This is a genomic window from Microbacterium sp. K27 (assembly GCF_004794435.1).
GTDB lineage: Bacteria > Actinomycetota > Actinomycetes > Actinomycetales > Microbacteriaceae > Microbacterium > Microbacterium maritypicum_A.
Map to the genome: position 1 here is coordinate 1 of NZ_SSDK01000025.1, position 52,690 is coordinate 52,690.

53 protein-coding genes, 1 tRNA gene, 1 other RNA gene and 1 pseudogene are annotated in these 52,690 nt (G+C 67.8%); 16 read left to right on the forward strand and 40 right to left on the reverse strand.

Annotated elements, in window-relative coordinates:
* The 8 genes from DW307_RS01250 to DW307_RS01275 all read right to left on the reverse strand — a co-directional run.
* Window positions 1–908, reverse strand: a 908-nt coding sequence (locus DW307_RS01250) for a head maturation protease, ClpP-related (RefSeq protein ID WP_168440962.1), incomplete at its 3' end; no start/stop codon positions are given.
* On the reverse strand, window positions 905–2,059 hold the full coding sequence (locus DW307_RS18025; protein ID WP_168440963.1) for a hypothetical protein: 1,155 nt from the start codon (window positions 2,057–2,059) through the stop codon (window positions 905–907). The genes DW307_RS18025 and DW307_RS01250, both read right to left, overlap by 4 nt.
* Window positions 2,060–2,099: 40 nt before the next feature.
* Window positions 2,100–2,291, reverse strand: coding sequence for a hypothetical protein (locus tag DW307_RS18030; RefSeq protein WP_168440964.1), 192 nt, complete (start codon window positions 2,289–2,291; stop codon window positions 2,100–2,102).
* A 9-nt stretch (window positions 2,292–2,300) separates the two neighbouring features.
* Window positions 2,301–3,788: a hypothetical protein gene (locus tag DW307_RS01255; protein ID WP_136023712.1), complete on the reverse strand. Its 1,488-nt coding sequence runs from the start codon at window positions 3,786–3,788 to the stop codon at window positions 2,301–2,303.
* Window positions 3,785–4,120, reverse strand: coding sequence for a hypothetical protein (locus DW307_RS01260; protein WP_136023713.1), 336 nt, complete (start codon window positions 4,118–4,120; stop codon window positions 3,785–3,787). The genes DW307_RS01255 and DW307_RS01260 overlap by 4 nt, the downstream gene beginning before the upstream one ends.
* An 87-nt stretch (window positions 4,121–4,207) precedes the next feature.
* The gene (locus DW307_RS01265) at window positions 4,208–4,516 is read right to left on the reverse strand and encodes an HNH endonuclease signature motif containing protein (protein ID WP_205810308.1); all 309 of its coding nucleotides are present in this window, start codon (window positions 4,514–4,516) and stop codon (window positions 4,208–4,210) included.
* Between the two features lie 91 nt (window positions 4,517–4,607).
* Complete coding sequence (locus DW307_RS01270; RefSeq protein ID WP_136023714.1) at window positions 4,608–5,276, reverse strand: hypothetical protein; 669 nt, start codon at window positions 5,274–5,276, stop codon at window positions 4,608–4,610.
* Entirely contained in the window at window positions 5,273–5,482 is a 210-nt protein-coding gene (locus tag DW307_RS01275) for a hypothetical protein (RefSeq protein ID WP_136023715.1), read from the reverse strand. The genes DW307_RS01270 and DW307_RS01275 overlap by 4 nt, the downstream gene beginning before the upstream one ends.
* A gap of 164 nt (window positions 5,483–5,646) precedes the next feature.
* On the opposite strand from DW307_RS01275, the gene DW307_RS18385 reads away from it, so the two are divergent.
* Window positions 5,647–5,946 carry a helix-turn-helix domain-containing protein gene (locus tag DW307_RS18385; RefSeq protein ID WP_446723823.1) on the forward strand — a complete coding sequence of 100 codons (300 nt, stop codon included), beginning with the start codon at window positions 5,647–5,649 and terminating at the stop codon, window positions 5,944–5,946.
* Here the strand turns inward: DW307_RS18385 and DW307_RS01285 are convergent.
* A tRNA-Lys gene (locus tag DW307_RS01285) sits at window positions 5,908–5,980 on the reverse strand. The genes DW307_RS18385 and DW307_RS01285 overlap by 39 nt on opposite strands.
* A 156-nt stretch (window positions 5,981–6,136) precedes the next feature.
* On the opposite strand from DW307_RS01285, the gene DW307_RS01290 reads away from it, so the two are divergent.
* Together DW307_RS01290 and DW307_RS01295 are read left to right on the forward strand one after the other, a co-directional pair.
* Window positions 6,137–6,928, forward strand: coding sequence for an inositol monophosphatase family protein (locus tag DW307_RS01290; protein ID WP_029259031.1), 792 nt, complete (start codon window positions 6,137–6,139; stop codon window positions 6,926–6,928).
* Between the two features lie 21 nt (window positions 6,929–6,949).
* The gene (locus DW307_RS01295; RefSeq protein ID WP_136023716.1) at window positions 6,950–7,516 is read left to right on the forward strand and encodes a hypothetical protein; all 567 of its coding nucleotides are present in this window, start codon (window positions 6,950–6,952) and stop codon (window positions 7,514–7,516) included.
* Between the two features lie 34 nt (window positions 7,517–7,550).
* Here the strand turns inward: DW307_RS01295 and DW307_RS01300 are convergent, their stop codons facing one another.
* The gene (locus tag DW307_RS01300) at window positions 7,551–10,421 is read right to left on the reverse strand and encodes an HAD-IC family P-type ATPase (RefSeq protein ID WP_136023717.1); all 2,871 of its coding nucleotides are present in this window, start codon (window positions 10,419–10,421) and stop codon (window positions 7,551–7,553) included.
* A gap of 114 nt (window positions 10,422–10,535) precedes the next feature.
* Window positions 10,536–10,905, reverse strand: a transfer-messenger RNA (tmRNA) gene (gene ssrA, locus DW307_RS01305).
* Between the two features lie 141 nt (window positions 10,906–11,046).
* On the opposite strand from ssrA, the gene DW307_RS01310 reads away from it, so the two are divergent.
* Window positions 11,047–11,712, forward strand: a complete 666-nt coding sequence (locus DW307_RS01310) for an SIMPL domain-containing protein (protein WP_021198646.1) — start codon at window positions 11,047–11,049, stop codon at window positions 11,710–11,712.
* Window positions 11,713–11,718: 6 nt separating this feature from the next.
* On the opposite strand, the pseudogene hflX reads toward DW307_RS01310, so the two are convergent.
* Window positions 11,719–13,005 (reverse strand): annotated as a pseudogene (gene hflX, locus DW307_RS01315) (GTPase HflX); the annotation flags it as partial.
* 293 nt (window positions 13,006–13,298) lie between these two features.
* Between hflX and DW307_RS01320 the strand changes: the two are divergent.
* Window positions 13,299–13,940: a class I SAM-dependent methyltransferase gene (locus tag DW307_RS01320; RefSeq protein WP_021198644.1), complete on the forward strand. Its 642-nt coding sequence runs from the start codon at window positions 13,299–13,301 to the stop codon at window positions 13,938–13,940.
* 37 nt (window positions 13,941–13,977) lie between these two features.
* On the opposite strand, the gene dapF is transcribed toward DW307_RS01320, so the two are convergent.
* The 14 genes from dapF to dapA all read right to left on the reverse strand — a co-directional run bounded on the left by dapF (window position 13,978) and on the right by dapA (window position 27,983).
* Complete coding sequence (dapF, locus tag DW307_RS01325; protein ID WP_029265520.1) at window positions 13,978–14,850, reverse strand: diaminopimelate epimerase; 873 nt, start codon at window positions 14,848–14,850, stop codon at window positions 13,978–13,980.
* Window positions 14,851–14,859: 9 nt separating this feature from the next.
* Complete coding sequence (locus DW307_RS01330; RefSeq protein ID WP_136023719.1) at window positions 14,860–15,408, reverse strand: dihydrofolate reductase family protein; 549 nt, start codon at window positions 15,406–15,408, stop codon at window positions 14,860–14,862.
* A gap of 34 nt (window positions 15,409–15,442) precedes the next feature.
* Window positions 15,443–16,354 carry a tRNA (adenosine(37)-N6)-dimethylallyltransferase MiaA gene (gene miaA, locus DW307_RS01335; protein WP_136023720.1) on the reverse strand — a complete coding sequence of 304 codons (912 nt, stop codon included), beginning with the start codon at window positions 16,352–16,354 and terminating at the stop codon, window positions 15,443–15,445.
* Between the two features lie 11 nt (window positions 16,355–16,365).
* Window positions 16,366–17,913 carry a tRNA (N6-isopentenyl adenosine(37)-C2)-methylthiotransferase MiaB gene (gene miaB / locus DW307_RS01340; RefSeq protein ID WP_136023721.1) on the reverse strand — a complete coding sequence of 516 codons (1,548 nt, stop codon included), beginning with the start codon at window positions 17,911–17,913 and terminating at the stop codon, window positions 16,366–16,368.
* 49 nt (window positions 17,914–17,962) lie between these two features.
* Window positions 17,963–18,832, reverse strand: a complete 870-nt coding sequence (locus DW307_RS01345) for a regulatory protein RecX (RefSeq protein ID WP_136023722.1) — start codon at window positions 18,830–18,832, stop codon at window positions 17,963–17,965.
* Window positions 18,832–19,881, reverse strand: a complete 1,050-nt coding sequence (recA, locus tag DW307_RS01350; protein WP_021198638.1) for a recombinase RecA — start codon at window positions 19,879–19,881, stop codon at window positions 18,832–18,834. The genes DW307_RS01345 and recA overlap by 1 nt, the downstream gene beginning before the upstream one ends.
* Before the next feature lie 269 nt (window positions 19,882–20,150).
* Window positions 20,151–20,375, reverse strand: coding sequence for a DUF3046 domain-containing protein (locus DW307_RS01355; RefSeq protein ID WP_021198637.1), 225 nt, complete (start codon window positions 20,373–20,375; stop codon window positions 20,151–20,153).
* An 18-nt stretch (window positions 20,376–20,393) separates the two neighbouring features.
* Window positions 20,394–20,702 (reverse strand): helix-turn-helix domain-containing protein, encoded by a 309-nt coding sequence (locus DW307_RS01360; RefSeq protein ID WP_017830901.1) that lies wholly within the window; start codon window positions 20,700–20,702, stop codon window positions 20,394–20,396.
* 141 nt (window positions 20,703–20,843) lie between these two features.
* Window positions 20,844–21,329 (reverse strand): CinA family protein, encoded by a 486-nt coding sequence (locus tag DW307_RS01365; RefSeq protein WP_240750437.1) that lies wholly within the window; start codon window positions 21,327–21,329, stop codon window positions 20,844–20,846.
* On the reverse strand, window positions 21,326–21,901 hold the full coding sequence (pgsA, locus tag DW307_RS01370; protein WP_136023724.1) for a CDP-diacylglycerol--glycerol-3-phosphate 3-phosphatidyltransferase: 576 nt from the start codon (window positions 21,899–21,901) through the stop codon (window positions 21,326–21,328). Before pgsA ends, DW307_RS01365 begins: the two co-directional genes overlap by 4 nt.
* On the reverse strand, window positions 21,901–24,636 hold the full coding sequence (locus DW307_RS01375) for a DNA translocase FtsK (protein WP_136023725.1): 2,736 nt from the start codon (window positions 24,634–24,636) through the stop codon (window positions 21,901–21,903). Before DW307_RS01375 ends, pgsA begins: the two co-directional genes overlap by 1 nt.
* Window positions 24,637–24,708: 72 nt before the next feature.
* The gene (locus DW307_RS01380; RefSeq protein WP_029265528.1) at window positions 24,709–25,203 is read right to left on the reverse strand and encodes a GNAT family N-acetyltransferase; all 495 of its coding nucleotides are present in this window, start codon (window positions 25,201–25,203) and stop codon (window positions 24,709–24,711) included.
* A gap of 72 nt (window positions 25,204–25,275) precedes the next feature.
* Complete coding sequence (locus DW307_RS01385) at window positions 25,276–26,952, reverse strand: ribonuclease J (RefSeq protein WP_021198632.1); 1,677 nt, start codon at window positions 26,950–26,952, stop codon at window positions 25,276–25,278.
* A gap of 53 nt (window positions 26,953–27,005) precedes the next feature.
* Window positions 27,006–27,983, reverse strand: a complete 978-nt coding sequence (gene dapA / locus DW307_RS01390) for a 4-hydroxy-tetrahydrodipicolinate synthase (RefSeq protein WP_029259018.1) — start codon at window positions 27,981–27,983, stop codon at window positions 27,006–27,008.
* Between the two features lie 77 nt (window positions 27,984–28,060).
* On the opposite strand from dapA, the gene DW307_RS01395 reads away from it, so the two are divergent.
* Window positions 28,061–28,627 carry an NUDIX domain-containing protein gene (locus DW307_RS01395; RefSeq protein WP_029265530.1) on the forward strand — a complete coding sequence of 189 codons (567 nt, stop codon included), beginning with the start codon at window positions 28,061–28,063 and terminating at the stop codon, window positions 28,625–28,627.
* Window positions 28,628–28,655: 28 nt separating this feature from the next.
* Here the strand turns inward: DW307_RS01395 and DW307_RS01400 are convergent, their stop codons facing one another.
* The 3 genes from DW307_RS01400 to DW307_RS01410 are packed head-to-tail and all read right to left on the reverse strand — an operon-like array spanning window position 28,656 to window position 30,699.
* Window positions 28,656–29,417, reverse strand: a complete 762-nt coding sequence (locus DW307_RS01400) for an SDR family NAD(P)-dependent oxidoreductase (protein ID WP_029265531.1) — start codon at window positions 29,415–29,417, stop codon at window positions 28,656–28,658.
* Window positions 29,417–29,893, reverse strand: a complete 477-nt coding sequence (locus DW307_RS01405; RefSeq protein ID WP_029259015.1) for a dihydrofolate reductase — start codon at window positions 29,891–29,893, stop codon at window positions 29,417–29,419. The genes DW307_RS01400 and DW307_RS01405 overlap by 1 nt, the downstream gene beginning before the upstream one ends.
* On the reverse strand, window positions 29,890–30,699 hold the full coding sequence (locus tag DW307_RS01410; RefSeq protein WP_029259014.1) for a thymidylate synthase: 810 nt from the start codon (window positions 30,697–30,699) through the stop codon (window positions 29,890–29,892). Before DW307_RS01410 ends, DW307_RS01405 begins: the two co-directional genes overlap by 4 nt.
* Window positions 30,700–30,817: 118 nt before the next feature.
* Here DW307_RS01410 and DW307_RS01415 point away from each other — a divergent pair, with 118 nt between their 5' ends.
* The 3 genes from DW307_RS01415 (at window position 30,818) to DW307_RS01425 (ending at window position 32,338) form a co-directional block, all read left to right on the forward strand.
* Window positions 30,818–31,231: a thioredoxin family protein gene (locus DW307_RS01415; RefSeq protein ID WP_021198626.1), complete on the forward strand. Its 414-nt coding sequence runs from the start codon at window positions 30,818–30,820 to the stop codon at window positions 31,229–31,231.
* A gap of 21 nt (window positions 31,232–31,252) precedes the next feature.
* Window positions 31,253–31,831 carry a DUF4395 family protein gene (locus tag DW307_RS01420; RefSeq protein ID WP_029265533.1) on the forward strand — a complete coding sequence of 193 codons (579 nt, stop codon included), beginning with the start codon at window positions 31,253–31,255 and terminating at the stop codon, window positions 31,829–31,831.
* 81 nt (window positions 31,832–31,912) lie between these two features.
* On the forward strand, window positions 31,913–32,338 hold the full coding sequence (locus DW307_RS01425; RefSeq protein ID WP_021198624.1) for an OsmC family peroxiredoxin: 426 nt from the start codon (window positions 31,913–31,915) through the stop codon (window positions 32,336–32,338).
* Between the two features lie 8 nt (window positions 32,339–32,346).
* Here DW307_RS01425 and DW307_RS01430 read toward each other — a convergent pair whose 3' ends face one another.
* The 5 genes from DW307_RS01430 to DW307_RS01450 all read right to left on the reverse strand — a co-directional run bounded on the left by DW307_RS01430 (window position 32,347) and on the right by DW307_RS01450 (window position 37,807).
* Window positions 32,347–32,787: a hypothetical protein gene (locus DW307_RS01430; RefSeq protein WP_029259011.1), complete on the reverse strand. Its 441-nt coding sequence runs from the start codon at window positions 32,785–32,787 to the stop codon at window positions 32,347–32,349.
* Complete coding sequence (gene dapB / locus DW307_RS01435; RefSeq protein WP_021198622.1) at window positions 32,787–33,527, reverse strand: 4-hydroxy-tetrahydrodipicolinate reductase; 741 nt, start codon at window positions 33,525–33,527, stop codon at window positions 32,787–32,789. Before dapB ends, DW307_RS01430 begins: the two co-directional genes overlap by 1 nt.
* A gap of 82 nt (window positions 33,528–33,609) precedes the next feature.
* The gene (locus tag DW307_RS01440; RefSeq protein ID WP_021198621.1) at window positions 33,610–34,212 is read right to left on the reverse strand and encodes a histidine phosphatase family protein; all 603 of its coding nucleotides are present in this window, start codon (window positions 34,210–34,212) and stop codon (window positions 33,610–33,612) included.
* Between the two features lie 69 nt (window positions 34,213–34,281).
* Window positions 34,282–35,310 (reverse strand): aldo/keto reductase, encoded by a 1,029-nt coding sequence (locus DW307_RS01445; RefSeq protein ID WP_029265534.1) that lies wholly within the window; start codon window positions 35,308–35,310, stop codon window positions 34,282–34,284.
* Between the two features lie 220 nt (window positions 35,311–35,530).
* Entirely contained in the window at window positions 35,531–37,807 is a 2,277-nt protein-coding gene (locus DW307_RS01450) for a polyribonucleotide nucleotidyltransferase (protein WP_021198619.1), read from the reverse strand.
* Window positions 37,808–38,167: 360 nt separating this feature from the next.
* On the opposite strand from DW307_RS01450, the gene DW307_RS01455 reads away from it, so the two are divergent.
* Window positions 38,168–39,478, forward strand: coding sequence for a UDP-glucose dehydrogenase family protein (locus tag DW307_RS01455; protein WP_029265535.1), 1,311 nt, complete (start codon window positions 38,168–38,170; stop codon window positions 39,476–39,478).
* Between the two features lie 47 nt (window positions 39,479–39,525).
* On the opposite strand, the gene DW307_RS01460 is transcribed toward DW307_RS01455, so the two are convergent.
* Window positions 39,526–41,466, reverse strand: a complete 1,941-nt coding sequence (locus tag DW307_RS01460; RefSeq protein ID WP_136023726.1) for a GDSL-type esterase/lipase family protein — start codon at window positions 41,464–41,466, stop codon at window positions 39,526–39,528.
* Between the two features lie 140 nt (window positions 41,467–41,606).
* On the opposite strand from DW307_RS01460, the gene DW307_RS01465 reads away from it, so the two are divergent.
* A complete protein-coding gene (locus DW307_RS01465) occupies window positions 41,607–42,191 on the forward strand; it encodes a DedA family protein (RefSeq protein WP_029259006.1) in 585 nt (194 codons plus the stop codon).
* A 31-nt stretch (window positions 42,192–42,222) separates the two neighbouring features.
* Window positions 42,223–42,399 carry a DUF5302 domain-containing protein gene (locus DW307_RS18035; protein ID WP_017830923.1) on the forward strand — a complete coding sequence of 59 codons (177 nt, stop codon included), beginning with the start codon at window positions 42,223–42,225 and terminating at the stop codon, window positions 42,397–42,399.
* Between the two features lie 71 nt (window positions 42,400–42,470).
* Here DW307_RS18035 and DW307_RS01470 read toward each other — a convergent pair whose 3' ends face one another.
* A complete protein-coding gene (locus tag DW307_RS01470; RefSeq protein WP_029259005.1) occupies window positions 42,471–43,910 on the reverse strand; it encodes a cation:dicarboxylate symporter family transporter in 1,440 nt (479 codons plus the stop codon).
* 145 nt (window positions 43,911–44,055) lie between these two features.
* Between DW307_RS01470 and DW307_RS01475 the strand changes: the two genes are divergently transcribed.
* Together DW307_RS01475 and DW307_RS01480 are read left to right on the forward strand one after the other, a co-directional pair.
* The gene (locus tag DW307_RS01475; RefSeq protein WP_136023727.1) at window positions 44,056–45,336 is read left to right on the forward strand and encodes a sensor histidine kinase; all 1,281 of its coding nucleotides are present in this window, start codon (window positions 44,056–44,058) and stop codon (window positions 45,334–45,336) included.
* Window positions 45,333–46,022, forward strand: coding sequence for a response regulator (locus DW307_RS01480; RefSeq protein WP_136023728.1), 690 nt, complete (start codon window positions 45,333–45,335; stop codon window positions 46,020–46,022). Before DW307_RS01475 ends, DW307_RS01480 begins: the two co-directional genes overlap by 4 nt.
* 3 nt (window positions 46,023–46,025) lie before the next feature.
* Here DW307_RS01480 and DW307_RS01485 read toward each other — a convergent pair whose 3' ends face one another.
* The 3 genes from DW307_RS01485 to DW307_RS01495 are packed head-to-tail and all read right to left on the reverse strand — an operon-like array spanning window position 46,026 to window position 49,302.
* Window positions 46,026–47,378 carry an FAD-binding oxidoreductase gene (locus tag DW307_RS01485; protein ID WP_136023729.1) on the reverse strand — a complete coding sequence of 451 codons (1,353 nt, stop codon included), beginning with the start codon at window positions 47,376–47,378 and terminating at the stop codon, window positions 46,026–46,028.
* A gap of 51 nt (window positions 47,379–47,429) precedes the next feature.
* Window positions 47,430–48,074: an FMN reductase gene (locus DW307_RS01490; protein WP_029259001.1), complete on the reverse strand. Its 645-nt coding sequence runs from the start codon at window positions 48,072–48,074 to the stop codon at window positions 47,430–47,432.
* A 1-nt stretch (window position 48,075) separates the two neighbouring features.
* Entirely contained in the window at window positions 48,076–49,302 is a 1,227-nt protein-coding gene (locus DW307_RS01495; protein WP_029265542.1) for an LLM class flavin-dependent oxidoreductase, read from the reverse strand.
* Window positions 49,303–49,412: 110 nt separating this feature from the next.
* Here DW307_RS01495 and DW307_RS01500 point away from each other — a divergent pair, with 110 nt between their 5' ends.
* Window positions 49,413–50,555: an acyltransferase family protein gene (locus tag DW307_RS01500; protein ID WP_136023730.1), complete on the forward strand. Its 1,143-nt coding sequence runs from the start codon at window positions 49,413–49,415 to the stop codon at window positions 50,553–50,555.
* 10 nt (window positions 50,556–50,565) lie between these two features.
* The gene (locus DW307_RS01505) at window positions 50,566–51,441 is read left to right on the forward strand and encodes a serine hydrolase domain-containing protein (protein ID WP_136023731.1); all 876 of its coding nucleotides are present in this window, start codon (window positions 50,566–50,568) and stop codon (window positions 51,439–51,441) included.
* 4 nt (window positions 51,442–51,445) lie between these two features.
* Here the strand turns inward: DW307_RS01505 and efeB are convergent.
* The coding region (efeB, locus tag DW307_RS01510) for an iron uptake transporter deferrochelatase/peroxidase subunit (RefSeq protein ID WP_136023732.1) at window positions 51,446–52,690 on the reverse strand (1,245 nt) is incomplete at its 5' end.

The window sequence follows — 52,690 nt, forward strand, 5'->3', positions numbered from 1 at the left end:
CCGGGCGCGCCGGCTGCCGGCGCGAGCGCCGCAGCGGGGGCCGGCTCGGCGGACACGATGTTCAGCGCCGCAAGGGCTGCGTCGTGCTGCTCCTGGGTGATCTGTCCGGCTGCGAGTGCAGCCGCCAGCTGTTCACGGTTCATGCGGGGTTCCTTTCGAGGTGCTGCCAGTGCGGCAACGGGGACGGGTGCCGGGGCCGCGGCGCGGCCGGCGTGGGCGTACATGGACAGATCGAAGTGAGCGGCCGGCGCGTCGGCGTCGTCGGGGGCGCTGGCGAGCCGGTCGGCGAGGCCGGCGGCGACGGCCTCGTCGGCGCTGTACCAGGTTTCGGCTTTCATCACGGCGCGCCAGGCGGCAGGGTCGCCGCCGGCGCGCTCGGCGTACATGGCGGCGATGTTGTCGCTGAGCCGGTCGAGGTCGTCGGCGACGGTGCGGATGTCGTCGGCGTTGCCTATCGCGATGTTCCAGGCGTCGTGAATCATGACCTCGGCGTGATCGCTGATGACGATCTCGTCGCCGGCGCAAGCGATGAAGCTGGCAGCGGATGCCGCGAGGCTGTCGATCTGCACGACGACGTGCGCGCTGGTCTCGCGCAGCACGTTGCGGATCGCGATGCCCTCGTAGACGTCGCCGCCGGGGCTGTTGATGTAGACGTTCAGCGTGGCGACGTCGAGGTCGCGCACCTCGCGGACGACGTCGGCCGCGCGGATGCCGTCCCAGTACGAGCCAATCGGACCGTACAGGTGGAGCGAGGCGACGCCGCCGGCGGACTCGAGGTTCCAGGCCGGCGTCGTCTGCGCTGCGGCTGCGGCGAACTGGACGCGCGTAAGCGTCGCGAGTGCGGTGTCGTGCTGGGCCTGGGTGATGCTGCCGGCGGCGAGGGCTGCGGCGAGCTGCTGGCGGTTCATGCGGGGATCTCCTCGGGGGTCGTGCTGCGCAGCGTCTGGCCCTCCTGGGTGTCGATCCACTGCTGGTCGATGAACTTGCCGTCGAGGCCGAGCTTGTACGTCTCGAATCGGGTCTTGAGATCGGGCCTCGTCAGCACCTCGGTATCGAACTCGGTCTTCCAGCCGACGGGCGTGCAGTCGGGCATCGAGAGCCGGCCGGCGATCGAGGTGGTGTAGGTGGCGAGGTACAGGTCGATCAGCTCCCACGCGCGGGATTGCCGGTTCTGGTAGTTGAGTGTCGAGCCCTCGAGCGCGACGTCGGCGGCCCATGCGGGGATGCCGATTTGCCGCGCAAGCTTGACGTCCATGCGGGCCTGCGCGGTGCTGAGCAGCTGCGAGTCCTGGATGCCGAGAGTCTTTACCTCGATCGACTTGTCGGTGTAGCCGGCGCCGTACTTCGCGCGGGCGTTGCGCCACGACGTCAGCAGCTCGCGGATCTGGTAATCCTCGAGCGGCTTCTCACCGATGTTGTGCAGGTCGATCGACGGGACGGGGTTTTCCTCGGCGAGCGAGGCCGCGCGGTCGAGGACGATCGCACGGCGCAGCGTGCGGATGCCGTCGTGGAGCAGTCCGCCGTCTGGCGCGTCGAACTGGATGACGCCCCAGCCTTTGGTGGCGATGTCCTCGCCCCACGCTTTGACGAGCTTGCCGGCGTCGTCAAACTCGGCATCCGCGCGGTCGAGCAGCTTGACGCCGCCCCGTGCCGGCCATCCGTAGGCGTCGCGGCGCTGCACGATCCACCAGGTGCGGGGGTAGAAGAACAGGGCGTCTGCCGTCCAGATCAGCGTCTGCGAGAGATCACGGTCGTCCTCGGGCTGCTGCAGGTAGGCGAGCTGCTGCGCCGTGACCTGGCCGGCTTTCTTGGTGACGAGCGGCATTCGGCCGATGTTGGTGCAGAGCACGCGCCGGCCCTTGGCGACGACGTCGAGACCGAGCGCGGTGCGCCGGGTGATCTGAATACCGGATGCGTCGGAGAGCCCGAACAGGCTTTGAACGTCAACGGGGATCAGGTGGCTGCTGTCGGCCCACTGCTCGGGGGACTTGATCGCGACATCGAGCGGCTCGTTGAGCCACTGCCATGCGCGCGTCCAGAAATTCGGCTTGGTATCCACGTGATGAAATCTCGAGCCGACTTCGAACGGATCGAGATATTCATTTCGGCGTGTCTCGATTATGAGACATGCGTCCCGCTTCTCGCGCCTGCTGCAGCTCGGGGTGCGCGACGCGCTCGTGCGCGGCACCCTTGAGCCAGCCCTCGCGGGGGCTGTCGGCGAGATCGTGGCATCCGCAGAGCGAGCAGACGACGACGGTGCTGTGTGCTGTCGAGTCGAGAGTGATCGTCATCGGGTGTCCTCAGTAGCTCGTGACGGGCGTCCATACGGGCGCGATGCGGTGGTCGTACAGCCACAGCGCGACGGCCGAGGCGATGGGGCCGGCGACGGGGCCGGTCGAGTCGGAACGCGAGAACTTGGTGATCTCGCCGGTGCGCTTGAGCACCAGGTGCGCGACGCCGTTGGCGAGCGTGCGGGAGCCGTCGTGCAGCAGCGTCTTCTCGTCGCGCGCGGCCGTCAGCCACGTCTCCGTCGCGACGCCGTAATCCTTGATGCCGAGGGTCTGCACGGCATCCGCACCGAGGCGCAGCCGCAGGCGGTCGTTCAGCCGGCGCGTCGGCCCGCCGTCGTCAGCGCCGAATGCGGCCGGCCCGTAGCTGTAGATCTCGACCAGCAGATCCTCCATCCACTGGGTGTTCGGCGCGGCGTGCACGACGCGCGTGCAGGCCGTGCCGTCGTCGTCTCGCCAGCTCGCGAGGATCGCGCCCATCTCGTTGTCGTGCGCGACCTCCCACGCGATCGCGACCTCTGACCATGGAGCGCCGAGCGTTGGGTCGGCGAGGTCGTCCCAGTCGGCCGGCGGGATCAGCGGGTCGGCGGCTTCCGTCCAGATGTTGCAGAAAGCGCGCAGCCACGTCGGCCGGCTGACCTGACTCGCCAGCTCCATCAGCGCGGCCAGCTCTTGCGTTCCGCTGCCGTCCATCCGACGCACTGCCGGATGGAATCGCGCGATCGCGACCGGGTCGTACGGGTCTTCGCCCTCGGGCAGTGACGCATCGAAGTAGGCGATCTTGGGGTGTGATCCGGGCTCGAGGACGGACTGCCGGCCGCGCTCGACCCACTTGCGGAGGAACCGCGACGCGGCCGTGCCGGCGGTCGAGATCAGCCACACCTGACGGCGGCCGGCGAGGGTGACCTGCGCGGGGATGATGGCCCCCTCGAGCAGCGCGTCGCCGAGCAGCTCGTCCAGCTCCCAGATCTCATCCATGCCGACGAGCGGCGGCGTCTCGCCGTGCAGCGCAGCCTCGACCGGCGCGAAGATCTTGTTACGTGCGCCGTTCGGCCAGATGATCCCCTCGTCGCCAGCGGACAGTCGGAACTGCGGGCCGACATTCATCAGCGGCGAGCCCTCGATCAGCTGCTTGAGATCGTTGAATCGGCTGCGTGCGTCCTTGCCGGTCTGCGCGGTGTAGAACGTCTTGGCACCCGGCATCGTGATCGCGCGCTCGATCTGCACCGGGCCGTACATCGTGGTCTTCCCCGACTGCCGCGGGACGGTCACGATCACGATCTCGTAGACGAGATTGCCGAACGCGTCGATCTCGCCGGCCACGTCCCAGACGCACCGCTGCCAGATCATCCCCGGCTTGTCGAGAGCCCGCGCGATCTTGGCGATACGGCCGCCGATCGTGCGCCGGGTCGGGTCGCGGGGCGTCGCGTAGGTGAACCCTGCCCAGTCGGGGACGACGGCCGGGATGGTGTAGCGGGTGGCGGCCTCGGCGATCGTCATTCGCTGTCCGTCAGCGACGACACGAAGTCTGCGAAGCGCTGCGCGATGTCGCCGGCGATGGGTGCCGGCAGCGCGAGCAGCGTGTCGCGCAGCTGGCCGGCGGCCATGGCGGCAGCCGAGGCGCGGCCCGACCGGCGGCCGGCGGTGACGGCGTCGGCCAGTTCGAGCGCGAGCTGGCACATGGCGACGTGCCGCGGCTCGAGCAGCGCATCGGCCTCGAGTGCTTTGATCGTGGCGACGACGGCGGCGCGCATCGGCGAGATGCCGGCCTGATTCTCAGGCACGTACTCGAGGCCGGGGAGCGTCGGCGTCGTCTCGTCGTCGTTGGTCATGGTTTCTTCTCGTCTCGTCTCAAGCTCGGTTTTTTGTGGGTGATCGGGGAGAAATGGAAGCGGCTGCGCGTGGGTGTCCAGATCGGCTCAGCTAAAAAACGCCATGCCGCTCTCGACTGGGATGCCGACGGGGCGCAGCGGCTTGCGTCCTCGCGAGTAGTTGCATTTGTCATGCGATGGGCCGAGGTTGTCGATGTCGTAGACCGCGCCGCCGTCTGCTCTCGGGATGATGTGATCGGCGGTCGTCGAGCCCGGTCGTCCGCAGTTGATGCACAGCTCGCCGTACGTGGCGAGCGTCAGCTGCACGTACGCCTGGGCCTTGCGTCCTCCCCATCGCTCGGGCTTGGCGTCGGGGTCGGCGTAGGTGCCGGGGCCGTGCGGCAGGGTCATCGTCATGGCTGCCGCCTCGCTGCTCGACGCTCGACGATGACGAGCAGCAGCCACGCGATGAGCGCGAGCGGGATGCCGGCGGGGCCGAGGTCGTCGATCACGATGCCGCCCTCACGATGGGCCGCTCGCCGCAGTTGGTGCAGCGGTGTGACTTGGTGCCGAGGTCGTGGGCGTAGGGCGCTGACCAGGCTGCAGGACAGCGCTCGGTGCGCCAGCGCACGATCGGCGAGTTCTCCACAGCCGACCGCGTCGGCTCTTGTGGTTGCGCTGGGTCTTTAGATGTTCTTACTTTGGTGTTCTTCTTGGTGGACGGGTTACCGGCGACGGCAAGCCGTCTGCCGGTCGAGTTATCCACAGCACCAGATGACGGCTTCCCGTCGATGGTCGAGCGTGAGTTATCCACAGGCTGCAGCCCGTCGATCGGGAGCTGCTGAGCGCCGACGACGGGCAGCTGGTACGGGTCGCACAGGTGGAAGACGTAGCCGGCGAGACGGCCGCCCGTGCCTCGCTTCTGCTGACGATGCAGGTAGCCGGCCTTCTCAAGCTCGGCGACAGCGGAACGCACCGCCTCGCGGCCTTCCTTCCAGCTCGCCCCCTCGATCGCGCCCATCGTCACCGAATAGCCGGCGTCGTGCGTCATCAGCCAGACGAGGATGCCGCGCGCTACCCAGCTCAGCTCGCGATCGCGCGCGTAGACGTTGGGCACCTGGGTGAAGTCACGCTCCCACGCCAGACGCTCGCGTACGAGGGTTCCCGGCTCGGTCATGACGTGCGGCCCCATGCGATGATGCCGAGCAGCGAGGCGATGACGGTGCCAGCTTGCTCGGCCGGCAGCGCCTTGATCCGTGCCGTGAGCGCGACCAGCTCATCCTGGTATGGCTGCTCTGCGCCTGTCTCGCGATACTCGCGTGCGGTGCGGGTCGCCTGGTCAGCGAGAGCCGACGCTTCGGCGCGCCCCTCGGCGAGTAGCATGGCTTGCCAAGATCCCTGAGATCCCATCGTTCGATCCTCCATAGTCGAGCGCTCCATTTTCGGAGCACATGTCTATGCAGGTGGACACGAGCGAGTCTGATCCGTATTGGTGTCGGCGTGTCTCGATATCGGAGCGGACGTACCGCTATTCTGGGCGCATGACCATGCTGCAGAGCAACACGACATCAGTCGCCGGCCGTCTTCTCGAGACACGGCGTATGGCTGGCCTCAGCTCGCGCGCGATCGCGCCGCTGATCGGCGTAGGGCACGCGACGATCTCGCGGTGGGAGAACGGGCTGGCCGAGCCGTCCGTCACGCAGTTCGCGCTGTGGGCGAGGGCGACGGGGCAGAGCCTCGAGCACATGATCGCGGGGCTGGAAATGAAAGAGCCCCGGGATCTGGCGAGAGATCCCGAGGCTATTCCGTGCACCCCCTCGGACTTGAACCGAGAACCCACTGATTAAGAGTCAGTTGCTCTGCCGATTGAGCTAGAGGTGCGTGGCCCGGGATAACCCCGACCGAGGAATTACATTACCAGCCGACCGGTCCCATGTGAAATCGACACCGGCACCCGGGCGCGCCGCCGCCGGGCGGGCGGCGAAACATGGTCTTTCGACCCTCCGGCCCCGTCGATCCGGCCAGTATTCTTAGACCGTGACCACCTCCCCCGACAGCCTGCGGCACGACCTCGACCTCGCACTCCGCCTGGCCGATGCCGCCGATGCCCAGTCGCTCCCCCGGTTCGACGCGTCCGACCTCGAGATCTCGACGAAGGCCGACAACTCCCATGTGACGGACGCCGATCTCGCGACGGAACGTGCTATCCGCAGCATCCTCGAAACCGAGCGGCCGGAAGACGGCATCTTCGGCGAGGAGTTCGGCGCGCAGGGCAGCACCCAGCGTCAGTGGATCATCGACCCGATCGACGGAACAGCCAATTTTCTTCGTGGCGTCCCGCTGTGGGGCACGATGATCGCGCTGGCTATCGACGGCGTCCCCCAGGTGGGAGTGGTGAGCATGCCGGCGCTCGGACGGCGCTGGTGGGCATCGGCCGGCGGAGGCGCCTGGACCACGCTCGAGGGCGAACCGCGTCGGCTCCGGACGTCGTCGGTCTCCTCGCTCGACGACGCGAGCGTGAGCTTCCAGAGCATCGCGCAGTGGTCGGAGGCGGGGCGCCTCGACACGCTGCTGGCCGTGGCCGGGCGTGTCTGGCGAGACCGGGCCTATGGGGACGTCTACTCGTACATGCTCCTCGCCGAAGGACGCATCGACATGGTCGCCGAGTTCGACGTCAAGGAGTACGACATCGCAGCGGCCGTCCCGATCGTCCGCGAGGCCGGCGGGCGCATGACCGACGTCGACGGTGTCGAGACGATCTCCGCCCGCTCGACACTCGCAACCAACGGCACCCTTCACGACGACTTCCTCACCCTGATGCAGAACTGATCGAACCACGAGGCCCCCGCGATGAATTTCCGCATCATGTCCGCAGCCGCGGGCGTCCTGCTGCTCGTCGGAGCCCTCACCGCGTGCGCCGCTCCGGAGCCGCGCACGTCGCCCACGCCCGATGCCGGCAGTCCGCAGCCGACGCCGTCCTCCGTGCCGGTGACCTCGCCGACGCCGGAGCCGGCCGAAACGGAACTCACCTGCGAGTCGATGATCTCGGCCGGCACGGTCACCGCTCTCGCCGATGCCGGCTGGACCGCCGAGACGAAGGAGTTCGTCGTCGGGGGTGTCGAATTGACCGAGGGGCTGCTGTGCTTCTGGGCCGATTACACCGTCGGATCCGACCATGGGCAGCTGTACGGCTGGTCTCCGATGGACGACTCCGATGCCGCAGCGGCACAGGCCGCACTCCTCGCCGAGGGCTGGAAACGGGAAGACGGCCCTGACGGCGTCTACTTCACCGAAGACGCCCGATACGCCATGGGCACGGACGAAGACGGCTACGGCATGACGTATCTCTTCGGCGACGGATGGGTGCGCCTCGCGGACACGCGCCAGGGGCTCATCCTGATCGAGTGGCCGCGTTAGATCCCTCGTCGACTCCCGTCGGGGTCGATCTCCGTCAGGGGCGACCCGACCCCATCGAACTCTCGAGTATCCGCCCGAAGGTGCGGGAGACCGGTGGCGTCCACAGCAGCACGATGATCGCGGCCGCGAACGCGACCGTCAAGGCCGCTCCCCAGTCCCAGCGGTCTCCGAACACGAGGACGACCGCACTCAACGCGATCGCTATGCCGAGGAAGATCGTGAGCATGAGGCGGGAGAGCCCGCTTCCGCGGCGGACCCCGGCGGCGACGGCGAAGACCAGAAGACCGAACAGGGCGATGGCGGCACCGGTGAGCGAGAAGGCCGAGGCGCTCACGTCCGGGTCGTAGCGTCCCAGGAACACCAGTATCCCGAAGCCCGTCGCCAGCGCGCCGAAGACGTATGCGAGCACGGCGACCACCGTGGTGATCACCGTGGCGACGGGGGCCGACGAGGAGACGGGCACCGTGGAGGAGGACGTCGTCACGCGTGGAGCGTTCCTCGTCGGCACCGTCAGCACCAGACGGCGATGCACGAAGCGCACAACTTCGATGGCCGCGACCATCACGATCGTGATCCCGGTGAGCGCGACGGCGAGGTCCTCCCCCGGGTCGACGAGCACGAAGAACTCGCGAGCGAGCGGGATCGTGAACACTGCGATGAGGAAGATGAACATCGCCCCGACGACCGCCACCTTGAACCGGTTGAGCGGGCGGGCGAGGACCGCCAGAATCCAGATGCCGACGACGGCCAGGATCACGGTGGCGCCCGTGCGCAGCTCCTCCTCGTGCACACCGAGTCCACGCGCGACGAACGTGTACCAGGTCAGCCCGAGCGCGACGACGATGCCCGACGGGATCGCGAAACTCAAAGACCGTCGGAGGAAACCCGGCACGTAGCGCGCCGCGTTCGGCATGAGCGCGAGGAAGAAGGCGGGGATGCCGATCGTGAGGCCGTCCGTGATGGAGAGCTGTCGCGGCAGGAACGGGAACTCGAGGAGGAACGCCCCGAAGATGATCGCGAGCAGTGTCGCGTAGACCGTCTTGTTCAGGAACAGCATCGACACGCGCTCAATGTTCGCGATGACCTGGCGCCCCTCGGCGACGACGTCCGGCAGGTGCGAGAACTGTCCGTCGAGCAGCACGAGCCTCGCAACGGCCTTCGTGGCCGGCGAGCCCGAGTTCATCGCGATGCCGATATCCGCGGACTTGATCGCGAGGGCGTCATTGACACCGTCTCCGGTCATCGCGACGGTGTGTCCGTGGCTCTGCAACGCCGTCACCATGCGCTTCTTCTGCTCGGGGGTGACGCGCCCGAACACCGTGTGCTGGTCGAGCACGTCGGCGAGCTGGGCGTCATCATCGGGAAGCTCTCTGGCATCGAAGCCGTCGGCCACGTCGAGACCGACTTCTCGGGCGATGGCCGCCACCGTACGCGGGTTGTCGCCGGAGATGATGCGGATGCCCACCTGCTGGCGCCCGAAATAGGCGAGTGTCTGAGCGGCGTCGGGGCGCACCTGCTCGCGGAAGGTGAGCACGATGATGGCCGCGAGTCCGTCAGGGAGCCGCTCGGAGTCGACGTCGGCGTCCGAGAGCGCCGCGTGCGCGTGGCCGAGCACGAGAGTGCGGCGGCCCGTCTCGGCGAGTGCCGTCACGGTGCGCCCCAGCTCCGTCTCCGCCGATGTGGCCGCATCGCCGAACACCATCTCCGGTGCTCCCATCACCCAGGTCCCCGGGATGCCGGTGAACGACGCCGCACTCCATTTTCGTGCAGATGAGAACGGGATGTACCCCGACACGACGAGTGGCGAGGCGACCGGGTAGGCCGTCCGCATCGACCGTGCTGTCGCGTTCGCATCGGGCGCCGCGGCATACCAGGCAAGCGCCGCCGCCGCGTCCTCTGCCTGTTCCGGGGCGAGGCCGTGGAGGCGATGTGCCTCGTCGAAGCCGATCTCCCCGACGGTGAGCGTGCCGGTCTTGTCGAGGCAGATGACGTCGACGCGCGCGAGGCCTTCCACAGCTGGTAGTTCGTTCACCAGAACCTGCCGGCGTGCGAGTCGTGAGGCTCCGACGGCGAAGGCGATGCTCGTCATGAGTACCAGGCCCAGCGGGATCATCGCCGTCAACGACGCGATCGTGTTCACCACCGCCTGTACCCACGCGCCGTTCGAGAACACGGTCGTGTAGCCGCCGAGCACGATGATCTGCGCGTTCAGGACGAGCAGGCCGACGGGGCCGATGATCCAACTCACCCATTTCAGCACCCGGTTGACCGAGGTGCGCAGTTCACTCGAGACGAGGGAGAAACGCTTCGCCTCCCCGGCGAAGTGGTTCGCGTAGGAATCGGCGCCCACGCGGGTCGCGATCGCGGTCCCCTCCCCTGCGACGACCACGGCTCCGGACAGCGCATCGTCGCCGGGCTGCTTCTCGACCGGGTCCGACTCCCCGGTGAGCATCGACTCGTCGATCTGGAGCCCGCGCGACGCGAGAACCCGCGCGTCGGCCGGCACCTGCTCGCCGGCGCGGAGCACGAGGACGTCGTCGAGGACGACCTCTCCGGGCGTGATCTCCGCCTCCTCGCCGTCCCGCAGCACGAGCGCACGCGGCGCGTTCATGAGCGCCAGACGATCGAGCGCCGACTTCGCCCGGAACTCCTGCACACATCCGATGATCGCGTTCGCGAACGCGGCGAGTCCGAAGAGTGCGTCCTGCCAGCGTCCGACCAGGAACAGCACGAAGAAGCAGGCGAAGACGATGCCGTTGAAGAGCGTGAACACGTTCGCTCGCACGATGCTCCAGGCGCTGCGACTCGTGTCGGCAACGAAGGCGTTCGTCTTTCCGGCGGCGACGCGTTCGGAGACCTGAGCGTGCGTGAGACCGGTTGAGACGTCTGCGGGGGTCGTGTCCACAGACTTCAATATAGGTCCACGACGTCGGTACCCAGGCGTCTGAGCGGACATGAAAAGACCCGCCTCCCTAGTGATCACTGGGGAGGCGGGCCTCATTCCTGTGTGACAGCGACATGGTGGAGCTGGGGGGAATCGAACCCCCGTCCAACGCTGAGTCTCCACGCCTTCTCCGGGCGCAGTCTGTGAAGACGTTCTGCTCGGCTCCGACCTTTGTCACAGACACCTAAGTCGACAAGCCCAGCCTGGGAAGAGTCCCACGTGACGTCCAGACGCCATCACGCAGCAAGATTCCTAGATGACGCCAGGATCCGTATCGGAATCACATACGGCCTGACGGACTATCGGGCTCGCTTATGCAGCGAGGGCGAAGTCGTTGCGCTTGGTTTCGGCAACTATTGTTTTGCAGAGAGCGTTTACGAGATAACTCTGCATCCTCGGCCCGCTTCTCGTGGATTCACAGGCGCTGTCGAAACCGATCAGCCCCGTGGTCCTTCTCTCGAAGGAGCCGCTGTCACACTGTGGAATTACCATCCCGGGTGAGGAACACCCGAGCATCACAGACTACAACGTTCTCCGCCGCCACGCCATTCCACGGCGGATCCAGCCGCTGGCGTAGAGTCGCCCCATGAGCGAAGTCACCGTCACCGTCCGCGGCGAGCATGAAGCGCGAGTCGCGCCGGAGCGCGCCACCATCCGTGTCGGGGTACGCGCCGAGGGCCCCGAGCGCACCACGGTCGTCGAGAACGTGATGCGGCTCGCCGAGCCGGTGCGCGCGAGCATCACCGAGCGCGCGGACGCCGGCAGCGTCGTCGACTGGACCAGCAAGCGGCTCTCGGTGCGCGCCGAACGCCCCTGGAGCAGCGAGGGCAAGCGCCTCGCCCCCGTCTACTACGCCAGCATCGACTACACCGCCACCTTCGCGGAAGCATCCGAGCTCTCGCTGTGGGTCTCCGACATCTCCCCCTGGGACGGCGTCGAGGTCGGCGGGGTGGACTGGCACCTCACGCCCGAGACACGCACGCGGATCGAGCGCGATGTGGCGGCGGACGCTGTCGGTGTCGCCGTGACCCGAGCCGAGGCTTACGCGGGCGCGCTCGGCCTCGGTGAGGTCACGCCGCTGGAGATCGCCGATACCGGCCTCATCTCCAGCGGACAGCCGTCACCTGGGGCTCCGATGCTCAAAGCGCGTGGAGGTGTGGCGTTCGCCGCCGACTCGGCACCGGCCATGGAGTACGAGCCCGAGGAGATCGTCATCTCCGCAACGGTGGAGGCGCGGTTCCTCGCGCGATAGTCGCGTTCAGCCGTGGGCGGTGAAAGGAGCCAGTTCCGCGGCGAGACGCTCTGACACGCGTGCATGCACCGCGGTGCCATCCTCTCGATGGTCCACGGAGAGGAGCATGCCCGACTCGTGGATCGCTGCCACGAGATCGCCGCGGTCATACGGAATCACGGCATGCACCTCGATGGCGGGCTTCGGGAGCGCTTCTTCGACGGCTGCGCGCAGTTCCGCGATTCCCTCGCCCGACCGCGACGACACGAAGTGGGCGTGCGGCTGAAGGCCTCGGAGCACGAGCCTCTCGTCCTCCGCGATCAGATCGGCCTTGTTGAAGACGACGATCTCCGGAAGGTCACGGACGCCGACATCCCCGAGCACGTCGCGCACGGTCTGCAGCTGACCCGCCGGGTCGGGATGCGAACCGTCGACGACGTGGAGCACGACGTCGGCCTCGCCGACCTCTTCCAGGGTCGACCGGAACGCTTCGACGAGCTGATGCGGGAGATTGCGCACGAACCCGACGGTGTCCGTGAGCGTGTAGACGCGACCGTCCTCCGTCTCCGTACGACGCACGGTCGCATCCAGCGTCGCGAACAGGGCATTCTCGACCAGGACGCCAGCGCTGGTCAGCGCATTGAGCAGACTCGACTTGCCGGCGTTCGTGTATCCGGCGATCGCGACGGAAGGAATCGTGTTCCGCTTGCGCTCGGCGCGCTTGGCGTCGCGGGCAGGGCCGAAGTCTCGGATCTGGCGTCGAAGCAGAGCCATCTTCGTGCGGATCCGTCGGCGATCGAGTTCGATCTTGGTTTCACCGGGACCGCGCGAGCCCATGCCTGCGCCGCCGGCGCCGACCTGACCACCGGCTTGGCGACTCATCGAGTCACCCCAACCGCGAAGACGAGGCAGCAGATACTCGAGCTGGGCGAGCTCGACCTGGGCCTTGCCTTCTCGGCTCTTCGCGTGCTGGCTGAAGATGTCGAGGATCACGGTGGTGCGGTCGATGACCTTGACCTTGACGACGTCCTCGAGAGCGCGTCGTTGGCTCGGCGCGAGCTCGGTGTCGGCGATGACGGTGTCGGCCCCGACAGCGGCGACGATGTCTTTGAGCTCCTGGGCCTTCCCGCGGCCGAGGTATGTCGCGGCGTCGGGGTGCGGGCGGCGCTGCAGGACACCGTCGAGCACGACGGCGCCGGCGGTCTCCGCCAGAGCAGCGAGTTCCCGCAGCGAGTTCTCGGCATCTTCCTGCGCCCCCTGGGGGTAGACGCCCACCAGTACGACGTTCTCGAGTCGCAACTGCCGGTACTCGACCTCGGTGACATCCTCGAGCTCTGTCGAGAGTCCACCGACGCGTCGAAGAGCATGTCGGTCTTCGAGATCCCACTGCGCGCCGTCCGTACTCGCGTGCGATGCCGTCGATTCGTCCTGCAGCGCCTGTGCGGCGCCGAAGAGGTGGACGTCCGAGCGCTTCTCCGCGTTCGCGAGTACACGATCGACCGTGTGGTCGTCGGTGGAGGGTGTGGTGGTCTCCGTCATCCGTTCCTTGTCTCTGGGATTTGTTGCGAGCCTTAACCTTAGCCCGCGCTGTCCGGTACGCTCACCGTATGGGGTCAGATCACTACTTCACTGCGGCCCCGGCAAGCCCCGAGAATCTGCGTAAGATCCGCGTATCACTCGCGGGTCGAGAGCTCGAAGTCACCACCGCCGGTGGGGTCTTCAGCCCGGATCGTCTCGACGCCGGCACTGCAGTGCTCCTCGCCAACATGCCCCCGGTACCCCCGGGCGGCGATCTTCTCGACCTCGGCAGCGGTTGGGGTCCGGTGACATTGTCGATGGCCCTCGCCGCTCCCCATGCGACGGTGTGGGCCGTCGACGTGAATGAGCGTGCCCTCGATCTGGTGCGTCGCAACGCCGCAGCTCTCGGGCTCACCAATGTCAACGCATCCCTGCCCGACGATGTTCCCGAGCACGTCTCATTCCGTACGATCCGATCGAATCCGCCGATCCGCGTCGGGAAGAACGAACTCCACGGCCTTCTGGAGCGATGGATCCCGCGCCTCGACGAGCGCAGCGATGCCTGGCTGGTCGTGCAGCGCAATCTCGGTGCGGATTCGCTCCAGCGGTGGATCGGATCGACCTTCCAGCCCGGCTACAGCGTCTTCCGCACCGCTACGGGCAAGGGCTATCGCATCCTGAAAGTGCGCAAGCACGGAAACCCGCCGACGGAGCCGATCATTCTCGGATGAGGCCGATGCGGGCCTGCCGAAGCCGACGGTCAGGACCTCAGGCGAGGTCGACCTCGCCTTGGAACACGAGCTGAGCCGGCCCGGAGAGAGCGACGTGCTCACCGTCTTCCGCCGGGAACATTCGAACGCCGAGCGTCCCCCCGGGCACCTCGACCTGCCAGTTGCTCGGAGCGTTCTCGCCCGCCCAGTAGCGCACCGCCAGGGCCGTCGCCGCGACACCCGTGCCGCAGCTCAGAGTCTCTCCGACCCCGCGCTCATAGACACGCATGCTCACATGTCCGATACCGTCGCGCACGAGCGGTTCGCCGGGTACGACGAACTCGATGTTGGCTCCCGCGGGCAGCAGCGGGTCGAGGCCGGGCGCACGGTGGAGCTCGAGGGACGCGAGCTCAGCCTCCGACGCGAGCGCCACCACGACGTGCGGATTCCCGACGTCGATTCCGAGACCTGGACGGGTGACAGACAAGCCGTCGACGCGAACGAGCGGGTCATCCCCGGAGAGCTTCCACCGGCCGAGGTCGACCTGATATCCCGTCGCGCTTCGGGTGACATCGCGCACTCCCGCCCGCGTGCCGATCGGCAAGGTCGAGCCGGGTTCGATCGCCGCAAGGCCGGAGCGCACGAGATAGTGGGCGAACACGCGGACGCCGTTCCCGCACATCTCGGCGACCGATCCATCGGCATTGCGGTAGTCCATGAACCATTCCGCCTGCGGCTCTTCGTCGAGTGCAGCCGCACCGTCGGGAATCGCCGACGACTTCACCACGCGGAGGATTCCGTCTGCACCGATGCCGAAGTGACGATCGCAGAGCACGGCGACCTGCTCGACGGTGAGGTCGAGCTCACCGTCCGGGTCAGCGATGATGATGAAATCGTTGCCCGTGCCGTGCCCCTTGGTGAATGCGACCATGGGTCCAGTCTAGAGATCGTCGCGGACTTCTCCGTCCCGCGCGAGCCGGTACCGACCGCAGAGAAAGTTCCGGTTTCGCGCCACCTCGATCAACTCGAGGTCGAGTCTGCGCGGAAGCAACGGGGCTCCCGAGCCGAGGGCGACGGGTGCGTATTGCACCCACACCTCATCGAGCAGCCCGGCGTCAGCGAACTGCCCCGCCAGGTCTCCGCCGCCCACGACCCAGAGGTCTTTCCCACCCGCCGCCTGCGCCATCTCCGCATGCACCGTGCGGATGTCGGCCTGCGTCAGTCGGACATCGCCCTCCTTCGGGAGGTCGAGTGGACGGTGGGTGAACACCCACGTGGGCTGGCTGTACCCCCAGCGGCCCTCTTCATGGCGCATCACCCACTCGTAGGTGGAGGACCCCATCGCCAGGGCGCCGATGTTCCGCTCGAAACCCGTGTACGCCATCGGTCCGTCTTGGTCGATGTCCTGTGTGAGCAACCAGTCCAATGAGTGCTCCTCGGTGGCGATGAACCCGTCGAGGCTGGAGGCCGTGTAGAAGTGCGTCGTCATCCGGCCAGCTTCGCAGCACCCTCCGACATCGAGATCAGGCGTGGAGAAGCGTCACGGCCCGCACCGGAGCCTCCCACCACTCCAGGTCGGGATACCGCTTGAACCAGGACACCTGGCGTCGCGCATAGCGTCTCGTGAGCGCCTGGGTCTGTGCGATCGCCTCACGCTCCGTGAGGCCGCCGTCGAGCTGGGCCAGGGCCTGCGCGTACCCGATCGCGCGAGGAGCCGTTCCTCCACGCTCGAGCCCGTGCGCACGAAGATCCTCGACTTCGGCGAGGAGGCCGCCCTTCCACATGCGCTCGACTCTGGAATCCAGCCGCTCCACGAGAGAGGGGCGGTCCACATGCAGACCGATGAGACGAGTATGCGGATGCCACAGGACTGGCTTCTCCGGAAGCGAGGCACCGTGCGTCTCGCTCCCCTGCTCGAGAACCTCGAGCGCACGGATGATGCGGCGCGGATTCTGTGGATCGACGCGAGCAGCCGCTTGCGGGTCGAGAGTTCGCAGACGTTCGAGCAGATGCGCGGCCCCTCGGGTCTCGAGCTCTTGTTCGAGACGATCCCGCAGTTCCGGGTCGCGCGGAGGGAATCGGAAGTCGTAGACGACACTCGATACATAGAGACCGGATCCGCCGACGAGGATCGCGTCTCCTCCCCCGCGGTGGATCTCTTCGATCGCCTCACGAGCTCTCGGCTGGTACCACGCGACAGCCGCATCTTCGTCGACGTCGAGTACGTCGAAGAGGTGGTGCGGGATGCCCCGGCGTTCCGTCATCGAGACCTTCGCGGTGCCGACGTCCATCCCGCGATAGAGCTGCATGGCATCGGCGTTCACGACCTCGGCGGGGTTTCCCTCCGCACGCAGCGTCTCGGCCAGCTCGATCGCGAGATCGCTCTTACCGGTGCCGGTCGCCCCGACGATCGCCCAGAGACGTGGCGCTGGCACGTTCCGTCCGGTCACACGCCCACGCGCAGCGTGGGCAGACCGAGCGACACGGCCTTCGGCGCACCGTCGCCGACAGAGGCGGGGACTGCGCACGATTCCGACTGCGATCGATCCCACGCGTCGCCGCCGCGGGTCCGACGGATCTTCAGGGGCGCGCCCGTCGGATCGTCGGCGAGCAGATGGAACGGGGCGCCGTGTGTCACGGTCACGGTGACCACGTCTCCGGGGCGAGGCAGCTCGGACCCCGGGGTCACCTCGAAGTGCACCAACCTGTTGTCTTCGGCGCGTCCCGTGAGGCGGTGTGTTTCGGTATCCTTCTTGCCTTCGCCGGTCGAGACCAGCACGTCGATCTCACGGCCGACCTGCTTCTGGTTCTCCTCCAGCGAGATGCGTTCCTGCAGAGCGATCAGGCGGTTGTAGCGCGCCTGCACGATCTCCTTGGGGACCTGATCCTCCATCGTCGCCGCGGGTGTGCCCTCGCGGATCGAGTACTGGAAGGTGAACGCGCTGGAGAAACGCGCCTGCTCGACCACCCGCATCGTGTCCTCGAAGTCGTCCTCGGTCTCACCGGGGAACCCGACGATGATGTCCGTGGTGATGGCGGTATTCGGGATGCGGGCACGAACCCGCTCGAGGATCCCGAGGAAACGCTCACTCCGGTAGGAGCGGCGCATCGCCTTGAGGATGCGGTCGCTCCCTGACTGGAGCGGCATGTGCAACTGCGGCATCACGTTCGGCGTCTCGGCCATGGCGTCGATCACGTCATCGGTGAACGCCGCGGGGTGGGGACTCGTGAACCGGATCCGTTCCAGCCCCTCGATGTCGCCGGCCGCGCGCAGGAGCTTGCCGAAGGCCTGACGGTCACCGAACTCGACCCCGTAGGAGTTGACGTTCTGGCCGAGAAGCGTGACCTCGATCGCGCCGTCTTCGACCAGGAGACGGATCTCGTTCAGGATGTCGCCGGGGCGACGATCCTTCTCTTTGCCGCGCAGGCTCGGAACGATGCAGAAGGTGCAGGTGTTGTTGCAGCCGACCGAGATCGAGACCCAGCCGCTGTGCGCCGAGTCGCGCTTGGTCGGCAGCGTCGAAGGGAAGACCTCGAGCGACTCGAGGATCTCGAGCTCGGCATCGCCGTTGTGTCGCGCGCGCTCGAGCAGACCCGGCAATGAGCCCATGTTATGCGTGCCGAACACCACGTCGACCCAGGGTGCCTTGTCGAGCACGGCCTGCTTGTCCATCTGTGCCAGGCAGCCGCCGACGGCGATCTGCATGCCTTCCTTGCGACGCTTGACGGAAGCGAGGTGCCCGAGGGTGCCGTACAGCTTGCCTGCCGCGTTGTCGCGGACGGCGCAGGTGTTGATGATCACCACGTCGGCCTCGTCACCGTCGACGGCTCTCACATAGCCGGCGCTCTCCAACGAGCCCGAGAGCCGCTCGGAGTCGTGCACGTTCATCTGGCACCCGAAGGTGCGCACTTCATACGATCGCTGTCGTCCGTCGTCGTCGACGGCTGCCGACGACGCGCCGATGATCGTCGGTTCGCTGCGCGGGATAGTCATGATCTCCCCATTGTACGAGCCGTTGCTGAGCTGTCGCGGCGTCCCGGCATCAGTCCGAGTCGACGAATCGGACCCCGGACGTGGAACCTCCGAAGGAGTTCTCCCGCAGCGCAGCCTTCGCGGCTTTCATCGCCACGGCTCCGTTGTAGCCGCGTCGTGAGAGCTGGCCCACCAGCCGCCGCAGAGCCGTGTCGTGATCGAGCCGGCTCATCGACCGCGCCTTGCCGCGAGCGAACTCCAGCGCGCGATCGTCATCGTCGTCCGGCAACTCATCGAGAGCACCGTCGACCACATCGCGCGGAATGCCGCGCTGCGCGAGTGCGCGAGACAACGCGACCCGTCCCTGTCCCTTCCGCTCGACGCCCGATGTCACCAGCACGGCGGCGAGGGCGGCGTCGTCGAGATAGCCGCGACGGGAGAAGTCATCGATCACCTCGTCGACGACCGCACCGTCGAGGCCGACGCCTCGCAGGACCTGTCGGGCCTCCGAGATGGACAACGATCGCGCCCGCAGCTTACGGACGAGAGACTCCTCCGCGGCCACACGCACCTCGTCCGGCGATGCCTTCTCGTCGGCGCCGGCATCGTCGCTCTCTCCGCCGCCGAGTGCGCGAAGGTGAGGAGCGGACTTCGTCGGGCGCGTCGACGCTGTGGCGGAACTGCCCCTGATCCCCCGCGCGGGATGACGATCGCTGGGAGTACCCGCGTCGGACGCGTCGATGTGCGAGCCACTGTCCGGAGGGGCATCCCAGGTCGTGCGCCAGACCGCCGCGTCGCTGGCGCGGGGATCGTCCGTCGACTGGTCGTCGCCTTCCGCCAGGCGAGGCGGCGGCGTGTGCGTTTGCTTCTTCGACCCACCGCCGAAGAGGGGGATGATGGGGGCGATCCGGTCGGGATCGCCCCCACGCGTGTCGTTCATCAGGCCGGACGACGCTCAGCGAGCTCGTCTGCAGCTGCCGGTACCGAAGCGGGGCCGCCGATACCGAGCTTCTGCTTGATCTGCGTCTCGATCGCCAGCGCGATATCGGGGTTGTTCAACAGGAAGGTGCGCGCGTTCTCTTTGCCCTGGCCCAGCTGGTCACCGTCGTAGGTGTACCACGAGCCCGACTTCTTCACGATGGCGTGCTCGACGCCGAAGTCGATCAGGCTGCCCTCACGGGAGATGCCGACGCCGTAGAGGATGTCGAACTCGGCCTGCTTGAACGGCGGCGCCATCTTGTTCTTGACCACCTTGACCCTGGTGCGGTTTCCGACGGCGTCGGTTCCGTCCTTGAGGGTCTCGATACGACGGATGTCCATGCGGACCGAGGCGTAGAACTTCAGCGCCTTACCACCGGCGGTCGTCTCGGGCGAGCCGAAGAAGACGCCGATCTTCTCGCGAAGCTGGTTGATGAAGATCATCGTCGTGTTGGTCTGGTTCAGGCCACCGGTGAGCTTACGCAGCGCCTGCGACATGAGTCGCGCCTGCAGACCGACGTGCGAGTCGCCCATCTCGCCCTCGATCTCGGCGCGGGGCACGAGCGCCGCCACGGAGTCGATGACGATGAGGTCGATGGCTCCCGAGCGCACGAGCATGTCGGCGATCTCGAGGGCCTGCTCACCGGTGTCGGGCTGCGACACCAGGAGCGCGTCGATGTCGACGCCGAGCTTCGCGGCGTAGTCGGGGTCGAGCGCGTGTTCGGCGTCGATGAACGCGGCGATGCCGCCTGCGCGCTGAGCGTTCGCGATCGCATGCAGGGTGAGGGTCGTCTTACCCGAGGACTCCGGTCCGTAGATCTCGACGATTCGACCACGCGGGAGGCCTCCGACGCCGAGAGCGACGTCGAGGGCGATGGAGCCGGTGGGGATGACCGCCACGGGGGCGCGCTCATCGCTGCCCAGCCGCATGACCGAGCCCTTTCCGAACTGGCGATCGATCTGGGCGAGGGCGGTCTCGAGGGACTTCTCGCGGTCGGCGGGTGATGGCATGATGTGCTCCTTCTGCGCGCGTGATGCCGCCTGTAGGCTGTCGCGGCTCTCCCGGTTGGGAGAAACTCTCCGACAAGGCGTAATGGCTCTTCGGCTTGTTTTCCACCGTAGGAGAGGCCACCGACATCGATGCGGAGAGCTCACATACCGTGCAGAACAGATTCCCTGAACCACTTGTGCAGAAGACTACGCCCGCTTCGAACAGATCTTCGACGACACGCCGTGGATCTCAGGTCGTGTCCCGTAGGCATCGGAGATCGACGAACGACTCAGCGTCCGCGCGGCTCTTGCCGACCGACGCCGTGTCGCCTGTTCTCCGGAACATCCATCTCGACGCACAGGGCCAACCAGATGTCGCGTGGTGGGGTTCCCTCGGCCAGCGCCTCGAGCGCGGTTCGACCGCCGACAGCGCTGAGCGTCAGGTCGTTCACCAGAGAGGACGCGCGCGCCTGAAACTCGGTCTCGACGGCGCGAAGGAACTCACTACGACGCATGGCTTCCCCGACCGGGGATCAGTGCAGCGAAAGCTGAGGTTCGATCGACGCGACGAGGTCGTCGGGAACGACGTCCGGGAAGACCTGGATGCCCTCGAGCACCGAGATGCGGTCTCCGACCTCGCGCATGATCGTCGAAATGGGAACGTCGAGCGCGTCGGCGACGGAAGCGAGGATCTCGCTCGACGCCTCCTTCTGCCCACGCTCGACCTCGCTGAGGTAGCCGAGCGCAACCGACGCCTTGCTTGCGACCTGCCGGAGCGTGCGCCCCTTCTGCAGGCGGAAGTCCCTCAGCACATCGCCGATTTCCTGTCGTACAAGAATCATCGGAACCTCCTCCCCATGTGATCGTTCGAGGTCTCCCCCGATGAGACAGCCAGTCTAGTACCCCTGGCATGCACAGAATCTACCCCTGCACTCTGTGGTTTAAGTGTGAGCACATCAGAGATAACCACCCCGGCGGTCCTGCTATTCCGCCAGCATCGCGCGCAGTTCTTCGAGCGCTGCCGCGACCGTCTGCGCGCGGATCGAGTCGCGATCTCCGAGGAAACGGAAGGCCGTCGTCCTCATCGCCGCCGGCGTCGCCACGCCGATGTGCACCGTGCCGACCGGTTGCCCGTCGGGGGAATCCGGACCGGCGATTCCCGTCGTCGACACCCCGACATCGGCCGGCGACCCACCGACGCTCACGACACTCCTCACTCCGTCTGCCATCTGCAGCGCGACCTGCGGATGCACCGGCCCGTGCACGGCGAGAAGATTCGCGTCGACGCCCAACACCGACGCCTTCACCGGCGTCGCGTACGCCACCACCCCGCCGAGCAACACCGTGGACGCGCCGGGAACCGAGACCAGGTCGGCGCACAGGGCGCCGCCGGTCAGCGACTCCGCGACTCCGAGCGTCCATCCCCGTCGACCCAGCGCCGCGAGGACGGCAGCAGCCGCGTCGCTCACGACTTCCGGCGCGAGCCGCGGACCTGCGCCACGATGTAGTCGATACCGCTCGCGACCGTGAGCACCAGGACGATGAGCATGAGGATGAAGGTGATCAACGTCCATGCATCGAGACCGACGAGATAGTGCAGCGGAAGCAACGCCCAGCCGAGCGCCACACCTTGGAACGCCGTCTTGATCTTGCCCATCCAAGCCGCAGCGACGACATGCTCGCTGGCGACCATGAGCCGGTGGATCGTGATCCCCCACTCGCGCACGAGGATGACGGCGACGATCCACCAGCCGACCTCTCCGAGGAGGGCGAGTCCGATGAACCCGGCCCCCGTGAGCATCTTGTCGGCGATGGGATCCCAGAGCTTGCCGAAATCGCTGACGATGTCGTACTTGCGCGCGAGGTAGCCGTCGACCCAGTCCGTGGAGATCCCCACGATGAAGATGACCGCGGCCGTCCACCGGAGGCCGGGCTCGGCGAGGCCGTAGGTTCCGCCCATCAGCAACAGGACGAAGAAGACGACCGCCAGCGGGATGCGCGCGACGGTGATGGCGTTGGGCAGCTGCCGCGGGATGGCCATCAGTCGCGTCCCGTCAGGCCCCAGGCGTCTTCGTCGCCCTCGGCCTCCACCTCTGGAAGCCCCTCATACTGGGCAGCGATCGGATCGTGCGTCTGGGGCAGGGGTGGCACCGGCGGAGCGACAGGGGCGGCGGAAGCGGGTGGCGACGTCGGAACGTCGTCACCGCGCAGCTTCGCCATCACCTGTGGGAGCTGCTCGGCCGTGGCCAGCACGTCGCGCGCCTTGGAGCCCTCGGACGGGCCGACGATCTCACGTGACTCCAGCAGGTCCATGAGGCGACCGGCCTTCGCGAAGCCGACCCGCAGCTTGCGCTGGAGCATCGAGGTCGATCCGAACTGCGACGAGACGATGAGCTCGGCAGCCGCGAGCAGCAGTTCCAGGTCGTCGCCGATGTCCTCGTCGACTTCCTTCTTCTTGGTCGGCTCCATCGCCTCCTGCACGTCGGGACGATAGTCCGGACGAGCCTGGCGGGTGACGTGCTTGACGACCGCGTCGATCTCCTTCTCGTCGACCCACGCGCCCTGCAGACGGAACGGCTTCGACGAGCCCATCGGCGAGAACAGCGCGTCACCCTGACCGATGAGCTTGTCCGCCCCGGGGCTGTCGAGGATGACGCGGCTGTCGGTGACACTGGTGACGGCGAAGGCCAGTCGAGACGGGACGTTCGCCTTGATGAGTCCGGTGACGACGTCGACGCTCGGCCGCTGGGTCGCGAGGACGAGGTGGATGCCGGAGGCTCGCGCGAGCTGCGTGATGCGCACGATCGAGTCCTCCACGTCGCGAGGGGCGACCATCATGAGGTCGGCGAGCTCGTCGACCACGACCAGGAGGTACGGGTACGGCTTCAGAACGCGCTCGCTGCCCACCGGGAGCTCGACCTCCCCGGCGCGCACGGCACGGTTGAAGTCATCGATATGACGGAAGCCGAAAGACGCGAGGTCGTCGTACCTCATGTCCATCTCCTTCACGACCCACTGCAGCGCTTCGGCCGCCTTCTTGGGGTTCGTGATGATGGGCGTGATCAGGTGCGGGACACCGGCGTAGCTGGTGAGCTCCACGCGCTTCGGGTCGATGAGGACCATGCGCACATCGGCGGGCCGCGCCCGCATCAGCAGGCTGGTGATCATGGAGTTCACGAAGCTCGACTTACCGGAGCCGGTGGAACCGGCCACCAGGAGGTGCGGCATCTTCGCGAGGTTCGCGATGACGATGTTGCCGCCGACGTCCTTGCCCACGCCGATCGTCATCGGATGCGTGCTCTTCTGCGCGGCGGGCGAACGCAGCACGTCGCCGAGTGCGACCATCTCCTTGTCGGCGTTGGGAATCTCGATGCCGATCGCGCTCTTGCCCGGGATCGGCGAGAGGATGCGGACGTCGTTCGAGGCGACCGCGTAGGCGAAGTTGTTGCTCAGCTGAAGAATCTTCTCGACCTTGACGCCGTGGCCGACCTCGACCTCGTACTGGGTGACCGTCGGGCCGCGCGAGAAGCCGGTGACCTTCGCATCCACCTTGAACTGCGACAGCACACTGGTGATCTGCTCGATCACCTTGTCGGTGGCCTCGGAGCGCATCACCGGAGGCGGCCCTTCGACCAGAAGACCGGGAGAGGGCAGGATGTACGGCGTCACGGGCGCCTGCGGCCCGCGGTCGCCTGGCCCCTCGGTGCCGAAGCCGTCGAGGCCGGGAAGCTCCGGCGCCTCTCCGGTGTCGGACGAGTCGTCGAGCAGCGCCGTGGTCTGCTGCTCCGCGAGCGAATCGGCGACGGACCTCACGTCGGACAGCACCTCGGTGGCGGCGTCGTACGGGTTCTCGACGACGACGGCCTGGTCATAGGCGGGAGTCGGGTCGGACGTCGTGAGCAGCGCGGTGATGTCGTCGGAGCCGAGCGTGCCTTCGTCGGGGTCCTCTTCGCGGCCGGTCTTGTTGCGCCGCCACCACGGCAGCACGTCGGGATCGTCGACCTTGTCGGCGTCGTCGATCGCCGCGGAGTCTTTGGTCGACTTCTCCGGACGCTCGGCATCGAACATCCAGGCGTAGAGATCGCCGAGACGGGCGCCGATGCGGTTCGGCGGAGTCTTGGTGAGGATGAGGATGCTGAGCGCCGCCAGCAGCGACAGCACGATGTACGCGGGGATGTCGGTGAGGTAGCTGAGCGGCTGGCCGAGCATCCATCCGAAGAGTCCGCCGGACTCGCTCAGTGCGAGCATGCCCTCCTTGGGCTGAGGGCCGTCCCCCGCGACGTGGCAGAAGCCGGCGAGCGTCAGGACGAACAACCCGAAACCGATTCCGATGCGGCCGTTGTCGTGAACCGACGAAGGGTGGCGGAAGAGCCATCCGGCGAGCAGGAGCAGCAGAACGGGCATCACGAATGCGACGCGCCCGATCAGCCCTCCGACCGAATACGCGCTGATGTTCGCAGCGACCTCGTTGCCGATGAAGAACCACTCGTTGACCGCTCCGAGCACGGCGAGGAGCACGAGGAGGAAGGGAAAACCGTCGCGACGATCGTCTTTCTCGAGAGTCTCGGGGCCGAACGCGCGGAAGAGTCCGCCGACGCCGTGCGCCAGCCCGACCCAGGCCCGGACGGCGACCGGCGGCTTGTCTGCCTCGTCGATGTACTTCTTGGGAGCGGGCTGCGCCTTGCGAGCGGGCTGGGCCTTGGGAGCCGTCTGCCGCTTGGGGCGCGACGGTGCGCTGGTCGACGCGCTCTCTGTCTTCGTGGTACTCCTGGCCATGCTCTCACGTTACGTCCAACAGCCGACATCTCCGCGTAATGACGCGGCTTTCCATGGATCCGAGGGGCGCGATTACGCCGTGCCGCGAGCCATCGTGTCGCGGGTCGCGCCCTGACTCACCACGGCAAAACCCTCGGCTCGATACAGGTTGCGCGCGAAGTTGTCCCGTTCCACGCTCAGGCTGATCCGGGCATGCCCCTGCGAGCCCGCCAGGTGCACGACGCCGCGCAGCAGCGCCCGCCCGACGCCTCGGGCACGCCAGAGCGGGTGCACACCGATGATCAGCTCCGGGACCGCGACACCGATGAAACCGAACCCGGGATCGTTCTGCGGGAGCACCCGGTACCAGGCCGCACCCACCGGTGTACCGTCGTCGCCGGCAGCCACCAGTCCGTCGTCCGCCATGCGCTTCCAGCCCGCGAGGTAGCGCCGGTGGTCGGGCGACGTCAGCACCTCATGACGGGGACGCACTCCCCCGGCGCGCCAATTGGCGGCCTCGACGAGCATGTCGCCGAGGAACGTCGCATCCGTCTGCGCCGCCCTGCGAAGGGAGAAGTCCCTGTACATGACGCGAGCATAGGACGTCGGTGTTACATCGGGATGACGCTCACCCGTGAGTGCGAGACGACTCGCCTGTCGTCATGCCTCGATGACGAGCGGCACGATCATCGGACGGCGACGCAGCCGCTGGTTCACCCAGCGACCGATCGTGCGTCGCACGACCTGCGACAGTGCGTGGGTGTCGCGGACGCCGTTGCCCGACGCCTCCTTGAGCGCAGCGACGATCTTCGGCGTGACGTCGTCGAACACCGAGTCGTCCTCGGCGACACCGCGCGCGTGGATCTCGGGACCGGAGATGATGCGTCCGGTGCCGGCGTCCACGACCACGATCACGGAGATGAAGCCTTCCTCGCCGAGGATGCGGCGATCCTTGAGGTCGGCATCGGTGATCTCTCCGACGGTGGAGCCGTCGACGTAAACGAATCCGAGGTCGAGCTGCCCGGTGACCTTCGCGACGCCGTCCTTGAGGTCGATCACGGTGCCGTTCGAGGCGATGATCGTGTTCTCCTCGGAGATACCGGTGTCCTGCGCGAGCTTGGCATTCGCGATCAGGTGCCGATACTCGCCGTGCACGGGGAGGACGTTCTTCGGCCTCAGGATGTTGTAGCAGTAGATCAGCTCACCGGCGGCGGCGTGCCCGGAGACGTGCACCTTCGCATTCGCCTTGTGCACGACGTTCGCGCCGAGCTTGGTCAGTCCGTCGATGACGCGATACACGGCGTTCTCGTTGCCGGGGATGAGGCTGGAGGCGAGGATGACGGTGTCACCCTCGCTGATCTCGATCGCGTGGTCCATGTTCGCCATGCGGCTGAGCACGGCCATCGGCTCGCCCTGGGAGCCCGTCGACATGTAGACGATCTGCTCGTCCGGCAGGTCGCGCGCCTTCTTGAAGTCGATCAGCACCCCGTCCGGCACCTTGAGGTAGCCGAGCTGCTCGGCGATGGTCATGTTGCGGACCATGCTGCGGCCGAGGAACGCGACACGGCGGCCGTTGGCGTGCGCGGCGTCGATCACCTGCTGCACGCGGTGGACGTGGCTGGAGAAGCTCGCGACGATGACGCGACGGGGCGCCTTCGCGATCACCTGGTCGAGCACGGGACCGATGGAGCGCTCCGTCGGGGTGAAGCCGGGGACGTCGGCGTTCGTCGAGTCGACGAGGAACAGGTCCACGCCCTCTTCACCGAGGCGGGCGAACGCACGCAGGTCGGTGATCCGACCGTCCAGCGGCAGCTGGTCCATCTTGAAGTCACCGGTGGCGAGCACCATTCCTGCGGGTGTGCGGATGGCGACGGCCAGTGCATCGGGGATCGAGTGGTTGACGGCGACGAACTCGAGGTCGAACGGACCGACCCGCTCCTGCTGCCCCTCTTTCACCGTGAGCGTGAAGGCCTTGATCCGATGCTCTTTGAGCTTCGCCTCGACCAATGCGAGGGTGAGGCCCGAGCCGATCAGGGGGATGTCGCTCTTGAGCCGGAGCAGATACGGAACCGCGCCGATGTGGTCTTCATGACCGTGCGTGAGCACCACGCCGACGATGTCGTCGAGCCGGTCGCGGATGGGCTCGAAGTCGGGAAGGATCAGATCGACACCGGGCTGGTGCTCCTCGGGGAAGAGCACACCGCAGTCGACGATCAGGATCTTCCCGTCGTACTCGAACATGGTCATGTTACGACCGATCTCGCCGAGTCCGCCGATCGGGATGACCCGCAGCGTCCCTTCGTCGAGAGCGGTCGGTTCTACCAGGGGAATGGACATGCTGTCTCCTCAGTCGGACACTCCGCGCGTCCGTTCGTTCATGGCGACGCGACTCAGCGCGTCGTGCCGTGCACCTTCGGCAGGGCACCACCCGCAGCCGCGTTGCGGTCGGGTCGGAAGTTCGAGAAATCGGCTCCGGGAACGTTCTGCACGAGGTCGAGCTCATCCTCGATGAGCGCGGCCTCCCATTCCTCGGGACCGACCAGGGGAAGGCGAACGCGCGGGCTCGAGATGCGACCGAGTCCGTGCAGGATGTACTTGGCCGCAACGGTTCCGGGCACGTGGGTCATCACAGCGCGAACGAGCGGTTCGAGGCGCTTGTGCTCGGCGGTCGCCGTGGCGAGGTCGCCGGCGTTCACCGCGTCGATGATCGTGCGGTACGGCGCCGCTGCGACGTTCGCCGTCACGCCGATGAGACCGGTCGCGCCGATCGCCAGGTGCGGCAGCACGTTCGCGTCATCTCCGGAGAAGTACATCAGATCGGTCTGGTTCAGCACGCGGCTCACCTCGGAGAAGTCGCCCTTGGCGTCTTTCACGGCGAGGATGTTCGGGTGCTTCGCGAGACGCAGGATGGTCTCGTACTTGATGGGCACACCCGTGCGTCCCGGGATGTCGTAGAGGATCACGGGGAGGTCGGTCGCATCGGCGACCAGACGGAAGTGCGTGAGGATGCCGGCCTGCGTGGGCTTGTTGTAGTAGGGCGTGACGATCATGATGCCGTCGGCGCCGGCCTTCTCGCTGGCCTTGTAGAGCTCGATCGCGTGCGCTGTCTCGTTGGAGCCTCCGCCGGTGATGATCTTGGCCCGCCCCGCGGAGACGGACTTGCCCACCTCGACGAGCTTGAGCTTCTCGGGGTCCGTCAGGGTCGAGGTCTCGCCTGTCGTCCCGGTCACGACGATGCCGTCCGCTCCCGCGGTGATCACGTCATCGATGTGCTTCTCGACGGCGGGCCAGTCGACTTCGCCGTCGGCCGTCATCGGAGTGACGAGCGCGACGAGAACCTGCCCGAATGGGTTGCCCGAGTGCGTCATAGACCCAGCGTATCGGTTCGGCTGCCGCTCATGCGGACGCGGTGACGCGCGAGACGTCGCCGATCTACGCTCGAAGCATGGCATGGGTCACACGAGGCACCGAGACGAAGTACGAGAACGCGTGGATCCGGGTGCGGGAGGACCGGGTCACAGGACCAGCGGGCGCGGACGGCATCTATGGTGTCGTCACCATGCAGCACCCGGCGGTCTTCATCGTCGCCGTGGACGAGGAAGACCGTGTGTGTCTCGTCACGATCGACCGCTACACCGTGGGGACGACCATCGAGGTCCCCGCTGGCGGCAGCGACGGGGAAGACCCCCTGCTCGCGGCGAGACGCGAGCTCCGGGAGGAGACCGGATTCGAAGCCGGTGAGTGGACGGCCCTGGGCACCATGCACGCTCTGAACGGGATCGCCGAGGCGCCCGAACACGTCTTCCTCGCACGCGCTCTGCGCCCGGTCGCAGAGGACGACGCCGAGAACGGGAGCGACGCCGCCGAGAGCCAGGCCGAAGAAGGCATCCAGGCCGTCTCGTGGGTACCTTTCGCGCACGTGCTGCGCATGATCGCCGACGGCGACATCACCGACGGAGAGACCATCGCGGCGATCGCCAAGGCGGGGATCCTGCTCGGCAGGTTCCACTGACCGCTGCCGATCAGATGACCGCTGCCGGTCAGACGCGGCCTCGGCGCGCCACGCGGGAGGTGAGCGTGCTCGGGAGGAGGCGTGTCAGCGCCACGATCACCTTGTACCGCAGCGACGGCACCGAGACCGACCTGCCACGGGCGGCATCGCGCAGGCCGACGCGCACGACGTCCCGCGCGTTCAACCACATGATGCCGGGAACGCCCTCCTGGCCCACCGCGAGCCCCATGCGCTCGTGGAAGGAGGTGTGCGTGAACCCGGGGCACAACGCCGTGACGGAGACGCCATCGCGCGTGTACTCGGCATTCGCCCAGCGGCTGAATCCGATGAGCCAGGCCTTGCAGGCGGAGTACGTCGACCGGGAGATGAAGCCGGCCACGGAAGCCACATTGATGATGCGACCGCCACGACCACGCATGGACTGCAGTGCCGCGTGCATGAGCCGCATCGACGCCTCCACATGTACACGGAGATGACGCACCTCATCGTCGATGTCGTTGTCGGCGAACTGCAGCGGAAGACCGAACCCGGCGTTGTTCACCAAGAGGTCGATGGGGTCCGCCGTGTCGCGCAGGCGCGCGGCGACCTTCTCGACGCCGGCCTCATCCGCCAGGTCGGCGGGGATGATCTCGACCGCGACCCCGTATTCGCTCCGCAGTTCGGCGCCCAGCGTCTCCAGCGCGTCCTCTGATCTCGCCACCAGGACGAGGTCGGCACGTCGCCGCGCGAGCTGACGCGCGAACTCGGCGCCCAGTCCGGCGCTGGCTCCGGTGATCAGTGCGGTGGGCATCAGCGCTCGTATCCCAGGAAGCGGTACCGCACTCCCGTGCGCGACGTGAGCCACTCCCCCTCGTCGATGAGGCGCCACCCGGTCTTCGCCGGTGCGTAGGCGTCGCCGGCGACGTCGAGATCGAGCTCGGTGACCTCCAGCCGATCGGCGTCGCCGATCACCTGTCGGAAGATCTCCGCCCCACCGATGATCCAGACCCTGTCGAGTCCGCGAACGGCCTCGGCGACGGTGGATGCACGCCGCGCGCCCTCTTCGGACCAGTCCTGCTGCCGGGTCACCACGATGTTGTCCCGTCCGGCGAGCGGGCGGAATCGCTCGGGCAGCGAGTCCCAGGTCTTGCGCCCCATCACCACGGGAGCGCCGAGGGTGACCTCCTTGAAGTGCGCCAGGTCTTCGGGCACGTGCCAGGGCATGCCACCCTCGGCACCGATGACCCCTCCGTGCGCCTCGGCCCAGATCAACCCGACCCAGGTCATACCGCCACCGCCGCCCTGATCGGCGCGTGGTGCTGATAGTCCTCCACGAGGAAGTCCTCATAGCGGTAGTCGAGAATCGATTCGGGCTTCCGCGCGAAACGCAGCGTCGGGTAGGGGTAGGGCTCACGGCTGAGCTGCTCCCGCACCTGATCGACGTGATTGTCGTAGACGTGGCAGTCTCCGCCCGTCCAGACGAAGTCTCCGGGCTCGAGGCCGACCTGCTGGGCGATCATCATGGTCAGCAATGCGTAGGAGGCGATGTTGAACGGCACACCGAGGAACATGTCGGCGCTGCGCTGGTACAGCTGACACGAGAGCTTGCCGTCGGCGACGTAGAACTGGAACAGCGCGTGACAGGGCGCGAGCGCCATGTCCGGGATGTCGGCCGGGTTCCAGGCAGACACGATGAGCCGACGGGAGTCGGGCGAGCGTCGGATCTGCTCGATCACGTCGGAGAGCTGGTCGATGCTCCCCCCGTCCGGCGTCGGCCACGAACGCCACTGCACCCCGTAGACCGGGCCGAGGTCGCCGGATTCATCGGCCCACTCGTCCCAGATCGTGACCCCGTTCTCGCGGAGCCACCCGACGTTGGAATCACCCTGCAGGAACCAGAGGAGCTCGTACGCGATGGATTTGAAGTGCACGCGCTTGGTGGTGATGAGGGGGAAGCCCTTCGACAGATCGAAGCGGATCTGACGCCCGAAGACGCTCGTCGTCCCCGTCCCGGTGCGATCGGACTTATGCGTGCCGGTCTCCAGGACGTCGCGGAGCAGGTCTTCATAAGGAGTCGGGACGGCTGCGCTCATGGCAGCCACGATACCGTCACGCTCGCCTCCTCGGGTGGAACCGCTTCCGCGCGTGGGCCCTCCGTCATCGTCGGAAACATCGACCCGATCCCGCTTCGACACGACATATCCTCGACCCATGTCACCCGCGCTCGCCCTCGGTATCGCCGCAGCACTCCTCGTGCTCGCGACGGGCATCGGCGTCGTGCTGCGCCGGCGAGACGGACGACGGCGGGACGGCGGTGCTCTCCGCTTCGATCCGGCGGACGCGGTCACCTCGGAGCTCGGGTCCCGCGCGACTCTCGTGCAGTTCAGCACCGAGATGTGCGCGCGGTGCCCACAGGTGAGACGTCTGCTCGGTTCGTATGCCGACGACCACGACGGTCTCGCCCATGTGGAGGTCGATCTGACGCACCGGCCCGATCTCTCCGCGCGCTACAAGGTGCTCCAGACGCCCACGACCTTCGTGGTCGACGGTGCCGGTGCCGTCCGCGCCAGATTCCACGGAGTGCCGACCAGGCACGCCCTCACCGAAGCCCTCACCGCCGTCTGAGCCGGAAGACCGGAGCGCCCCATGAGCACCCCCGCAGGCATCGACCCCCGAGGCCCCCGCTTCGCCGCCGCCATCACCGCGGTCCTGCTGCTGGTGGCGACGTTCCTCGCCCTGATCGGGATCTCGACTCTCCGGACCGGAATCGCCTCGTTCGGTTGGTTCGCCTACCAGCCCCTCGCCGATGCCACATTCGTTCCGTCCGGGTGGGCGATCTCCTCGGCCCCGCTCCTGCAGCGCGCTCTCGACCCGGGGTTCCTCCTCACGGTCGTCATCGCTCTCCTGTTCCTCTGGGGATTGGTCTCTCCGCAGACGGCCCCCTGGGCCACGCTGTTCCGCTCAGCGATCCGTCCACGCCTCGCCGCTCCGACGGAGCTCGAAGACCCGCGGCCGCCGCGGTTCTCGCAGGGCGTCGGGCTCTTCGTCGTGGGTGTCGGCCTCGTCCTGCACCTCCTGGGTGTTCCGTGGGCGCTGCCGATCGCGACGTCCGCGGCATTCGTCGCCGCATTCCTCAACGCCGCCTTCGCCTTCTGCCTGGGCTGCCAGCTCTACCTCCTGCTGCAGCGCGCGGGCGTCGTCGGTCGCGAAGCCACCCCCGCCTGACCGCGGTTCCGCGTCGGCAGGACGCTCGCTAGGCTGACCACGAGTCGACGCTGCGCCCGCAGCTCGAGAACCGGAGGAATCATGCCCGTCACCAGCGAAGCCGCCAGCACGTGGACCGGATCGCTCATGGAGGGATCCGGCACCGTCGCGTTCTCGTCGTCGAACCTCGGCACCTTTCCGATCAACTGGAAGGCCCGCAGCGAAGGCAGCGACACGACGACCACCCCGGAAGAGCTCATCGCCGCCGCGCACGCCTCCTGCTTCAGCATGGCGCTCTCGCACGCGCTCGCCGAGAACGGCACCCCGCCGGAGCGCGTGAACACGACGGCCTCGGTCACCTTCAAGCCCGGCGTCGGCATCACCGGCAGCCACCTCAACGTCAACGCGACGGTCCCGAACCTGACGCCCGAGGCATTCCAGGAGATCGCGAACGGCGCCAAGACCGGTTGCCCGGTGTCGCAGGCGCTCGCCGGAATCGAGATCACCCTCGAGGCCACGCTCGCCTGAGTGCGTCGTCAGGGTCGGCGTGGCGCGAGACGGATGGCCTCGCGAATGCTGGCCCTGGCGTCCTTGCGGCGGCCCGCCGCATCCTGCACCACGCCCAACCGGTAGCGCGCCCGCCAGTCCTCGCCTGCCGCATCCGCTTCGGCCGCGTACCGCGCGATGAGCGGATCCGCGTCGGCGCGGGCGATCCTGCCGCTGGGGGTCAGTTCGGTCTCAACCGGCGGCATCCCGCCTTCCGCATCGAGAAGTCGCCCGAGGCGGTCGGCACCGAATCCGAACATCATCTCGCGGATGAGCGCCCATGCTCCGATCGGCGCCAGAACGAGGAGCGTGATCCCCATACCGGTCGACACGGGTGTGCCGACCGAGATGAACATCACGGCGAGCCAGATCGCCACCGCGAGGTAGACCAGAAGCGCCGCGGCCATCAGCGCGACGCCGATGCGCGACATCACGACCGGATGCCGATGTCGATCATGTGCTCGAGACCCACGAACACACCGGTGGCCTGCACCGCGAACGGCACCGAGAGCCGGATGCCGGGGGCATAGGCGAGCGCCGAATCGATCGTGTCGTGCGTGAACGTGAGCGATTCGCCGGGACCGGAGAGGATGACCTCCTGTTTGGCGACGACACCGGGACGACGCAGCGAGTGGATCGGCACGCTGCCGACCTGCTGCCCGCGGGCGCGCTGGTCTGCGTGCGGTGCGCTGACCGGCCCCTGCTCGGCACGGGCGGCGGCGATCAGTTCCGCGGTGCGCACAGCGGTTCCACTCGGCGAGTCGATCTTGGTCTCACGATGGGCTTCGATGATCTCGGCCGAGCCGAAGAAGGGCGCAGCCGCGGCGGCCAGCGCCGAACCCAGAACGGATCCCAGCGAGAAGTTGGGGATGAACACCGCGCCGGTGCCCGCCGCTTCGACGAGAGGACGCACCAGAGCGATGCGCTCAGCCGACCAGCCGGAGGTCGCGACCAGCACGTTGATGCCGCGCTCCACGGCGGCGCGCACGACGTCGATGCTGACCTGCGGCGTCGACGCGTCGACCACGAGGTCGGCGCCGTCGAGTTCGGACAGATCACTGGATGAGGTCAGCACCCGGCTCACCTCGAAGCCCTCGAGCTCGTCGATCACCGCACCGATGATCGTGCCGAGCTTCCCGGTTCCGCCGACGAGTGCTACCTGCGTGGTCATGCGTCCAGTCTATTTCGCGGGTGACGCCGTCCGGCCCGGGGCGCGCGGGCCGGACGCACCATCTTGCGCCTGCGCAGGTGGCTCAGACCAGGAGCGCGTCGGGGATCCCGGTCCGCAGCTCCACCGGAAGGTGGCCGGTGTCGTTGTGCGTGAGCAGCGTCCATGGTCGCCCCTGCTTCTGCGCGATCACCGTCAGACCGCAGTGCGACTGGTTGAGGGTCATCCACCGCCACTCGGGGGCGGAGAGCACCTCGCGGACGAACCAAGAGATCACGAAGTTGTGGGTGATGAGCACCTCGTGCACATCGCCGGTCTTGCGCACCAGGAACTCGTTCACGGCATCCGACATCTGCGCCCGCCCCGCCTCGATCTCCGCCTCGGTGACGGATCCGAAGAACGGCTCGAACACCGAGGGAGTCTCCTCGGTCATCCCCGTGGGAACGCAATCGAAGAGCAGAGCGGTCGGCTCGGGGTCGACCGACGGAAGGCGCGCCGCGATCGCCCGCGCCGTCTCGTTCGCGCGCAGCAACGGTGAATGCCAGACGGCATCGAGAGGAAGCCCCGACAGACGGTCGGCGATCAGTTCCGCCTGACGCTGGCCTCTCGGAGAGAGGGGTCCGTCGGCGAGACCATGCTCGGCATCCTGATGTTCACCGTGTCTGACCAGATATATGTAGTGCGTCACAACTCGCTCGCTTCATCGCCAGCATCCGCCGGGCCTCCCTTCCACCCTATGTCACGGGTGAAGGGATACTCAGTTTCCCGCCCGGGTGAGCTCGGCGACCTGGCTGCGCGAAAGCGAGACGCCCGCTCCCTGCATGAGTTCATCGACGTGATCGCTGGCGAAGGCGTTGACGATCGGCGCGGCGACCGTGCGCTGGGCGAGCAGCCAAGCCACGGATACCGCCGCGACCGGAGCGCTCACCTCTTCGGCGACCTGATCGAGAGCGCGCAGGATCTTGATGCCCCGGCGGTTGAGGTGCCCTCGCAGCTGCTCGCCCCGCACGCCGCGGGAGGTGAGCGCCTTGCTGCGGTGGCGCCCGGAGAGGAAGCCGTGCTCGAGCGCGTGCGATGGCGTGACCGCGAGGTTCTGCGCACCCGCGACGAGCCGGAGATCACCCTCGAATGGCTGGCGACGGACGAGGTTGTACGGCGCATCGATCACCTTGATGCGCGGGTAGCCGGCCGACGCGAGGATGCGCGCCTCGACGAGTCGCTCCGGCGCGAACCCGAACGCACCGAGCGCACCGATCTTTCCGGCCTCCGTCAACCATTCGACGGTCGCCAACGTGTCTTCGAGATTCGTGGTCGCATCGAGGGTGGCGTCGAGGTAGACGACATCGATGCGATCCACGTCGAGACGCGTCAGGGACCCCTCCACCGCGCGGACGAGATTGACCGAGCCCAGACCGGGGTTGTCGGCGTGGGCACCGATGCGCACACTCACGATGCTGCGGTCGCGCTGGCCGCGTGAACGCAGCCACTGCCCGATGATGTGCTCGCTGCGACCCCCGGAGAAGCCGTCAGCCGTGTGGATCGCGTTTCCGCCGAACTCCACGTAGCGGTCGAGGATGCCGTGGCTGGTCTCGAGGTCGACGTTCCAGCCGAACTCCGCAGCTCCCAGCATCAACGGGAAGGTCTCGTAGCCGGTCTCGCCGAGAGCGGTGCGGATCGTCTCCCCTATCCCTGGCCCGACGATCGGGATGGGCGCAGAGGGATGCTCGGCGACGCCCTGCTGGGCACGTTCCTCAGACGCTCCTGCGCCTACGCTGAACAACCGCATACTCTCTCACCCCCGCGTCGATCGGTGCGTGCCGACCTGCGTACCTGCTCGATCTGCACCCCCCCGGTGCGTACTTCGAGGGTAAGCGAATTCAGCGAACGTCCTGACCAATCCGGGGAACGGCGCGGAAACGCCCGATAACGATTTGGTCACACCGTGACAGCGCGGAACCCGGGCCCCTCCCTGACGGAGAGACCCGGGTTCCGTTGGAACACTGCGCTTACTCGGCTGCAGCGTCCTCGGCAGGTGCTGCGTCAGCGGCAGGAGCGTCGTCCAGGACGGGCTCGAGCGAGAGCTTGCCGCGGTCGTCGATCTTCGTGATCTTCACGAGGATCTTCTGGCCGACCGAGAGCACGTCGTCGACGTTCTCGACCCGCTTGCCACCGGCGAGCTTGCGCACCTCGGTGACGTGCAGGAGGCCATCCTTGCCCGGGAGCAGCGAGACGAACGCACCGAAGGTGGCGATCTTCACGACGGTGCCGAGGAACTGCTCCCCGACCTCCGGGTTAGTGGGGTTGGCGATCGCGTTGACCTGGGCGCGGGCGGCCTCGGCCGAGGGGCCGTCGGTCGCGCCGATGTAGACGGTGCCGTCCTCCTCGATGGAGATCTGCGCACCGGTCTCGTCCTGGATCGCGTTGATCGTCTTGCCCTTCGGGCCGATCAGCTCGCCAATCTTGTCGACCGGGATCTGCACGCTGATGACGCGAGGCGCGGTGGGCGCCATCTCGTCCGGAGCGTCGATCGCGGCGTTCAGGACGTTGAGGATCGTCAGACGAGCCTCACGGGCCTGGGTCAGCGCGCCGGCGAGCACAGACGACGGGATGCCGTCGAGCTTCGTGTCGAGCTGGATCGCCGTGACGAACTCGCTGGTACCGGCGACCTTGAAGTCCATGTCACCGAGAGCGTCTTCCGCACCCAGGATGTCGGTCAGAGCCGCGTAGCGGGTCTCGCCGTCGACCTCGTCGGAGACGAGGCCCATCGCGATGCCGGCGACGGGGGCGCGCAGCGGCACACCCGCGTTCAGCAGCGACAGGGTCGACGCGCAGACCGAGCCCATCGAGGTGGAGCCGTTGGAGCTCAGCGCCTCGGAGACCTGACGGATCGCGTACGGGAACTCCTCGCGGCTCGGCAGCACCGGCACGAGGGCGCGCTCGGCCAGGAAGCCGTGCCCGATCTCGCGACGCTTCGGCGAACCGACACGGCCGGTCTCACCGGTCGAGTAGGGCGGGAAGTTGTAGTGGTGCATGTAGCGCTTGCTCGTCACAGGCGACAGCGAGTCGATCTGCTGCTCCATCTTGAGCATGTTCAGCGTGGTGACACCGAGGATCTGGGTCTCGCCGCGCTGGAAGATCGCAGAGCCGTGCACGCGCGGGATGACCTGCACCTCGGCGTCGAGCGGACGGATGTCCGCCAGACCACGACCGTCGATGCGGGCGCCCTCGGTGAGGATCCGTCCGCGCACGATCTTCTTCGTGACGGACTTGTATGCGGCGGAGAACTCGAGCGGCGCCGCGGCCGGGAGCGAACCCGCCTCGGTGGCCTCGATGAGCTCTGCCTTGACGCGGTCCTTGATCGCATCGTCAGCGGTCTGACGCTCGACCTTGTCCGCGATCTGGTACACGTCGCTGAGTTCGGCGAATGCGCGCTCCGAGACGAAGCTGTAGACCTCGTCGCTGTACGCGGGGAAGACCGGGTACACGCCCGGCTCCTTCGAGGCGGTCGCTGCGAGTTCAGCCTGAGCCTTGACGAGCTGCGCGATGAAGGGCTTCGAGGCCTCGAGGCCCTGGGCCACGACATCCTCGTTCGGCTTGGTGGCGCCGGCCTTGATCAGGTTCCAGCTGTGCTCGGTGGCCTCGGCCTCGACCATCATGATGGCGACGTCTTCCGTGCCATCGGCCTTGGTCACGACGCGACCGGCGACGATCAGGTCGAACACGGCCTCCGAGACCTGCTCGGCGGTCGGGAACGCGACCCACTGGTCGGCGTGCTCGCCCTGGCCGGGGATGAACGCGAGGCGCACACCGGCGACGGGACCCGAGAACGGCAGACCCGAGATCTGCGTCGACGCGGAAGCGGCGTTGATCGCGAGAGCGTCGTAGAACTCGCCCGGTGCGATCGACAGGACGGTGATGACGATCTGGACCTCGTTGCGCAGGCCGTCGACGAACGACGGACGCAGCGGGCGGTCGATCAGACGGCAGACCAGGATCGCCTCGGTGGAGGGGCGGCCCTCGCGACGGAAGAACGAACCGGGGATCTTGCCGGCAGCGTAGGAACGCTCCTCGACATCGACCGTCAGCGGGAAGAAGTCGAAGCCCTCACGCGGGTGCTTGCCTGCGCTGGTGGCCGAGAGGAGCATGGTCTCGCCGTCGAGGTACGCGGCGACGGCGCCCTGAGCCTGCTGCGCGAGGCGGCCGGTCTCGAAGCGGATGGTGCGGGTGCCGAAGCGGCCGTTGTCGAGAACGGCCTCGGTGGCGGTGATTTCAGGACCTTCCAAGAGGTCTCTCCTTCTTTGTTTAGACTCGCGAATCCATGTGACGCGCGAGCGTGTTCAAAGGAGCGGAACAGAGGGGTTCGGGCGCGCGGGCACTCCCGCGAATCTCGCCTGCGCTGGCCACCAGTAGAAAGCCACCCGACATCCGCCGAGGAACCCACCACAGGGGACCAGCTTCTCCGCCGATCGCTCCATGAGTCGATATGAAATTGTGCGGTTGACACACGTCAACCTCATCCACCCTACCAGCGCTGACCTCGAATCCTGCGTCTCGTCGCGCATCGCGGATCCGACATCTCGCGTCCACAGCCCGTTCACCGTGCGGACTCCGCGAAGCGACGGGCGTCCGCTGTGGTGGAGTCCATGCGCTTGTCAGTGATCGGCTGCGGCTACCTCGGTGCCGTACACGCCGCCGCCATGGCCTCCATCGGACACGACGTGATCGGCATCGACGTCGACGCGCAGAAGATCGCGGCCCTCGCTTCCGGCACCGCACCGTTCTTCGAACCACGGCTGCCGGAGCTGCTGGCGGATGGCCTGCGCTCGGGGCGGCTCCGCTTCAGCGACCGGATGGCGGACGCCGCGGGTGCGGACGTGCACTTCCTCGCCGTCGGCACTCCGCAGATGCCGGGTGGGCATGCCGCGGATCTGCGTCACGTCGATGCGGCAGTCGACGGGCTGCTCCCCCATCTGCGCGTCGGCGACGTCGTCGCGGGCAAATCCACCGTGCCGGTCGGTACAGCCGTCGCGGTGGCCGGGCGCATCGCCGTCACGGGAGCGACGCTCGTGTGGAACCCCGAGTTCCTGCGCGAAGGCTGGGCCGTGCACGACACTCTGAGCCCGGACCGCGTCGTGGTCGGCGCCGAGGCCGATGCGGCGGGTCAGCGCGCGGTCGGAGTCCTGCGGGAGGTGTACGCCCCGGCCCTCGACGCGGGGACACCCTTCCTCGTCACGGATCTCGCGACGGCCGAGCTGGTCAAGGGCGCGGCGAACGCGTTCCTGGCCACCAAGATCTCGTTCATCAACGCGATGGCCGAGATCGCCGAGGCGTCCGGTGCCGATGTGGCCCTGCTCGCCGACGCGCTCGGGCATGACACCCGCATCGGCCGACGCTACCTCGGCGCGGGCATCGGCTTCGGCGGAGGGTGCCTTCCTAAGGACATCCGCGCGTTCGCCGCACGGGCCGAAGAGCTGGGACGCGGCGAAGCGGTCGGGTTCCTGCGCGAGGTCGACAGCATCAACCACCGTCGCCGTGATCGGGCGGTGCAGCTCGTGGTCGACGCGCTGGGCGGGCTCGTGTTCGGCCGGCGGATCGCCATGCTGGGCGCCGCCTTCAAACCGTTCAGCGACGACATCCGCGATTCACCGGCCCTGGACGTTGCCGTGCGACTGCGCGGGCTGGGCGCGGATGTCGTCGTGACCGACCCGGCTGCCGTCGACAACGCCGCGGCTGCGCATCCTCAGCTCGGCTACGCGCGTGACCGCGACGAGGCGCTGCGGGAGGCCGACGCCGTCGTCGTCGTCACCGAATGGGACGAGTACCGGCGCGACCTCTCGCCCGAGCACGCCGGCGCACTCGTGCGGGGACGGATCATCATCGACGGACGGAACTGTCTCGACTCCCTCTCCTGGCGTGCTGCCGGTTGGCAGTACCACGGCATGGGGCGGCGTTGAGGCACCCACGGCAGGGGCGGCACCGAACACTCCACCGGAGCACGAGGTCAGCGGGCGAAGGCCGTCCTCGCTGCGGACGAGCGACCGAGGTAGACGTAGTCGTCGTGCTTCGCGAGCCGCCCGTCGCCCGCCGCCCGCCCGTGCAGCCGACGCCAGACCCAGGGCAGCGCGTGACGGCGCCACCATACCCCCGCGCCGATGGGCTCATGCTCGTGCATCGCGGCATCGAGCACTCCCAGTGTGTCCGCATCGGGCACTCCGAGCATCTCGCCGGCGCGATAGGCGAGGAAACGGTGCCCTCGACTGCTGAGGTGCACCAGGTCTTCGCCCCAGTTCGGGCGCTCGCCCAATGAGGGATGCAGGTCCGTGTCGATCAGGATCGCTCCGGTGCGAGCCGCGATACCGGTCAATGCGGTCGCGAAGGCGGAGAACCTCCTCGTGTAGAGCGATGCCGCGCGGCGCCCGGGAAGGAACGGCGTCACCAGAAGCACGTCGGCACCGATCCCCCGCAACTGTCGCACCGCCCCCTCGAGCTCCGCGGCGAGCGCTGTGACGTCGACACGGCGCTTCACGAGGTCGTTCGCCCCGATCAGGATCGACGCGAGGTCGGGGCGCAGTTCGAGTGCTCGCGTCAGTTGCTGGCCGGTGAGGTCGCGCACGCGCTTGGACCGGACCGCCAGGTTCGCGTAGTGCAGGCCTCCTCTGGCGGCGAGCAGCAGGGCGAGGCGGTCGGCCCACCCGCGGAGGGCACCGTCGGGTGCCGGGTCGCACAGTCCTTCCGTCAGGGAGTCGCCGAGAGCGACGTAGCGGTGCCATCGACGGGCGGTGACCGGCGCGGACGGTTCCGGTCGCACGACGCGGCGGGAGCGCGCCCCGGAATCGGCCCTCTGCAGCATCCGAGCCTCGTCGAAGTGGCCGAGGAGCTGATCGCACACGCTCTCCCAGCTGCGCTCCTGCACGGCTTCGCGCCCCGCATCGCCGAACGCGCGTCGCTTGCGCGCATCTCCGGCGAGATCGGCCACGCGCATCCGCAGATCGTCGAGGTCGCCCGGCCGGTAGAGCCAACCATCGATTCCCATGCGTACGAGGTCGAGCGGGCCGCCACGCCCCGTGGCTACGACGGGTACGCCACTCGCGTGCGCTTCCTGCAGGGTCTGCCCGAAGGTCTCACTCTCGCCCGGGTGCACGAAGAGGTCGAACGATGCCATCGCCGCGGCCAACTCACCGCCGTCGAGGTGGCCGAGGAACAGGGCGTCGGGGAGCAGGCCCTGCAGCCGTGCCCTGCTGGGTCCGTCTCCGACGATCACCAGTCGCGTGCCCGGGATGTCGCGGAGCGCGGCGAGGTCTTCGACCTGCTTCTCAGGAGCGAGGCGTCCCACATAGCCGATCACGACGTCGGCGCCCCACTCGGAGCGGAGCGCATACTGGCGCCGCGCGGGCTGGAAGCGTTCGGCATCGACACCTCTCCCCCACCGCCGGACGCGATCGATGCCGAGCGCGGCGAGCTGCCCGGCCGAGTCAGCCGAAGGCGCCAGGGTCAGGGTCGCGCGCCTGTGCAAGCGGGCGATGTGAGTCTGGGCGATGCCGGTGGTCGCCGCGATCCGGTAGCGCTGGGTGTATGCGGCGACATCGGTCTGGTAAGCGGCGACGGCAGGCAGGTCGAGGCGTTCGGCTGCGAGCGCCCCCCGCCATCCCAGAGCGAACGGGGAGGCGAGGTGCACGACATCGGGCTGGAAGCGCGCGAGTGAGGACGCGACCCGGCGAGCGCTCGACGTGCCCACCCGCACATGACGGTACCCCGGCAGCGCGAGGCTCGGAATCGCCTCGATGCGTGCCCCGCTCACCTCGGCGGGGACGCCGACCGCAGCGGGGGCGACGACATGTGCCTCATGCCCTCGCCGCTCGAGGTGCCGCAGGATCTGCAGCACCGAGCCGGTGACGCCGTTCATGTGCGGAAGGAAGGATTCCGTGACGATCGCTACTCTCACAGCACCAGGATGACGGGACTCGGGAGCTCCATGCGCCGGAGACGCTCCCCTGCACCAGATGTTCACCGGATGCTGGAGAACGGGTCACCGGCTATCCGGTCTTTGGTTCCCGTTCACCCGTCGCGGGCACAGTGGGCGACGTGCCGACGGATCTGCTGACCGCATCGCTCGCCAGCCCGTGGAGCCTGGCGGTGATGAGTCTGCTCGTCGTCGGCGATGCCTTCTTCGTCGTCGTGCCGGGTGAGGTCGCGGTGACGGCGCTCGGCGCCGTCGCCGTGACCACGGGTTCCCCGCCGCTCTGGGCCGTGGTCATCTGCGCCGCCGTCGCCGCGGCCGTCGGAGACGCCTGCTGCTACCTCATCGGGCGTTCGGTGGGAACCGAGCGCTGGCGGTGGATGAGGATGCCCCGTGTGCAGCAGGCTCTGGTGTGGGCCCGACGCCGCTTGGACGGCGGGATGGCGACGGTGCTGTTCACCGCCCGGTTCGTGCCGTTCGCGCGCCTGGCGATCAACCTGGTCGCCGGAGCATCGCGCATCCATCCTCCCCGCTATCTCGCTCTCGTCGCCCTGGCCGCGACCGGGTGGGCGCTCTACCAGGCAGCGGTCGGTGCAGCCGTTGCGGCGATCCTTCCCGGCGGCCCCCTTGTCGCGGTGCCGGTGTCGATCGTGCTCGCGATCGGACTCGGAGCGGTGATCGACCTGTGCGTGCGCCGCACCAGAGGATGACCGGCCGGACCGGTTGCTCTAGGCTCGGGGCATGAGCACCGAAGAAGGCGCCTCCTCGTCCGAGGAGATGAAGCGCAAGTTCAAGGAAGCGCTCGAGAAGAAGAACGCGCACCACCGGCAGGGCGAGGCACACCTCGACGGCGACTCCGCCGTGCACAGTGCGAACGCCCCGCAGACCCGGCGCGAGTTCCGACGCAAGAGCGGTTGACCGCGCGGATGCGGGAGCCGGCTCGGCCGGCCTCCCGCATCCCTCACCCTCTCGTCGTGCGCGATCTCGCGTCAGGCGCGATCGGCGCGAAGCCTGGCCCGCTCCTCCTTCGCCGCCATCTCGGTGACCGCCGCCTCACGCAGCTCCTGCATGTCCGCAGCCTGCGGAGCGTCCGCGTTTCCGTGGGCGTCGACGCCGTCGAGCAGGGACTCGTCGAACGGCAGCTCGCCGCTGAGCACGCGCCGCACACGGTCGCGGTCGATCTGCTTCGTCCAGGTGCCGATCAGGAGCGTCGCCACCGCGTTGCCGGTGAAGTTCGTGAGCGCGCGGCCCTCGGACATGAACCGGTCGATGCCGACGATCACGCCGACACCGTCCACCAGATCGGGGCGGTAGGCCTGGAGACCACCGGCGAGGGTGGCGAGACCGGCACCGGTGACACCCGCTGCCCCCTTGCTGGCGATGATCATGAACACCAGCAGGCCGATCTGCTCGCCGATCGTCATCGGCTGCCCCATACCGGTGGCGATGAACAGCGAGGCCATGGTCAGGTAGATGGCCGTGCCGTCGAGGTTGAACGAGTATCCGGTCGGTACGGTGATGCCGACGACAGGCTTGGAGACGCCGACGAACTCCATCTTCGCGATCAGCCGAGGCAGCGCTGACTCCGACGACGAGGTGCCGACGATGAGCAGGTACTCCCTGGCGAGGTACTTCATGAGGGAGAAGATGTTCACCCGCGTGACCGTCCACAGCAGCACTCCGAGGATCACGACGATGAACAGGATGCAGGTGATGTAGAACGCGACCATCAGCGTTCCGAGGCTCCAGATGGCGGCGACACCGGTCTTGCCCACCACCGCGGCGATGGCGCCGAAGGCTCCGAGAGGCGCAAGCCACAGGATCATGCCGAGGATGCGGAAGACCAGTTTCTGCAGCTGCTTGACAGCCTCCATGATCGGGGCACCGCGATCGCCGAGCCCCTGCAGGGCGAAGCCGACGAGCAGCGCGATGAACAGCACCTGCAGCACGCTCTCCCCCGTGAAGGCCGAGAAGAACGTCGTGGGGATGATGCCGAGGATGAACTCCTGGGTGGTCTTGGCCTCGGTCTCGACCGCATCGTAGGTCGAGGAGGCCATGTCGAGACCGGCACCGGGGTGGATGATGTTGCCGACGACGAGGCCGATCGCGAGTGCGAAGGTCGACATGATCATGAAATACAACAGCGCCAGTCCGCCGATCTTGCCGACGGTGGCCGCCTTGGCGATCGATCCCACCCCGACGACGATCGTGCAGAAGATGATCGGCGCGATCATCATCTTGATCAGAGCGACGAACCCCTTGCCCAGCGGCTCGAACGCCTGGCCGACCTCCGGCCACACGAGACCGACGACGGCGCCGAGGACGACCGCCAGCAGCACGGACACATACAGCCAGGTGTGCCGGTCCCACGATTGCTTCCCTCGCCGCCAATTGAATTTCGGCAGTGAGAATCCTGTTGTGAGCGCCATCGCGTCCTCCTCGATCATCGACGTCTTCGTCTGGTGGGCGGCTGCGTCGCCGCCGATCAGATCTCACGGTCTCCGACTTCGCGCACGGAGGCGAGTTGTGGTCGTATTGGTCACGGCACCGGAGCATCGACGATCGGAGGAAGCGATGGCGCATACCTCCCGCGCACGCAGCGCCGCATCCCGAGTCTTCGCGGTGCTGCTCGTCGCGGCCGTCGTGATCGGCGCTCTGGTGGCCGTCTACCTGGTGGTCGAGGCGCAGCGGTCGATCCGCGCCGAGGCCGAACGGGTGACGGCGGCCACCGCCGCCGCGTTCGCCTCCTCGCCCCTGGTGATCGACGGTCTGCGCGGGGATGATCCAGGCTCCGCGACCCCGGTGCTCGAGCCCTATTCGCTCGCGGTGATATCCAGTGCAGGACTCGACTTCATCACGGTCATGACGCCGGACGGCACGCGGATCACGCACCCCGACACCGACCAGATCGGCGGACACTACCTGGGAACGATCCCGGCGTCGCCCACTCCACTCACCGAGGAGTTCACCGGCACTCTCGGCCCGTCGGTGCGCACCATCGCGCCGGTGACGACGACGGACGGCGCGCTGATCGGCTGGGTCTCGGCCGGCGTGACGACAGAGTCGATCACCGACACCCTGATCCGCCGCCTGCCTCTCACCCTCGGCATCACGATCGGCCTCGTCGCCCTCGGTGCCGGCGGTGCCGTGATCGCCCGACGCGTGACCCGCCGCATCGCGGGCGATCTGCCGCCCGGTCAGGTGCGCGACGCGGTCTCTTCCTACGAATCGATCCGCACTCTGGGCGAAGCCCTGCGCGCGCAGACCCACGAGCACGGGAATCGGATGCACGCCGCCGTCGCTCTGCTCGAACTCGGGCGCCGGGACGAGGCGATCGAGATCCTCACCGAGACTTCTCGACAGAGCCAGTCGCTCGTCGACCAGGTGACCGCACGACGACACGGGGATCCCGCAGTGGGTGCTCTCCTTCTCGGCAAAGCCTCCCAGGCCAAGGAACGCGGCATCGATTGGCGGGTGCGCATCGAACCCGACACACCTCGCACACCGCTGTCCCCGGTGGACGCCGTCTCGGTGCTCGGCAATCTCGTGGACAACGCCATGGATGCGGCCGCTGAGTCCGACGACCGCTGGGTTCAGGTCTCGCTCCGCCCGCACGGTGCCGGGATCATGCTCGAGGTCTCGGACAGCGGCCCCGGCATCCCGCCTTCCCTGCGGGAGCGTATCTTCGACCAGGGCTACTCCACGAAGCCCGCCGACGCGCAGGGTCGCGGCGTCGGGCTCGCGCTCGTCCATTCCGTGGTCACCGGCGCCGGCGGTTCCGTGACCGTGAGTGACGATCCGACGACGTTCCGGGTCGTCCTCCCCGCAGCAGGGCCACGGAGGTCTCCGGCATGATCCGCACACTCATCGTCGATGACGATGCTCTGACCCTCGAACTGCATCGCGACTACATGGCCCGCCTCGACGGGTTCGTCGTCGCCGGCGAGTGCACGGGGGCTCGAGCCGCCATGAGGGCCGTGCTCGAGCGCCCCGATGCGTTCGACCTGGTTCTGCTCGACATCACGATGCCGGACGGCTCCGGCATCGACGTGCTCCGCACGCTTCGCGGGCGATCCGCGGCCGTGGATGTGATCGCCATCACCGGCGTCCGCGACGCCGACGCCGTTCGACAGATGGCCGCACTCGGTGTCTTCCAGTATCTGATCAAGCCGTTCCCCTTCGCGGTGTTCCGCGAGCGGATGGAGCAGTACCGTGCGCACCGCGAACAGGCGCGGAGCACCGAGGGCGAAGCGACGCAGGCGGAAATCGACGCCCTGCTCGGGCGCTCCACCGCGACGATCCCCCTCCCCAAGGGGCTCTCGGCGGCCTCGCTCGACAGGGTCACCGCCGAGTTGCGCACCGACGGGCCGCTCTCGGCGAGCGAGGCGGCAGAGCGTCTCGGCATGTCGCGGGTCGCCGTGCGTCGCTACCTGGAACACCTGGTCGCCGAAGGCGTACTCACGCGTTCGGCGCGATACGGGACCCGCGGACGGCCGGAGACCGAGTACGACTGGAAGAGGCGACCCGGCCCGGGGACCTGACCGTCAGCGCGGCAGCCGTCCGTCGTGCAGCACCGCGTGCGGATCGAAGCGCGCACGCAGATCACGAAGCCGGGCGATCTCGTCGTCGGACCCGCAGCGCTCGAGGGTCTGTTCCGGTTCGAGGAAGGTCGCCACGGTCTGCGATGCCTCGTTCGGTCCCAGCAGCTCTCGGAAGGCCTCGAGACTCATCGCTCCCGGTTCTGCGGGCACTCCCGGGATCACCGGCACGAGAGCGTGCAACAGCCAGCCCACGGATTCGAGCGAGGCGAAACCCTCACGCCGCGGTGCATCGAGAGCACCGCCGAGCATACGGATGTCGATGCCCATGATCGGCCACTGCTCCGGCAGCTCCCGGAATTCGAGGAGGGCGTCGATTGTCGCATCGTCGAGCACGCTGAGCGCCATCGACGCCCCACGCCCCGGCGTGGGATCCGTCGGCTCGTTCGAGGCGGCCGCAAGTGCCGCCGGCGACGTCGGCCCGGTGATCTCCCTGCGCACCGTCCCTGCCCGCCGTATGGTGTCGATCAGCTCCTCCTGCGGCCCGTCGGCCGACAGCGCCTGGACCGTGAGGAAGCTCCTTCCCCTGATCTCCTCCGGAAGCTGCGGGGCGTCCGGCATGCGCATCGAGTTGAGGAAGACGTTGAGCGTCGACGGAGCCGAGGCTGCGAGGTCGCGGACGGCACGGACCACCGCTGGGGCATCAGCGACGTCGAAGCTGAGGTTCGCCCCCCAGACGGCGGGTGCCCGCACCAGATCGATCTCGGTCGCGGTCACGATCCCGACGAGGCCGCCGGCGCCCCGCAGCGCCCACATGAGGTCGGCATCGGTGTCGTCGTCGACGCGCTCGTGCGTGCCGTCGGTGCGCAGCACCCACGCCGCGCGCAGGTTGTCGGACCCGAGACCCGCCGTCCGGCTGAACCACGAGTGTCCGCCGCCCAGCGTGTACCCCGCGACGCTCACCACCGGACTGGTTCCGGCAGGAGCGACCCACCCCGTGCCTTCGAGCGCCTCGACGACAGCTCCCCAGCGCACGCCGGTACCGACTCTGACGATGCCGCTTTCGAGGTCGACCTCCAGATCGTCGAAAGCACCCATGCGCACGAGCACGGTGCCGGCCAGGGATCCGGAGGCGCCATGACCACTCGGCTGGATCGCGAGCGGCGTGCCGGACTCGCGTGCCGCACTCAGCAGTGCACGGAGGTCGTCGACGTCGGCAGGTATCGCCACCGCATCCGGCCGCTGCTCGATCGCGAGATTCCACGGCTGTCGCGCTGCATCGTAAGCGTCGTCTTCGGGGAGGAGGAGGGTGCCGGTGAGTCGTTCCTGGAGCACGACGAGCGCGGGGTGTGTGGACATGACGCCACCGTACGATATCCCTCGGACATCGTCGATGGCGTCATGCGCCGCTCACTCGCCCGCGAGACCGCCGAGCATGTGGCCGAAGGAACGCCCCTCTCCCAGGTACGTCGCCGGATCGTACGGGTCGGCGACCGCGGTCGCTTCGCGTCGGGCGATCGCCTCCGCCAACTCCCTGGCACCCTTCTCGACGCGCTTGGCGAGCGGCGCGACGTCGTCTCCCGCCCCACCCCAGTCGCTCGACGCCGCGAACACCCCGGTCGAGACGGGCTCCGCATGCAGGTAGGCGAAGAGCGGGCGGATCGCGTAGTCGATCGCCAGCGAATGCCGCGCGGTGCCGGCGTTCGCACCGATCAGCACGGGCGTGCCGGTGAGCGCATCCGGGTCGAGCACGTCGATGAAGGACTTGAACAACCCCGAGTAGCTCGTCGAGAAGATCGGCGTCACCGCGATCAGCGCGTCGGCGGAGACCACCGTGTTGATCGCCGTCTCCAGGGCCGGCGGCGCGAACCCGGTGAGCAGGTTGTTCGTGATGTCGTGCGCATAGTCCCGCAGCTCGATCACGTCGACGCTCGCTTCGATGTCGTGCTCGGCGAGGGCTTTCACGGTCTCGGCCGCGAGTCGGTCCGCGAGCATCCGCGTGGACGACGGGTTCGACAGGCCGGCGGAGACCACGGCGATACGACGCACGGTCATGTCACGCCTCCGTGCGGCCGAGCCCGAAGGCTGCGCCTGCGGGGGCCGGGCTGTCCTGGTAGGGCGAATCGCCTGTCAGGTTGTCACCGCGGTTGGCACCGGGGCGCGCCTGACGGGTCGGACCGTCGCCGAACTCGGCCCTGACGCGTGCCGCGTGGGTCGGCGCGTCGGGCACGGCGGCGGGGCGGTCTTTCGCGAGCTCCTTGCGGAGCACCGGCACGACCTCGGAACCGAGGATGTCGAGCTGCTCCAGCACCGTCTTGAGCGGCAGACCCGCGTGGTCGATCAGGAAGAGTTGCCGCTGGTAGTCGCCGTAGTGCTCGCGCATCGCGGCGTACCGGTCGATCACCTGCTGCGGGGAACCCACCGTCAGCGGAGTCATCTCGGTGAAGTCCTCCATGCTCGGCCCGTGACCGTAGACGGGCGCGTTGTCGAAGTACGGACGGAACTGGTCCACCGCGTCCTGCGACTTCGCGGCCATGAACACCTGTCCGCCGAGACCCACGATCGCCTGTTCCCGTGTGCCGTGGCCGTAGTGCTCGAAGCGCTGGCGGTACAGCTCGATGAGGCGCTGGTAGTGCTCCTTGGGCCAGAAGATGTTGTTCGCGAAGAAGCCGTCACCGTAGTACGCAGCCTGCTCGGCGATCTCCGGCGTGCGGATGGATCCGTGCCATACGAACGGCGCGATCCCGTCGAGGGGGCGCGGAGTCGACGTGAAGCCCTGCAGCGGCGTGCGGAACTTGCCCTCCCAGTCGACGACGTCCTCACGCCACAGCTTGTGCAGCAGGGCGTAGTTCTCGATCGCGAGCGGGAGTCCCTGGCGGATGTCCTGACCGAACCAGGGATACACCGGACCGGTGTTCCCACGACCGAGCATGAGGTCCATGCGGCCGTCAGAGACATGCTGCAGCATCGCGTACTCCTCGGCGATGCGCACGGGATCGTTCGTGGTGATGAGCGTCGTCGACGTGGAGACGATCAGGCGCTCGGTCTGCGCGGCCAGCGCCGCGAGGAAGGTCGTGGGGCTGGAGGACCAGAACGGCGGGTTGTGGTGCTCGCCGATCGCGAAGACGTCGAGTCCGACCTCTTCGGCGTGCACGGCGATCGCCGTGGTCGCCTTGATGCGCTCCTGCTCACTGGGGGTGATCCCGGTGGTGGGATCGCGCGTGATGTCGCTGACCGACATGATGCCGAACTGCATCGCCTGCGCGCCTGACTGCTCGCTCATGATTGCTCCGTGTCTCCGAACCGGATGACTCGCATCCGTTTCTATTCATTTGAATGTATCTGTGTCAACGCGCTCACTTCAACTTTATTCCCGGCCTGTAGCCTCGAACGATGAGCAGTGCCGGCGCCGACATCTCAGGGCCCCCCACAGGATCGGTTCCCCGCAGGCGGAGACGTGTGCCGTTCTGGGACAACGCGCGCTACGTCTGCATCGTGCTCGTCGTGCTCGGTCACGCGATCCAGCGCCTGACGTACGACTCCGACATCGCCTTCGCGTTCTACCTCGCGTTGTACGCGTTCCACATGCCGGCGTTCGCCATCATCTCCGGCTACTTCTCGAAGTCCGGCTCGCCCTCCAAGACGCAGATGGCCAGGGTGGTCACGGACATCCTGCTCCCCTACGTCATCTTCGAGACGCTGTGGACACTCACCAAATGGCTGGTCGAGGGCCAGGTCGATCCGAACATCACGAAACCGAGCTGGACGCTGTGGTTCCTCCTCGCGCTCGGGATCTTCCGGCTCGTGCTCCCGTACCTCGCACTGCTTCGGTGGCCACTGCTGTGGACCGTGGTCATCTCGGTCGGCGTGGGATACCTGCCGAACGTCGACAGCACGTTCTCGCTGTCCCGCACCCTGGGGCTCCTTCCCTTCTTCACGCTGGGCTGGTGGCTGCGCGAGCACGACATCGTCGACAGGTTCCGCCTCCTCGACTTCCGCCCGTGGTGGATCCGGGGCGGCGCCGTCGCGATCTTCGCTCTGGCCGGCTTTGCGGCCTGGAACTGGCTTCCGCTGTGGCAGGCGTCCGACCTGCGGCACTGGCTCTTCTACGAGGACTCCTATGCCGACCTGGGCGGGGAGCAGTGGTGGGCCGGCGGGGTGCGGATACTCCTGATGTTGCTCGCCGTCGTGCTCAGCGCCGCCTTCTTCGCCCTCATCCCACGGGGCGCCCACTGGTGGACGGCATTCGGCCAGTACACGATGTACGTGTTCCTCCTGCATTCTTTCGTGCTGTACCCCTTCCGCGAGAGCGGGATCCTGCAGAGCCTCGAGCCGACCTGGATCTGGCTCCCCCTCGTCACCGTGGCGTCAGTGCTGATCGCCCTCGCGCTGGCGACGAAGCCGGTCAGGTGGGTCTTCCGCCCGCTGGTGGAACCCCGCCCAGGGTGGCTCTTCGCCGACCCGGCGCTCGCCTCCAAGGAGGGGCGCCGGAACGACCCGACGGGCTCGCGGCGCCCGCGCCAGACCGGACGATAACCTCGAAGGTGTGAGCCGCGCACAGACCGTTCGAGACCGCATCGTCGAACGCATCGAGGAGACGGGGTTCGGCGCTCACGGGCTGCACGTCCGCGTCGCCACCGAGACCGCCGACCACCGCTGGACCGACGACGTGCGGGAGGACGTGCACTCCGTCGCGAAAGGCGTCTGCGTTCTGGCTGCGGGACTGGCCGCCGACGAGGGTGCGGTGTCGCTCGACATGCCCGTCGGCACGTACCTCCCCGGCTTCGAGCTGGGAGCTGGCGTCGAGGACGTCACGCTGCGGCACCTGCTCTCGATGACCAGCGGGATCGATCTGCCCTGGTCGGAGACGCTGATGACGGACTGGCCGGACCTCGCCCGCGAGTTCCTGCGACGCCCGTCGGGCGGACGGTCGTTCCAGTACTCGAACGCGAGCACGTACACCGCGATGACGGCGCTGGCCGCAGTAGTCGGCGACATCGGCGACTATCTCGTCCCCCGTCTCTTCGACCCGCTCGGCATCATCGACGTGGAGTGGGAGCGCAGCCCTCAGGGTCGCATCGTCGCCGGAGGCGGGCTCTCTCTGCGCACCGAAGAGCTCTCCCGTCTCGGACTCCTGATCAGAGATCGCGGGGTGTGGGAGGGCCGACAACTGATCGCCCCAGGATGGATCGACGCGATGCACACGGAATGGCGGGTCGCCGGCGAGAGCGCGGACTACGATCGCTACGCCCTTGCAGGATGGGGCGGGCCGGGGCCGGCGTGGAGACTTCACGGCGCCTACGGCCAGCTGCTCATCTTCCTCGACGACGCCGTGGTCACGATCACGGCAGACGATCACTTCGGCGCGGATGCCATCGCCGCGTTCGCGGTGGAGGCGCTCACGAGCACACACGAGCCGTGACCGCTCAGGCGAACAGCCCGGCCCCTACGTAGGACCCCGGCTTCGCCCCCGCCGGCACCGCCCAGATGCCCGAACCGACGTGGCGGATGTACTCGTTCATGAGATCTGTCGACAACCGACGCTGCAGCGAGATGAACTGTGCAGGATCGCGCTGGTACGACAGGAAGAAGAGCCCGGCATCGAGGCGTCCGAGCGTGTTGTTCCCGTCGACGTAGTTGTAGCCGCGGCGGAGGATGCGGATGCCGTCGTTCTTCTCCGGATGCGCGAGACTCACGTGACTGTTCGCGTCGATCGCCTTGCTGTGGAAGTCCGGTGCCGTGAACTCGTCTCCGCCGGAGAGCGGTGCGCCCTCGCCCTTGTCCCGACCGATGATGGTGTCCTGCTCCGACAGGCGCACGCGGTCCCAGGTCTCGATGAGCATCGCGATCTTCCTGGCCACGAGGTAGGACCCGCCGGACAGCCACGCCGGGTCGTCCTTCTCCGATACCCAGACGTGATCGCCGAGCGCCTCGGTGTCATCGGCCAGGATGTTCGCGGTGCCGTCCTTGAACCCGAAGAGATTGCGCGGCGTCGCCTGCGTCGCCGTCGTGCGCGACGTCTTGCCGAATCCCAGCTGCGACCAGCGCAGCCGAGCCCGGCCGAAGGCGATGCGGCTGAGGTTGCGGATCGCATGCACCGCCACCTGCGGGTCGTCGGCGCAGGCCTGGATGCACAGGTCGCCGTGAGAGGTCTGCGGATCGAGATCGTCACCGAGGAACGCCGGGAGCCGTTCCAGCCCCGGGGGACGCTGCGCGGCGATCCCGTAGCGGTCGCCGTCCTCGTTCTCGAAGAGTCCCGGCCCGAAGCCGAACGTGATCGTGAGCCCGGCGGCGGGAAGCCCCAGCGCCTCCCCCGTGTCGTCCGGCGGCGCTTCGGCCGGCCCACCGACCGCACCCGTTGCACTGACTTCGAGGCCCTGCGCCATGCGGGAGGCCGCGTACGACCAGTCCTGCAGCAACGAGATGAGGTCGTCGCGATCCGTGCGCGGCATCATGTCGAAGCTGGCGAAATGCAGATGGTCCTGCACCGGAGTGGTGATGCCTGCCTGGTGATCGCCGAAGAACGCGTATGCGGAATGCGCGTCCTCCGCCGCACGCGCCCGCCCGAGCGCGACGCCGCCGGCGAGACCCGCACCGGCGCCGACCGCGAGGCCCGCGACGCCGCCCCCGATGGCCAGGCCGAGCAGGCCCCGCCTGCTCAAACCGGCAGG

Coding starts and splice junctions, on each gene's coding strand:
- DW307_RS18385 (WP_446723823.1), top strand. CDS start 5,647: ATGCTGCAGAGCAACACGACATCAGTCGCCGGCCGTCTTCTCGAGACA.
- DW307_RS01425 (WP_021198624.1), top strand. CDS start 31,913: ATGCCCGTCACCAGCGAAGCCGCCAGCACGTGGACCGGATCGCTCATG.
- DW307_RS01375 (WP_136023725.1), bottom strand. CDS start 24,636: ATGGCCAGGAGTACCACGAAGACAGAGAGCGCGTCGACCAGCGCACCG.
- DW307_RS01320 (WP_021198644.1), top strand. CDS start 13,299: ATGGGGTCAGATCACTACTTCACTGCGGCCCCGGCAAGCCCCGAGAAT.
- DW307_RS01415 (WP_021198626.1), top strand. CDS start 30,818: ATGTCACCCGCGCTCGCCCTCGGTATCGCCGCAGCACTCCTCGTGCTC.
- DW307_RS01495 (WP_029265542.1), bottom strand. CDS start 49,302: ATGAGCGAGCAGTCAGGCGCGCAGGCGATGCAGTTCGGCATCATGTCG.
- DW307_RS01490 (WP_029259001.1), bottom strand. CDS start 48,074: ATGACCGTGCGTCGTATCGCCGTGGTCTCCGCCGGCCTGTCGAACCCG.
- DW307_RS01410 (WP_029259014.1), bottom strand. CDS start 30,699: ATGAGCGCAGCCGTCCCGACTCCTTATGAAGACCTGCTCCGCGACGTC.
- DW307_RS01380 (WP_029265528.1), bottom strand. CDS start 25,203: ATGTACAGGGACTTCTCCCTTCGCAGGGCGGCGCAGACGGATGCGACG.
- DW307_RS01430 (WP_029259011.1), bottom strand. CDS start 32,787: ATGTCGCGCATCGGCGTCGCGCTGATGGCCGCGGCGCTTCTGGTCTAC.
- DW307_RS01295 (WP_136023716.1), top strand. CDS start 6,950: ATGAATTTCCGCATCATGTCCGCAGCCGCGGGCGTCCTGCTGCTCGTC.
- DW307_RS01405 (WP_029259015.1), bottom strand. CDS start 29,893: ATGACCTGGGTCGGGTTGATCTGGGCCGAGGCGCACGGAGGGGTCATC.
- DW307_RS01310 (WP_021198646.1), top strand. CDS start 11,047: ATGAGCGAAGTCACCGTCACCGTCCGCGGCGAGCATGAAGCGCGAGTC.
- DW307_RS01420 (WP_029265533.1), top strand. CDS start 31,253: ATGAGCACCCCCGCAGGCATCGACCCCCGAGGCCCCCGCTTCGCCGCC.
- DW307_RS01470 (WP_029259005.1), bottom strand. CDS start 43,910: ATGGCGCTCACAACAGGATTCTCACTGCCGAAATTCAATTGGCGGCGA.
- DW307_RS01385 (WP_021198632.1), bottom strand. CDS start 26,952: ATGTCCATTCCCCTGGTAGAACCGACCGCTCTCGACGAAGGGACGCTG.
- dapA (WP_029259018.1), bottom strand. CDS start 27,983: ATGACGCACTCGGGCAACCCATTCGGGCAGGTTCTCGTCGCGCTCGTC.
- DW307_RS01395 (WP_029265530.1), top strand. CDS start 28,061: ATGGCATGGGTCACACGAGGCACCGAGACGAAGTACGAGAACGCGTGG.
- DW307_RS01345 (WP_136023722.1), bottom strand. CDS start 18,832: ATGAACGACACGCGTGGGGGCGATCCCGACCGGATCGCCCCCATCATC.
- DW307_RS01500 (WP_136023730.1), top strand. CDS start 49,413: ATGAGCAGTGCCGGCGCCGACATCTCAGGGCCCCCCACAGGATCGGTT.
- DW307_RS01455 (WP_029265535.1), top strand. CDS start 38,168: ATGCGCTTGTCAGTGATCGGCTGCGGCTACCTCGGTGCCGTACACGCC.
- DW307_RS01400 (WP_029265531.1), bottom strand. CDS start 29,417: ATGCCCACCGCACTGATCACCGGAGCCAGCGCCGGACTGGGCGCCGAG.
- DW307_RS18030 (WP_168440964.1), bottom strand. CDS start 2,291: ATGACGATCACTCTCGACTCGACAGCACACAGCACCGTCGTCGTCTGC.
- DW307_RS01480 (WP_136023728.1), top strand. CDS start 45,333: ATGATCCGCACACTCATCGTCGATGACGATGCTCTGACCCTCGAACTG.
- DW307_RS01255 (WP_136023712.1), bottom strand. CDS start 3,788: ATGACGATCGCCGAGGCCGCCACCCGCTACACCATCCCGGCCGTCGTC.
- recA (WP_021198638.1), bottom strand. CDS start 19,881: ATGCCATCACCCGCCGACCGCGAGAAGTCCCTCGAGACCGCCCTCGCC.
- DW307_RS01485 (WP_136023729.1), bottom strand. CDS start 47,378: ATGTCCACACACCCCGCGCTCGTCGTGCTCCAGGAACGACTCACCGGC.
- DW307_RS01360 (WP_017830901.1), bottom strand. CDS start 20,702: ATGATTCTTGTACGACAGGAAATCGGCGATGTGCTGAGGGACTTCCGC.
- DW307_RS01260 (WP_136023713.1), bottom strand. CDS start 4,120: ATGACCAACGACGACGAGACGACGCCGACGCTCCCCGGCCTCGAGTAC.
- dapF (WP_029265520.1), bottom strand. CDS start 14,850: ATGGTCGCATTCACCAAGGGGCACGGCACGGGCAACGATTTCATCATC.
- DW307_RS01275 (WP_136023715.1), bottom strand. CDS start 5,482: ATGCTACTCGCCGAGGGGCGCGCCGAAGCGTCGGCTCTCGCTGACCAG.
- DW307_RS01445 (WP_029265534.1), bottom strand. CDS start 35,310: ATGCGGTTGTTCAGCGTAGGCGCAGGAGCGTCTGAGGAACGTGCCCAG.
- DW307_RS01265 (WP_205810308.1), bottom strand. CDS start 4,516: ATGACGATGACCCTGCCGCACGGCCCCGGCACCTACGCCGACCCCGAC.
- DW307_RS01330 (WP_136023719.1), bottom strand. CDS start 15,408: ATGACGACGCACTTCTACACGGCCTCCAGCCTCGACGGGTTCATCGCC.
- DW307_RS01270 (WP_136023714.1), bottom strand. CDS start 5,276: ATGACCGAGCCGGGAACCCTCGTACGCGAGCGTCTGGCGTGGGAGCGT.
- pgsA (WP_136023724.1), bottom strand. CDS start 21,901: ATGGCCATCCCGCGGCAGCTGCCCAACGCCATCACCGTCGCGCGCATC.
- DW307_RS01355 (WP_021198637.1), bottom strand. CDS start 20,375: ATGCGTCGTAGTGAGTTCCTTCGCGCCGTCGAGACCGAGTTTCAGGCG.
- dapB (WP_021198622.1), bottom strand. CDS start 33,527: ATGACCACGCAGGTAGCACTCGTCGGCGGAACCGGGAAGCTCGGCACG.
- miaB (WP_136023721.1), bottom strand. CDS start 17,913: ATGACTATCCCGCGCAGCGAACCGACGATCATCGGCGCGTCGTCGGCA.
- DW307_RS01475 (WP_136023727.1), top strand. CDS start 44,056: ATGGCGCATACCTCCCGCGCACGCAGCGCCGCATCCCGAGTCTTCGCG.
- DW307_RS18035 (WP_017830923.1), top strand. CDS start 42,223: ATGAGCACCGAAGAAGGCGCCTCCTCGTCCGAGGAGATGAAGCGCAAG.